The following is a 54548-nucleotide window of genomic DNA, read 5'->3' as shown; positions in this document are numbered from 1 at the left end:
TCGATTCCGCCCAACGCCGCAACGATGCGGTCGACCATTTCCTTGACCTCGGCTTCCTTCGTCACGTCTGCGCTGAAGGCCATCGCCTTCTGTCCCAGTGCTTCCACCTCCTTAGCCGTCTCGTCAGCCGACTGCAAGTCGGTCAGGGCGACGTCAGCCCCTTCCTTGGCCAGTGCCAGACAAATGGCTTTGCCCAGCCCACGACCGCCGCCGGTAACCAGCGCTACCTTGCCCGTTATTCCTGAATACATTGGTTTGGACATAGTGAGTTTCTCCTCTCTTTTCAAGGGATTTTCGAACTCAGTACCGTGGCTATCTTAATAATTATCGCGGCTGGCTGTCAATTCAAGGCAATCAGCAACGGGAAGCCAGTTCTAAATCTGTACCTTTAATCCGTCAACCGCTTAGAACATGGCGATGGAAAAGCCGCCGTCCACGGGAAGCGCCACACCGGTTACGAAGCCAGATGCCCGGCTGGCCAGGAAAACGGCCGTACCAGCAAGGTCATCCGGTTTACCCCAGCGATCCGCCGGCGTGCGTGTGGTAACTCGCTCTTCCAGTTCCGGTATGTCCTTTCTTGCCAGCCTGGTCAGGTCAGTATCGATGAAACCGGGAAGGATAGCGTTTACCTGGATGTTGTCCCGTGCCCAGGCGTTTGCCAGACAGCGTCCCAGCTGCACTATGCCCCCCTTGCTGGTCGCATAGAGCGTTACCTTTGCCGCGCCGAAGATGGAGGTCATGGAGCCGATGTTGATAATCTTGCCGCCGCCGGCGGCTTTCATCGCCGGGTAGACGGCCTGCGAACAGAGAAAAGCGCTGCGCAGATTGACATCCAGCACCTCTTCCCACTCATCCACCACATAGTCCTGCGGGAGCTTGCGGATATTGGTGCCGGCATTGTTGACCAGAATATCGATTCTCCCAAAGGCATCCAGTACCTTTTTCGCCATGTCTTTAACCTGTTTTTCTTCCTTGACGTCCACCTTCACACCAATCGCCTTCACGCCGAATTCATCCTGGAGCCCTTTCACCGCATCGGCCGTTTTGGCTTCATTGCGGGCGGCGATAGCCAGATTGGCGCCTGCTGAGGCCAGCCCGCGCGCTATCCCCAGACCGATGCCCCCGTTTCCGCCGGTGACAATGGCCACCCTGCCCTTTAAGTCGAAAAGGTCTTTCATCTCTCTCCCCTTTCATCACTATAATGTCTATGTATTCTATACTATTTCTGGGGCTCGATGATAACTTTGATAGAAGCGCCGGCTTCGGCAACAAGCTGGAAACCCCGAACTGCCTCCGCTAAAGCCAGCCGATGGGTAATCATCTGCCGTACCGGGATAGTACCGGCTCGAATTATATCCAGGGCTGTCTGGTAGTCATGAGGGCTGGCACCATAGCTGGTGGTCAGCGTGACATCGGTACGCCAGAAAACCTCATTCAATGAGATTGGAATGGAAACGCCGGGGTCTGTGGGTGCAAAGAGCAGAACCCTTCCCCCACGCTCCACCGACTGTAATGCCTGGGAAATGGCCGTCGTGGCTCCAGCGCAGACTATCACCAAATCGGCCAGACAGCCATCGTTGACCTCACGCAGTCGGGCAGGTGAGTATTTCTGAGCATGCAGGGCGACATCAGCCCCGAATCGCTTGGCTGCGTCCAGCCGGAACTGGTTAATGTCCGTTGCTATTACCCGCCTTGCACCCAGAGTCCGGGCTAACTGCAAGTGAAGCAACCCGGCAATGCCGCTGCCGATAATGAGCACGCTATCGCCCGGCTGCATGTTTGCCACCCTCTGCCCACGAAGTATACAGGCTAACGGCTCAATAAAGGTCGCCTCTTCATAAGACATCTGTTCGGGCAACGGAAAGACACCGCGGTCAACATTAATAGCCGGCAGGCGTACGTATTCCGCAAAGCCTCCAGGCTCAAAGTTCGTTTTCCGCAGGGTATCACACATGGTGTGGTGGCCCCTGAGGCAGTAATAACAGGTATTGCAGGGGACGTGGTGGGCGGCCGATACACGGTCCCCTTCCCTATAGTTCTCTACCCCTTTCCCCACCTCCACAACCTGCCCACCGATTTCATGGCCAAGCACCAGCGGCGCTTTATCCCGCCGATACCACTCCATGACATCGCTGCCGCAGATGCCGCTGGCTTCCACCCTTACGAGCAATTCACCGGGGCCTATCTGCGGGACGGGCATTTCCTCAACGCGCACATCACGGTTGTTATACCACATGGCCACGTGCATGTTCCTTCTACCTTTGTCGGTCATGACTTCTTCGCCTGGCTGTTCTTCTCGCTATCGTATATTTCCTGAGCTTCTTTTGGAGTCGCATTTTGATGAATAATGGCACGTATGGCCTTTATCATGGCTACCGGGAAATCGTTCTGCCATACATTCCGCCCCAGATTCACCCCGATGGAGCCATTCTGCATACCGTCGTGGACAAACTCAAATATCTCCAGCTCGGTATCAACCTGTGGCCCACCGGCCATGACTACCGGCACCGGACAGCCCCCGGTTACCTTGGCGAAGTCCTCGCACCAGTAGGTTTTCACCACGCGTGCGCCCAGCTCAGCCGCAATGCGGCAGGCGAGAGCGAGATAGCGAGCGTCCCGCTTTTCCAGCTCTTTTCCCACCGCGGTAACCGCCATCACCGGAATGCCGTATCGCTCCCCGTCATCAACGAGCTTGGCCAGGTTCAACAACGATTCCTTCTCATAATCGGAGCCAACGAATACGGAAATGCCCACGGCGGAAGCATTGAGGCGGATGGCTTCTTCCAGCGACGTCGTAATCCCTTCATTGGCCAGGTCTTTCCCCACCACACTGGTGCCCCCGGATACCCGCAGGATGACCGGTTTGCTGTTGTCCGGGTCCACTGATGCGCGCAGGACGCCTCTGGTGATAAAGAGCGCATCCACATACGGTAGCAGCGGTTCAATAGTCCTGCGCGGTTCCTCCAGCTTCCTGGTCGGACCCTGAAAGTATCCGTGGTCAACGGGCAAGAAAAGCGCATGACCATCCGGCTGAATTAACTGTGCCAAACGGTTTGCCATTCCCCACTCCATTTCACATCCTCCTTTCCATTTCGACGATTCAACGTCTATAATTTATTGAACAGATACTTATTTGTCAACTGATAAGCAGGTTTGACAAGCATGGGTAAAGAAATTACCATTACATTTGGCACATCGAAAAATAGCAAAGGAGTAGCAGTATGAGCACAATTGCATTGATGGGTGCGGGCGGTAAGATGGGTCTGCGCATCGTCAGGAACTTAAAAGATAATGCAGACCATAAAACACTGTACGTTGAGATAAGCGATGCCGGCAAAGCCAGCCTGGCGGAACTCGGCCTTTCGGCCACGCCGCAGGACGAGGCACTCCAGCAGGCCGACGTCGTTATCCTGGCCCTGCCGGATAAGCTCATCGGCAGGATATGCAGTGATATCGTCCCCAAACTCAGAAGCGGCACCATGGTCATGGGGCTGGACCCGGCGGCGGGATATGCCGGCGTACTGCCGGAGCGAGAAGACATATCCTATTTCATCAGCCATCCCTGCCACCCACCGATGTTTGGCGAGGAAACAGATATCGAGGCACAGCGCGACTGGTTTGGCGGCGTCAAAGCGCAACAGAACATCGTCTGTTCACTGCACCACGGCCCGGATGAAGGCTACGCCAAGGGAGAAGCCATCGCCCGAACCATCTTCGCCCCGGTTCTGAGAGCGCATCGAGTCACCACCGAGCAGATGGCAGTTCTGGAACCGGCGCTGGTGGAAACTTTAGCTTTGACCTGCTTCATGGTTATCCGGGAAGCTATGGAAGAGGTAATCAAAATGGGCCTTCCCCAGCAGGCGGTCCTGGACTTTCTGCTCGGTCATATCCGCACCACGGTGGCCATCGTCTGGGATTTTGCCGGCGCGCCGGTTTCCGACGGGGCCAAACTGGCGGCCACCAAAGCCAGGGGGCAGATTTTCCAGCCCGACTGGAAAAAGATACTGAAAATCGAAAACGTCAGGCAGAGCGTCAGGGAGATTACGGGAGAGATAGCTTAATAACAAGCGGTTAGGCAACCGCTGGTCGATATAAATTACCGATACCGTGAGCGATAGCTCTTGGGCAGTCTCTTGAAATAAGTGAATGCTCCCTTTAAAGTTCGCCTTACTTCTCTCGGTCCGAAAATCAGTTGCCTCAGCTTCATCAGCATATATCGGGGCCGCAGGTAGTACTCACGGTTAGCCCGCAAGCAGAACGCCTCTACCTTTTCTGCTGGAAGTCCGGGCATATTGAGCACGCTGCGGTACATACCGCCTTCATCTGCCCAGTCGGAAAAATTATCGGAAGTAAGGTAGCCATTTTCTTTTGCCCACCGGTAGGCTTCCGTTCCCGGATAGACGAGCAGCGGGAAAAACTGCATCGTATCGCAGTTCAACTCCTCGGCCAGTTCCAGGCTCTTCTCCATCGTCTCGGCTGTCTCTCCAGGATTGCCGATGATGAAGCAGCCGTGAACCAGCAGGCCGGCTTTCCTGGTATCGTGCACGAATTGCTTAATCTGCGCCACCGTTATCCCTTTCTGCATCCGGTTCAGGGATTCCTGGTCGGCGCTTTCAAAGCCGACGGTGACCAGTCGGCAGCCAGCTTTCTTCATCCACCGCATCGTCTCCAGCTTCAGGTTGACCCGCACGTTGCAGTACCACTTTATCTTTATCTCTCGTTCAATGATGAGACGGCATATCTCCTTCGCCCTTTCCTGGTCGACGGTGAATGTGTCGTCTTCAATGCCGATTTCCCGTACCTCGGGTAGGTTTTCCGCGATCCACTGAAACTCATCGACCACACTGGCGGCGCTGCGCGGTCGGTACTTACGGCTGTGAAAAGTCTGTGGATAGACGCAGAAAAAGCACTTGTAAGGGCAACCGCGGCCGGTGATGAGCATGACCATCGGGTAGTTGGCCGCCGCGAAATAATAGTCGCGAACATTCAGGTGTCGTTTGTAGATCTCGCTGACAAAGGGAAGCTCGTCCACGTTCTCAATGAGTGTTCGCGGCTTGTTTTGAATGAGCTGATTGCCTTCCCTGAAGACAAGACCGTCTACAGTTCTCAAGTCCTCCCCTCTCTCCAGACAGAGAGCAAGGTCGCGTATGGTATAGTCATACTCACCAACGGCGACGGCATTCACCTTTTCACTCAGCTTCAGCGTCTCCTCGGGCAGTGCTGAGGGGTGCGTGCCCACGAGGATAACGAACGAGGTGGGAAAGTTTTCCTTGAGCTGTTCCGCTACTTTTACATCGCTGTAAATACTCGGCGTACTGGTATCGACCACAATAAGCTGCGGCGGTTGCTTTTTTGCCTGCCCAATAACATCATTAACGTCGAGTCCCCGCGCCGGCGCGTCAATGAGTTGGACCTGAAAGCCATTTTGCTCAAGGACTCCGGTGGCATAGGCGAGCCAGAATGGGTAATATATGGTCCCGCCCAGGGTAACCGCAGGGCTCCGTGACGTTCTGGAGAATCTTCCCTTGAAAGGAGGATTCATCATCAGGACATTCATTTCGGCGGTTCCCCTGCCGGCTTCGGCATTTTTCGCGGTATAAATACCTCTTTCCAGAAACCGATGGTATAGCAGAGATGCTCAAGAATAAAGACGACCGGAATGGTAACCAGATATTTTAAATCTTTCTTTTTAATAGTAAAATACAGCCCATGCAGCCCTACTATGACCAGATAGAAGCCGATGATGGTCGTCAGAATCCAGCGGCTGGCGAGCAGTGTCAGCAAAAGCAGAGGGGCCAGCAGTGGAGGAATCACCGGCCAGTCCCACACCCCGCATTCTTTCCTCCAGCCTCCGTAGCGATACATATTCTTGGCGAACTCCTTCAAACCCCGGCTGTGGTCGTGAAGGACAGCGGCATCGCTGACGTAACGCAGCCTACCAGACTTCAGCAGCCTGGCGTTCAGCTCCGTCTCATCAGCGCCGGACAAATTCGGGTCAAAGCCGCCCGCCCTTAAAAGGTCGCTCTTGCGGTACATGCTGTTGCAGCCGCTGATGCTTTTTACAAAGCGGTCGGAAAAGGAAGCTCCGCCCTGCACGGAACGGCCGCTGCCCAGAAAAGTGGCGAAGGCAAGGTTAATGGAATTGGTCCATATTCCCTGTCCAATATTCTGTATTCCACCGCCAACGCCGACAACGCCTTCGTCAAAACCGCCAACGAGATTTTTCAGCCAGTCCCTGCCGGGAATGCTGTCGCCATCGGTGAAAGCGAGATATTCACCTTCGGCGTGCTCCACGCCAATCTGTCGGGCGGCCCCGGCAGCCCCGTAGTCCTGATAAAAAACCTTCACCGGATAATTTTGCGCTCGTTCTGCGGTGCCATCTGTGGAGCGCCCGTCAACCACAATCACCTCGTACGGCATGAGCGACTGGGCAAAAACCGCCTTCAGGCACTGCTTTATCTTTCCGGACACGTTCTTCACCGGGATGATAACGGATATCTTTGCTGACTTCTGAGCTGTCAATGGAATCGTCCTGTTTATTTAAACTTATGACACCGGCGTTTTATCTGGCCCATTTATTTTACCATTATAACCCAGACCGAATACGAAAATCATGAGTATGCATTGATATCCGTCCCTGACGACCATCAAAATCAACCATTATCATGCTCACGATTATATTGTTGTTGTAAAAACAAATCATTTCACGCCGATATCATACATTGGTCACAGGTAAAAAGTTATCGATGTCAGTATCGGAGCAGACAGAAGACCATTCTATTTGTATTAGCGCATCTAGTTATATAAAATGCCTTTTTGTCCAATATATAACCCGATTTCGCCTGAAGTATTCTCAAGATAATAACAATAGCCTTGACATTTATATATTTAAAATTTAAAATATAATGTCGATAAAGCGAGAAAACAATAATGGGGATGTGGTAGAAATGAAAAAGGCTGATATCAGAAAATGGGCTAAGCTGGCCGTAATTCTTGCCATCTTTGCCACTCTGCTACTGCTGCCAAAACCAAGTCAGCTTCAGGTGGCCTACGGTCAGGGTTACGGGTATGGCGAACCGCCACCGCCGACCACCGGAGGAGGTACTGGTGGGGTAACTACTTCAGGAGGAGTATTTACCAAGGAAACCACTTTCGAATCGGATGATGGGAATCTCACTCTCACGATTCCCAAAGGTACCGTCGGTCAGACCAGGGCCGGTGACCCGCTGGCCGAAGTACGCATAACTAGAGTTCACCCTCAGGCACCACCGCCAGATATGAGCTTCATCGGTTTAAACTATGACCTTGAACCGGATGGGGCCATCTTTGACCCATATATCGTGGTCACTTTCGTCTATAACCCCGACTGGATACCAAGCGGACTGGGCCCGGAAAGCCTCACATTGGGTTACTATGACCAGGATACACAGCAGTGGGTGATGCTTGATGCCGAAAATATAACAATTGACCCAGTGACCAATACCATCACGGCCGAGATAAGCCACTTCACCTACTACAGTGTCATGGCCCATACGGCACCGTCGGAATTTACCATCAGCGGCCTGACCATCTCACCGACTGCAATCGAAGTAGCTGAACAATCGACCATCAGTGCGGTTGTCGCCAATACAGGCGATATTTCCGGCAATACCAAGGTAACGCTCAAGATAAATGGCGTGGCTGTTTCCAGCAAGATCATCAAGCTGGCTGGCCATGAATCCGAGACTGTGTCCTTTATCACCATTCAGGGTAAGCCGGGCAGCTACAAGGTAGATATCAATGGACTCTCCGGAACATTTACCGTCAATCCGGTAGCAGTCAAGCCTGTAGTGATAACGTCAACAGTACCCTCGATAACGGCTCCGGCAGTGGAATACCCGGCGCCCACCGCTCCGGTACCACCAGCTGTACCCGCCCCGGTTCCCACACCGACGCCCTGGGTGGCAATTATCATCTCCCTGGTGGCAACCGTCACTGTTGCCGTTATTATCGTCTGGTACTATGGTTTCCGCACTCAATACTAATGTAACCTCGGTAGTTGGCTGAAGTAACTATTCCCGGGTAATTTTCCCGGGAATAGTTTTTTATATCAGAGCTGATAGCTTATAATGGAAAAAAGAAGTACACCATTAAAATGCAGACTTTAATAATGAAGATTAGCTCTGGTTTGTCCGCAAAGCTAGGAGGTTGAAGTAATGCATAAAGGGTTGCTGGTCTGGAATATCACATTAACCATAGTGCTGGTAGGTGGACTGCTGGCCGGTTATTTTTATATTAAGAATTACAATACCTGCACCGAGGAGGAACTTTCTACGTTACGCCAACATGTTGATGAACTGACTGTGGTAATGGCACAGCAGTCAGAAGTTATTAACGAGCATGCACAGATAATCAACGGACGCATGGAAAGCATGAATGAAGAGGTCGCGGCCGCCATCGAGAAAAACGATAAGCTGATTCGGGAAATGAATGGACTGATAAAAGAATATCAGCAGGTTATCAACACGAGCGCAACGTATTTTGATGAAATTCTGGACAACCTGAAAAAACTTTCGCGCACCATGCCTGAGGAACCAATTTCTTAACCAGTTTTTTTCAACCAAGCATACAGCCAGGGACTGCCATAGTAAATCTCCGGCTTGACATCCCACTCCACAATATCGAAACCGCTCAGCATTTTCCTGGCCTCATTTTCGGTATAAAGGGCATAAAAACGGGGTTTTCCAGGATAACTCACCGCCTGTTGACCAGTGTCAATCTCCTCCCCCTCGCCCAGCTTCAGGCTGCAGAAAAAGACACCTTGAGCCATTAAAACATGTCTTATACCATTGATGACCAGACCGATATCCCGCTTGGGGATATGGTACAAGCAATGCGCCGCCCATACGCCTCCAAAACTTTGCGGCTTGAAATTCAACCAGCGCATATCCATGTGACATAGCGGTACTTCAGGAAAGTTATGCCGGGTTAACGACAGCATACTTTGGGATAGGTCAACGCCATAAATATTCAACCTTTTTGCCCGGAAATAACCGAGGTCATGCCCAAAGCCGCAGCCCTCATCCAATACTCGGACCTGTGGAGACGGCAGTAAGGACACAAACCTGTCTATCGCCGTCTTATGGTAGGCCTCTGACCCTCCCAGGTAAGGGTTTTTGAGGCGACGCATGTAGTCCCCGGCAATCTCGTCATAAGTCTTTCGGGTAATATCAACCGCATCCCGCTTTCCAGATTTATCTGACACACCAAAACCTCAACAACAATTTCTCTCTGCTAGGCCTGCCACCTTACCATCTTCATCTTATTGACTTGTTACATCGTGTGTTACAAGATAAGCATTGCGTCGCCAAAGCTGTAGAATCGATTTCCTGCATTGATTGCTTCCCGATAGGCGTTATCGATAAGTTTTTTACCGGCAAAGGCGGTCACCAGCATCAAAAGTGTGGAACGGGGCAGGTGATAATTGGTGAGCAGCGCATCGACCATGCGGAACCGGTGGCCGGGCAGGATGTACAGGCTGACCCAGTCGGCAAACGGCTGAATTTGCTCCGGTTGATAAAGCTGTGCCACCTGCTCCAGAATCCGAACCGTAGTAGTGCCAACGCAGATAACCCTTCTTCCCTGCCGCTTCGCCTCGGATAGTTCGCCTGCCACTTCCTTACTGACTATACCGTACTCGCGGTGGATATGATGTTTCCCTGGGTCTTCTTCCCTTACCGGGCTGAAGGTATCCAGACCGATGTGCAGACAGATAAAGAGAAGTCGCACTCCTTTCTTCTCCAGCCTGTCGAGCAACTCCGGCGTAAAGTGCAGGCCGGCGGTGGGTGCGGCCACACTGCCCGCCACCCGGGCATACACCGTCTGATAGCGCTCGGGGTGGGAGAGTGGGGTATTGATATACGGCGGCAGTGGTACTTTACCCAGTTCGGACAGCACCGTTTCATCGGAGAACCTGATAACCTTTATACCTCCCTCATCCTGGTCAACCACCTCCGCCATTATAGTTGGAGAAGCGTTCTCCTCCTTTTCATCCCCTATCGATAGCCAGCTGCCGATGCGAAGTCGTTTACCTCTCCGGACCAGCGCTTCCCAGATGCCTTCCTCCAGCCGACGCAGCAGCAATATTTCCACGCGTCCACCGCTATCCACTTTACGACCGTAGAGCCGGGCCGGTATTACAAGGCTTTCATTGAAAACGAGAACGTCGCCGGCACGGAGGTAATCAACGATGTCATAAAAGCGGCGATGTTCTATCGAGTCGTCAGCGCGGTTCACCACCATCAGGCGGGAGTTATCTCTGGGTTCAACCGGCGTCTGCGCGATGAGTTCTTGAGGGAGCACGTAGTCGAAATCGCTCGTTTTCATACCGATGGGATTCTAACAAAGGATATTCCAGTAACATCGTACTGCAGTGGCTAGAAAAAAGCGAGAAGAGAATAGGCTCTCAATCGGCCATAGAATATGAGGTTTAATAAAATGGCTTAAACCACCGGCCTCGGCATCAGGCCTGACTTCTCCACGACCTCAGGGACTATATCCTCCCAGCCCACCGCCATGATGTGAATGCCGTGTACGCCGGGCATATCCTTCAGCCGCTCGATGATTTCCAGGGTTATCCTCACACCCTCTTCTTTGGGAGCTTCCGACTTCTCCATCCGGGTCACGATTTCATCGGGAACGTTTACCCCGGGAACGTAGTCGCGCATGTAGCGGGCCATACCGGCTGACCGGATGGGAATGACACCGGCCATGATGTGCACCTGTTTGTCCAGGCCCCGTTCCGTCAGCATTTCCATCCACCTGGCGAACTTGGGCACATCATAGACGGCCTGTGTCTGAATGAAATCGGCGCCGGCTTTCACCTTCTTCGCCAGCCGGCTCACCCGGTATTCAAACGGGTCGGCAAAAGGATTGGCCGCAGCCCCGATGAACACGGGCACTTCCCCGGATACATCCTCTCCGGAAATGAATTTATGCTCGTCGCGCATTATTTTCAGAGTCTGGATGAGCTGAATTGAGTCGATATCAAAGACACCCTTGGCCGTCGGATGGTTACCGAACTTCTGATGGTCGCCGGAAAGACAGAGGATGTTATTGATACCGAGGGCGACCGCGCCGAGCACATCGGCCTGCAGTGCCAGCCGGTTACGGTCGCGAACGACCATCTGCATCACCGGCTCAATGCCCTGCTGTTTCAGGAGCAGGCAGCCGGCGACGCTTGACATGCGCACAATGGCCGTCTGGTTATCGGTAACGTTCACCGCATCGCAGCAGTTGCGGAGCAGTTCACCTTTCTTTCGTATAACCTCGGCGCTGGTGCCTTTAGGCGGTCCAGCTTCTGCCGTCACGGCAAATTTACCGCTCGTCAATATTCGTTCCAGATTCGTTCCGGCTTTCATCTTCGCCTCCTATGAGGTAGTGGTACACTCCGCATCCACATCTATCTTCCGTGGCCCACCGGTAACACTCACGCTCCAGTCTTTAACGGGCTCGATTTCCTCCATTTCGTCAAGCCGTCCCATTTCGGAAAGGCGGTCATAGATGAGCTGCCAGGCGCAGGGGATGTCTTCCGATACCTCGCACTTGCCCCCCGCCGAGCCGCCGCAGGGCCCGTTCAGCAGGCTCTTGGAGCACCGGACCAGCGGGCAGATGGCTGCCGTCCGCCCCAGCACGCAACTACCACACTGCAGGCATACCTCGCTGAAGTGTCCCGGACTGTCCTCCATACCAATGAACAGGGTATTCAACGCGGGATATACCGGTTTTTTGTCTTTCAAATGCAGGGCTATGGTCTGCACGCCAACGGCACAGGTCATGGCCAGCACGCAATCGGCCTCCTTAATCCGCCCCGCCTCCTCTTCCAAGGCATATTTGGTCAGTTCATCACAGGCGGTGGGAATTATCATCCAGCCGGTGACTGCCTTGCCGCTGCCCTCGAGCTTCTCCTTCATCTCCAGAACTTCAGATTTGCCACCGGTGTGGCACATGGTGGCACAGGTGCCACAGCCGATAATATAAACCTTCTGGCACTTCTCAAGGTAACCCATTACCTCTTCGGCTGGTTTCTGACTGGTAATCGTCTTCATTGCCACACCTCCTTACTTGGCGACCCGGCTCTCGTACTCACTGCGAAAGTACTGCAGGCTGTCCATCACCGCATTGGGCGCCGCCTGCCCGAGACCGCACAGCGAAGAGAGCATCATGGCACTGGACAGGGCCTCCAGATTCCGCAGCTCTTTCAGCGAGCCTTCATTCTTGTGAAACTTATCCAGCACCTCGGCCATAACCTCGGTTCCCTGGCGGCAGGGAGTGCACTTACCACAGGACTCCTCGGTTAAAAACTCCATGGTCCGATAGACAATGTCAATCACATCGCGGCTCTGGTTATAGACGGTGACGGCGCCCGCGCCGAGCACAGCTTCAAAGGCCAGGGGCGTATCCATTTCCCCGCCGGGTAAAATCCTGCCCGTGGCACCGCCAATCTGGACCATCTTGACATCCTTCGCCCCGGCCAGCTCCTCGACCAGCTCACGCAGCGGGCTGCCCAGCACCATTTCATACACGCCTGGTTTCGCCACGTCGCCGCTGACGGAAAAGACTTTTGTTCCTTTACTCCGCTCCGTGCCCATCTGGCTGAACCAGTCGGCACCGTTCATGATAATCTGCGGGATATTCATCAGCGTTTCTACATTGTTGATGATGGTCGGCTTTCCCCAGAGGCCGGAGGTGGTGGGAAAAGGAGGCCGGTAGCGCGCCTCGCCCCTTTTCCCCTCGATGGAGTCCATCAGCGCCGACTCCTCGCCACAGATGTAGGCGCCTGCGCCCTCACGGATTTCCAGACTGAAGCCATCTATAAGTCCTTTTTGCCTTACCTGTTCGATGGCATTCTGTAAATGGTCGAGGAGATAGTGATATTCGGCGCGAAGGTAGATATAGCCCTGCTTCGCTCCGATGGCGTGACCGGCAATAAGAATCCCTTCAATGAGCGTGAAGGGGTCCTTCTCCAGGATGTAACGGTCCTTGAACGTGCCCACCTCGCCTTCATCGGCGTTGCAGATAACGTATTTAATATCGCCTGGCGCGGTGCGGGCGCCTTCCCACTTGATTCCGCAGGGAAAGCCGGCCCCTCCCCGACCCCTCAGCCCGGAAGCCTTAAGCTCACCGGTTATCTGCTCCGGAGTCATTTCATCGCGCGCTTTAGCCAGCGCCTTGAAACCACCGCTTTCCAGATAGCTGTCAATTCGCTCCGGGTCGATTACATCGCAGTTTTTAAGCACCACTCGCTGCTGCGGCACGAATTAGCCTCCTCAGTTACCGGTACGATTTTAAAATTTGCTTTATCTTCTCCGGGGTCAGGTCAAGGTGAGGGTCTTGATTTATCAGCATGGCCGGGGCACGGTCGCAGAGGCCGATGCAGTTGGTCAACTCGAACGTGAACCTGCCGTCGGTTGTCGTCTCACCAAGGCCAATGCCCAGTTCTTTTTCCACTGCCTCCATTATCACTTCCGCACTTTTCAGGTAGCAGGGCAGGCTCTTGCAAACACGGATAACGTTCCTGCCCAGCGGCCTTGTGGAAAGAAACGAATAGAAGCTGGCAACCCCATAGACTTCATGGACTGGTATGGCCAGCGATTCGGCCAGCGCGGCGATAACCTCTTCCGGCACATGGCCGTACCGGCGCTGCGCCTCTTGCAGACATACTACAAGATCAGCCCGGTCCTTTGGCAGTGTTATAACTCCTTTATCAGCCATATCACCATTTCCGATGACTCAGCCTTTGATAATAAGCGCCTTATTCGCCCTCTCTTCTCCAGGCTGCCTTACTTTTCTCAGCGCCCCCGATGGGCACAGCTCAATACAGGCATCGCAGTCCCCGCAGGTTTCTCCGCCCAGCGGCTGGTCGCAGCCGTAAATTACCTTGCTTTCGAAACCACGGTATGCCGTGCTGAAAAGCGGCTCGCCACCTTTGCTTTTGCAGGCGATAACGCACCGCCAGCACTGCACGCACTTGGACATATCACGGACCATCCTGGGGTGCTCATCCTCAACCGGATAATAGTGCTTCCGGGCCCTGAAGCGGGGAAGGCCAACTTCCAGGTCGGCGGCAATGCGTCGCAGCTCGCAGATATTGGCCTTGTCACAGATGAGGCAGGCATCAGGGTGGCTGGCCAGCATCAGTTCGACCAAGACTTTTCGCGTGGCGATTACTTTTGGCGAGTGGGTCTGTATCGCCATACCCTCCACAATCGGAGTATGGCAGGAACCGACCAGCGTCCGGGAGCCTTCCACCTCAACGACGCAAAGCCGGCAGGCACCGATGGGCTGCAGGTCCGGGATGTAACAGAGGGTCGGAATATCGATGTCGTTTTCCCTGGCCGCCTCCAGGATGGTCATACCGGGACGGCCACTTACCGCTTTGCCATTTATAGTCAGGTTTATATTGTTACCCACGTTTATATGATTAAAATGAACTTATACGGTGACATTATTTAAATAGTCAGGGGTGCACGCACAATCGCAGCCCCTGTTTTTATCCGACACAATTATGTTACCACATAGGTAAACAGTCGACAAGTTCAGCCTACCACAACTAATGTTCTTGCGATGGCATCATCGTTTGCCGTTCAATTTGCCACTGTGATAAACTTTGAGAGATTCCACATGAAGATTCTGGTAACCAATGACGACGGTATAACGGCTGACGGCCTGTGGATACTGGTACGGGAACTGACCAGCATCGCCAAGGTCGTGGTCGTTGCTCCGGATAGAGAACAGAGTGCCACCGGTACCGCGGTAACGCTCTGGGAGCCGCTGCGGATAAAAGAGGTACATCCGGTGGTCACGGGCGTGGAAACGTATGCTGTGGAAGGTACGCCATCAGACAGCGTCCTGCTGGCGCTGGGCAGCCTGGTGAAAGGCAAGATCGACCTCGTCGTTTCCGGCATAAACGGGGGGATGAATCTGGGGGATGACATTTATATTTCGGGAACGGTAAGCGCCGCCCTGCAGGGTTATCTGCATGGCTATCCCGCCCTGGCTGTTTCCGCCGAACGAGATAGTGAATCCGGTTTCCAGACCGCAGCCAACCTAGCCACTATAGTTGCGGGACGGCTCAATGCCAGCCCACTACCAGCTAACCTGTTTCTCAACATCAATGTGCCCAACGTGCCGCTGTCCAAAATCGGACGCATTCAGGTCACCACGCTGGCCAACAAGAGCCATATCAACACCGTCACCGAGGGAAATGACGGCAAGCGGAATTACTACTGGCTGGTGCGGCAGAGACATGACAGCAGCCAGAACCGGAAAACGGACGTCTGGGCCGTTGACCACGGCAATATATCAATAACCCCCCTCTTTTTCAGTTTGCCCACAAGGAAGCTGTCTGCGCTTATGAATGATCTCTGCTCCGGTCTGCTTGAGGAATTAACCGGGTCTGCCGTGTGAGGTTACCATGTCGCATTACATTGGCGTCGATATTATTGAAATAGGTCGCATTAAAGAGGCAGTGAATCACTGGGGAGAAAAGTTCCTCAGGCGCGTCTACACCGAGTCAGAACTGTCTGCTTACCGCAATAAACCATCGTCGCTGGCGGCGCGCTTTGCCGGCAAAGAAGCGGTCATGAAGCTTCTGGGCACGGGCAGAAACGGCGTTGGCTGGCGCGAGATTGAGACGTTATCACATCCCGGTGGTAAGCCGCTGGTAAATCTGTACGGAAGAGCACTGACCAGGGCCAGTGAGATGGGCATTAAAGAGATTGCCGTCAGCCTTTCCCACTCCAAGGAATATGCCGTCGCCTACGTAAGTGCCATCTCGGAAACAAATCAATCTACAAAGTCGGACAATCAGCCGGGGAAAACGGGTTCGTGAGCGATACAGAGGGAACGCCGGTCGTTAAAAAATCCAGAATTTTTTATGGCTACTGGATAATTGCGGTCTCGGTACTGTGTCTGGGCACCTTTTCCGGAAGCGGTGTTGGTTCTTTCAGTCTCTTTGTCAATTCCCTGCAGTCCGAGTTCGGCTGGGGTAGAGGCGAGATTATGCTCGCCTTCACCATTTTTTTCCTGCTCACGGGTGTGGCGGCGCCACTGGTCGGCAGCATCGTTGACCGCTATGGAGTCAGGGGAGTAATATCCGCTGGAGCGCTGGTCACCGGTCTTGGCTTCGTTTCTCTTTACATGCTGCAGAGCCTCTGGCACCTCTATGTAGCTTACTTCTTCATCGGCGCCGGCATGTCAGCATTCGGCCACGTGCCGTCGAGCGCCATGGTTACCAACTGGTTTGTCAAGAAGCGCGGCAGGGCTATCGGTATCATGTCTACCGGCATTGGCATGGGCATTTTCGTGGTGGCACCGCTGGTCGGCAGCTTCCTCATCCCGTTCTTTGGCTGGCGGGTGGCCTACCTTGCACTGGGGATAATGGCCTGGGGTCTAATCCCGCTGGCCATCTTCGTTATCAGAACCAAGCCCGCCGAAATGGGCCTTTATCCAGACGGCGTCACCAGCCCTGAAGAAGTAGCCAAAACAGGAACATCCAACCAGACCACAAAAGGGTTGGACCTCAGAGCAGCACTGGGCACCATGGCATTCTGGCTGGTGTCAGTCACCTTTTTCATCAGCGCGTTCAGCTCGCTGGGGTTTAACCAGAGCCTGGTACCATACTTACAGGATGCCGGCTTCTCGGTGGCACTGGCAGCCAGCGCCCTGACCATTATGGGCCTGGGCAGCGCCATCGGTAAATTTTTCTTCGGCTGGCTCTGCGATAAGATTAAAGCGAAACAGGCATGTGCCCTCAGCATTGTCCTGCTGTCGGCTGCCGCCATTATACTGATGTTTATCCGCTCCACATCCCCTCTGGCCATTATCTGGCTTGACGCCCTCATTTTTGGGTTGGGGGCGGGAGGCTGGCTGCCCACCATGTCCATGCTGGTCAGCCGTAATTTTGGCCTTGCTTCCTATGGAACCATCATCGGCATGGTATCACTGTTACAGGCTATCGGCGGCGCCGCAGGCCCTCTATTCAGCGGATATATGTTCGACACCACGAATACGTATTACTGGACATTTATCGTATTCTTATGTCTGTATGCCGTAGCCATCCCCGCCGTTCTGGCGGTGCGCCGGCCCAAATCATTCGTTTGAATAATCCCGTACGTGGTTTTGGACAATAGGTGTTTGAATATGGTCTAATATCTGTTTGAAAACGTCATCGAATTACAGCCCGATTCACGCATAGTCTTTTCTCGGTGGGCTGAATACGCTAATCATCACCGTCCGGTGTTCGTGAGTTACACCTCCGTGAATAACGCCAGGAGGGGCAAGAAATACATCACCCTGCTTCAATAACTGGCTTTCATTACCCATTTTCATATCAAACTCGCCTTCGATTATTATGGCCATTTCCTCAGATGGATGGCTATGTAACGGTGATTCTGAGTGAGGCTGTAAGGTAACGTCACAGAGCATGACGTTCTTTCCCGAAATAGCACGAACCAGGAACCCCGGTGCTGGCTCAATTACCTTAAAGCTCTCATGACCAAAATGATAGAACATCGCTTACCTCCATTTAGATTATTAACGTTCAGTTGAATTGAATTATAGCCTTATTTCAGTTATTATCAAAATCTGAGACATTTCCAGATAGGGTTTGCCTTTGCGTAACCGCTGGATAGTGTTAATTTAGCTTTGATAAACGATGATAATATAATGTAATACTGACAACTATGCCCTGGTCTGCAGCCACTCCAGACGGTTTTTTACAAGACGGGCAGCGGTGGCACGAGACCCGGCCTTCTTTAGCTCGTTGGCCAGGGTCACATCACCGATAACATCGCGAACCCAGTTGCTGAAATCATTATTGACGCTGCTGACATGGCGTTGATAGACCTCTTCCGCCATTTCCGGCAGGTAAGTAGCCAGTTCCCGCAGATTTTTAAGCTCCCTGCCGTTACAGCACCAGAAAACCTTAACATCCGGAACTTCGCTCAGTCGCTTTCTAATTATGTCCTTTTTTATCGCCACCATTAGTTTTTCCTCTTTCCGCCAATTATTATTTATGTTGACACAAACAGCACTATTTCACCTGATGCATAAATGAATGGGAGGAAGTTACTCCCCCCATTCTGAACCTGTACCAGCCTTATTATTATTTCTTGCCACCGAAAGGCGGTTTGTTGGGGCCACCCCCCGGCTTGCCCGGTTTCTTGACCATGATTATATCACCTCCTCTCTCTTCTGGCTGCTGGCAGTACTTATATTCAATATCCCGATGCCTTGAAATGGCGTTCTTTAATCCATCGGGCTACATGTTTGGGCTCGTTAGAATCAAGCATCCTCATACCTTTGCTGGTCAATTCCATTCCATCCACGTAAACTGCTGTCAGGGTATACTTCTTCTGTCCTTTTTCTGGATACTTGGGATTGAGTTCGACCAAAGCGGCGCCCCGCCCCAGGGGTCCACCTGACGCCGGGCTTGCGTTAAGGTAGAAAAAGACCTGGCTCCCCGGCTCGCTCAACGCCCCTATCTGCTGTTGAATCTCCTTCTCAGTGCAAATGGTGATCTTGGGCATAGTCCGTTTTTCTTCAAGTTCCACTTTCTTCGTTTCGTTATCGACCCAGCCCTCGAAAAGGATCAATTTTGGGTTCTGGTCAAGTGTGGTATAGTCTTTCACCTTTATATTGCTGGTACTGGCCTCATGTTCAGCAAAGATTCTGACGTCAGACACCTTTTCTCCACCTGACCTTGGACGCATCACCGCCCACAGTTGCCGCACCCAGTTCGGTTCTTTACCCATGTGCTTGACAAGGTGATTTTGTAATATGCCGGGGATTGGTTTGGGCCCGGGCAATTTTTCAACCTTTTTTCCCTTTGTTTCGATTTCCGACGGCGTCGCTTTCGCGACAGCAACCGGCGCCATGCTCGCGACAGCAGTACCAGTTCCCGCAGGGCTTACCTCAACAGGAGCCGCCATGATTTTCTTTTTTCGCCAGAACATTTACCAAGCCTCTTTGTTATTATTTTTCCGGTGCTTACCTTGATTTTGGTATAATTACCCATGTAATATTAGTTATGATTTATAATTTATGTTTTCTTTTTCATGTATTATAGAACATTATTTATATCTTGTCAATAGACACAAGAGTTCCTATTTAAATTTTTTGTAGCTTCCTCAATCACGTGGTTAGTAAATTGATTTACCTTTTTCGGCGAAAACTTATATTTGAAGGCGCAGCAAAGAGAGAAGGAGTTGCATTGTCCCACCCACTTGTGTTATAAAGATGGACAGTCTATTTATCATGATTTGACAATGATGATTTACAATTCATTTTTATTTATTAAATGGCAATGTCTAAGTGGACTTTCTTAACCAACCACGCCGTCATCCTCAGCTACCTTTCGCTCCACCCCCGGATTACCGCCCTGGAACTTTCCCGAGCTGTTGGCATTACGGAAAGAGCCACCCGCAAAATAATCGCCGATTTGTCACAGGATGGCTACATCAGCAAGGAGCGGGAGGGGAGACGTAATCGCTATCATATCAACCCTGACCTGTCGCTGCGTCACCCTGGACTGGAGGAGACGGCAGTTGGTTATCTCCTCGAGATACTGGGGTGGAGAAAGCGGGGACGCCCACGTAAAGATAAATGATGCCCTTTCGCTGGAGATATATCGCCCTTCCTGTATTCTTCCTGCTCCTTGCTATCGGCCTTACCATTTATTTTTACCCCAAGCTTCCCGGGGAGGTTGCTTACCATTTCAGGGACAGCCTGCCCGACCGATGGACAGGCCGCGGCGCTGCTACTGCCTGGCTTCTGGTGCCACAGTTCCTGCTGACCGGACTCGGTGTTGCCATCGTTATGGGCGTAATCCGGCTTGGCAGTCGCTTCCAGTCGACCGCCGGTAAACGTTCCGAAGCATTGCTATTGCTCATGGGCAATATGGTCGCCCTGCCGCAGATCGTCCTCGTTTTTGCAATGCTGGCCATTTTCAGCTACAATTCGTACGGGCTATACCTCATGCCTTTATGGTTATTCGCTATAATTGCCATGGGCCTTGGAGGCATCGTTCTGGGTGCACTTTTCTTCCTCGCCATACAGCAGGCCCTGGCAAGGAAGTTATAATTACCATACGGCATACGTTAAGGAGCGCTCTTAATGGCAGAAAAAACGCCGGGCACTGTTACCATGGAGAAGATTGTCTCGCTCAGCCAGCGGCGAGGCTTCATTTTTCCGAGCAGTGAGATATATGGCGGACTATCAAGCTGCTGGGATTACGGGCCGCTGGGTGTGGAGTTGAAACAGAACGTAAAGCAGGCCTGGTGGCGTGCCGTCGTCCAGGGGCGCGATGACATGGTGGGACTGGACGCCAGCATCCTGATGCACCCTCAGACGTGGGCGGCCAGTGGACACCTCGAGCAGTTCACCGACCCGCTGGTGGAGTGCAAGCAGTGTCATCTGAGATGGCGCAGCGATGAGGTGACCGACAACACCTGCCCCTCCTGCGGTGGTGAGCTTACCGAACCCCGCCTGTTCAACCTGATGTTCAAGACCTTTATGGGACCGGTGGAGGAGGACGCCAACGTGGTCTACCTGCGACCTGAGACCGCGCAGGGAATCTTTGTCAATTTCGAGAACGTGCTCAACACGACACGGAAACGGCTGCCTTTCGGCATCGCCCAGCTCGGGAAAGCCTTCCGCAACGAGATAACCACCGGCAACTTCATCTTCCGCAGCCGCGAGTTCGAGCAGATGGAAATCGAATTTTTTATAAAGCCGGAGACGGCGGATGAATGGTTCGATTACTGGCTTGAGGAGAGACGCAAGTGGTATCTGAACCTCGGCGTCAGGGAAGAAAACCTTCGCCTGCGTCCCCATGGCGATGAAGAACTGGCGCACTACGCACGGAAGTGCTATGACATCGACTACAATTTCCCCATGGGCTGGGCGGAACTTGAAGGCATTGCCAATCGCGGCGATTACGACCTGGTGCAGCATGCCAAACACAGCGGCAAAGAAATGACCTACTTTGACGAGGAATCCAACGAGCACATCGTTCCCTATATCATTGAACCGTCGGCGGGGGTTGACCGTTCCGTGCTGGCCTTCCTCTGCGATGCCTATGATGAAGAAATCGCTCAGGGCGAGCTCCGGGTGGTACTACACCTTAACCCCTCCCTGGCGCCTTACAAAGTAGCTGTGCTGCCGTTGAGCAAGAAAGAAAACCTGGCGAAGGCCGCCAGAGAGGTATATGATAGCCTGCGGCCATGCTGGATGGTCCATTACGATGATACCCAGAGCATCGGTCGAAGGTATCGCCGCCAAGACGAGGTTGGTACCCCGTACTGCGTCACCATCGATTTTCAGTCGCTGGAGGACAACCAGGTTACCATCCGTGAGCGCGATAGTATGAACCAGATAAGGGTCCCCATCGCCACCCTCAAAGATACGCTCGCCGCCAAGCTGGCCGGCGAAGACCTCTTTGTGCTTCCTCCCGGCGGCCAGATATGGAAAGAAGAAACTAAAGGAGGATAAATTGAAAATCCTCCACTTCGCCGATTTACACCTCGGCGTTGAGACCTACGGACACACCGACCCGACCACGGGACTTTCAACGCGTCTCCTTGATTTCCTCGCTTCCCTTGACAAAGTAGTCGATTTCGCCATAGAGAACGAAGTGGACCTGGTCATCTTCTGCGGGGATGCCTACAAGACCCGCGAGCCGACCCAGACGCAGCAACGAGAATTTGCCAGGCGCATCAACCGCCTCTCTTCAAATGACATCCCCATCTTTCTCCTCGTGGGCAACCACGACCTGCCCAACGCCATCGGCCGGGCCACCAGCACCGAAATCTTTGACACCTTATCGGTGAAAAACGTCTATGTCTCCAACCGCCCCGAAATTTTCAAAATCCCCACCCGCAGTGGTACCGTCCAGGTGGCCTCGCTTCCGTGGCTGAGACGCAGTGTCCTGCTCAGTCGAGAGGAAACGAAGAACCTCGACTTCGAGCAGATGAGGGAAAGGCTGCAACAGGCGCTGACCGGCGCTATCGAGCTTCACGTCTCCAGGCTTGACCCCTCCCTGCCCGCCGTCCTCGCCGCCCATGTATGGGTCGCCGGCGCCCAGCCCGGCACGGAGAAGCAGATGACCATCGGGCAGGAGCACGTGTTGCTGCTGAGCAACGTGGCCAACCCGGCTTTTGACTACATTGCCCTGGGCCACATCCACAAGCACCAGGTCTTGTCCGAGAACCCGCCCGTCGCCTATGCCGGCAGCCTGTCGCGACTCGACTTCACCGACGAGGCAGATGAAAAAGGCTTCTATCTGGTGGAGATTGAGCCCGAAAAATCCGGCGGACAACGGCAGGCATCTTTTAATTTCCATCCGTTGGAAGGCCGCCGCTTCCTCACCATTGAGGTGGCGCTGGAGGAGCAGGACGTTGACCCCACCACCACCGTGCTCCAGGCTATCGCGAAACAGGGGAAAAAGATTAAAGAAGCCATTGTGCGACTCGACATCACCGTGCCGGCACAGCTCGAGGGGCAGCTCCGCGACGCTGACATCAGGGAGGCACTGGAGGAGGCCCATTTTTCCACCGTAGCGCGGGAGATACAGCGTGAGGCGAGACACCGGCTTGGTCAGTTCACCGCCGAGGAAATCACCCCTCTCGAAGCCCTGAAAAAATACCTGGAGACAAAAAAGACTCCCCCCGAGCGCGCGAAGGTCTTACTAGAGTACGGGGAGAGGTTGATAAGGGGAGAGTAAACAAGAATGAATGTAGTACTCAGCTATATATGGAAAATTGTAGGGAACATTGAATTCGTCCAGCAGCTTGTTACGGGACTTATATTTTTTATACCAGCAGTCATTCTTATACCCTTGATTTTGAAATGGTTACAAACTAGACGAGAGAAACGCTTGGTAAAAGCACTATTGAGAAAATGGGGTGGTAGCTGTGTAGATGCTATTGAACGATTAAACCCTGTAGGTAACGGGATAATAGAAATAGAAGGATTAGGTCGTAGTTTATTAGTTTGGAAAAAAATCCGTGAAGGTAGAAAAGAACCTGAAGGGATAGCAATAATTGTAGGTAAAGCATTTGAAAAGGTGCTTTGCAGTGAAGAGGAATGGACAGCTAAGGTAACGCCACCAGACGTGAAATATCCATTTCAGAGCGGTGACCCAGACGTTCCTCGGTCGTGGATAAAACAAATGTTAAACCTCATGTATTCAAAACTGGAGATTTTTGATTTAGACCTATTGCCGATAAGTGAACTTGAATTAGCGATGAGTACTCTAGAAACATTTAGCCAGTTAGGGCATATAACAAGAGACGGTTTCGCCGTCTACTCGCTTCGTCTTGCGCAAGCAATGGAAAAATTCGGTAAGTATCTTTGGAAAATTGAAAAGTGGCCAAAATAAAAGGCCAGAAATTCTAGAGGGGGCGAAAGCCCCCTCTTTTCATATCTCCCTATTCACACCACTTGGTAAATTCTTCCGGTTTCTGTTTTAGGCTGCGGTAGGCGTTCAGTTTGGCCTCCTCGTCCAGGTAGCCCAGCGGGATGCATATTATCAGCTTTTTACTATCCGGTATGCCCAGGAATTTTTTAATCTCCGGCGCGTAGTTGGTCACCGAGGCCTGCAGGACGCTCTCCACGCCCAGCGAGTGCGCCGCCAGTATCAGGTTCTGGGCGAACAGCCCCATATCAAAGATGGACCATTCTCCCAGCGACCCATCTATAAAGAGAAAGGCGGCACAGGGCGCGCCGTAGAACTCGAAGTTCATCAGGCGCAACTTCTCTCTCCCCTCCTCATCCCCTCTTTCGATGCCCAGCGTGGCCAGCCGTCGTGCACCGTGCTCACCGGAGCGTGCTTCGTATTCTGGCAGCCAGCTCTTGGGCATGGGCAGGTCGGGATTGGTCGGCGCCTTTGCCTTCGCCAGCTCAAAGATAATTTTGCTCAGTTCATCCTTCTTTTTCCCGCTCACCACAACCACCTCCCAGGGCTGGGTATTGGTGTAGGAGGGGGTGTTGCTCACCGCCTCCAGAATCTTGTTTATCACGTCCTTAGGGACGGGGGTGGGCTTGAAACCGCGGGTGCTCTGCCTTGTTTTTATTCCTTCCAAGAGTTCCATTGATAATACCTCCAATAAAATAATTTAAAATTAAAAGGTCAATGATGCCCAGCCTTCTTTCAGAAGGTCCGAAATTACCGACCCAACATAGACCACCTTGATGCCAACGGCTTCCAGTTTCTCGGTAATGCCCATGCGGTCGGCACACCACTTGCATGCCAGCACTTCTACGCCGGCCTCCATCAGCTCCTTTATCCTTCCCTGCACCTCCACGTCATTGGCCGCCACCTTCTCCGAAGGGCCGAAGAAGATGACCTTCACCTCGTCCATCCAGCCCTTTTTGGCCACATTCAACGGGTAGACCAGCCCCACCTCCAGCGCCACCTCCCTATCCGCGCTGCTCACCAGTGCGAAGACTTTGGATGCCATAATCCTTCTCCTTTCTTAAATACACTCAATAAAGGACACTTTACCCAAGCTGTTTAACACTTGTCAAGCTGGAAAACAGATATAGATATTGACAATATTACCAGGGCAGATTATTATCCAATCATTACGCACTAATTGATTTGGTAACGGAGGATGTAGCGATGTCTAACGGAGGCTGTAATCTCAGGAAATACATGGTTGTGACGACTGTCGGCGCCATTAGCGGCGGGATTCTGGTAGCACTGGCTTCACGGGCTATACCCAAAATGATGGCAGGGATGATGCGCAACATGATGGCCATGATGGGCGGGGAAGGCTGCAGTCCGGCGGATATGTGACAGAAAATTATGGGGGCTTCGGAGAAGCCCGAGAGCAAGACAGCCGCAAAATGAAATGATATAATTATTGGCTAGAAATATACAACGAATGAAAGAGGACGAGGAGGCTACGCATATGGGCAATACTCAGGAAAACTTGCAGGCCGCTTTTGCCGGTGAAAGCCAGGCCAACCGACGTTATCTGTTCTTTGCCGAGAAGGCGGAGAAGGACGGGCATCCGCAGGTCGCGCGGTTATTCCGGGCCATCGCCGAAGCGGAGACGGTACACGCCCGCAACCACCTGAGCACCATGGGCAACATTAAATCCACCGAGGAAAATCTAGGGGAAGCCATCGGCGGCGAGCACTATGAATTCACCAAGATGTACCCGGAATTCATCGAGCAGGCCAAATCCGAAGGTGTGAAAAGGGCAGAAGTAACCTTCGACTTTGCCAACAAGGTGGAGAAAATCCACCACGCGTTGTACGAAAAGGCATTGCAGGCGGTCAAAGGCGGCCAGCAACTGGAAGGCAGGCCCTTTTTCGTCTGCCAGGTCTGCGGCTACACAGTTGAAGGCGCGGCCCCGGACAAGTGCCCGATATGCGGGGCACCACAGAGCCGGTTCAAACAGGTGGATTGAGCATTTTGAATTTAAAATAATGAATAAAAAGAAGGGAGGGGAAAGGCCCTTCCCTTCTTTATTTTTCCAGACAAGCCCGTGGCTTAGTCGCCCTTTTTCTGCACCCACTTCTCCGCCAGGTCACCCGCCCAGAGCACCTTGGGCTTGGCTCCCTGGTAGGCCCGTATCATGAGGAATATCCACAGGATAAATCCAAGCAGCCCGAGCAGGCCTGCAATCACATTGCCAATAACGGGTATCCAGCCAATGACAATTGCCACTACGGTGATGGTTCCAAAAATGTAAATCGACTGCATAGCATGGTAGCGGACGAACTTGCTTTCCTGCTCGATGAGGATAAAGACCAGCCCGCTTATCCAGCCCAGTACGTAGCATAGTAATCCGGCAACGTTTTCATCCAGACCGGTAGATGATTTCTCCATTGCTGTCCTCCTTCACGTTTGTCTTGTGCATAAGAGTATAACAAGATGATGGTGCTGTCAATAGGGAATATTCTGGGTCGTCAATAAAAGTAATATACGCTAATCGTCGGCACGCTCGTTACCTTCGAAGATAAACAATTCCTCAATCGTGGTCTGTAGCGCCCGGGCTACGTTGTGCGCCAGTCGCAGCGACGGATTGTACCGGCCCTGCTCCAGAAATATTATGGTCTCGCGCCGGACACCGACCATTTCGGCCAGTCTCTCCTGGGTCAAATTAAGTCTTGTCCGGTATTCTTTAATCCTGGTTTTCATACTTATTCAAAGAGCCCTGCGGAACAGGCCCTTGAGGTATATCACCAGACTGCCGATAATTCCCACCGCAAGACCCAGCGGGCATACGATAGTGGCAATGATAAAGAAGACCGGTTCCTCGAATTCGGTGTCAAAGAGGTGCATAGCCAGCGCGGAAATGGCATTGTGCAGGAAAATACTGATGATTAACGCCCCGAGCGATATTCCCGCGAGCAATAAAAAAGTTTTCAATAATTTCAAACTCTTATTATCCAGCCCTGGTTCTACCCGGTCATAGTAAAGATAGGAGAGCAAATACACGGCTCCGGCAGCGATAAACAAGCCTCCCAGAACCTGCACCGTAGTCGGTTCTTCCACCAGCCTGACACTGAAGGGCAACATCAGGAATGCGGTGGCAATAACGAAAAAGATAAAACCATTGCGCACTGATTTGCCGGTATTTTCCCTTACCCGTTCGTCAATCGGCGGCATTTTCCGTCGCCTGAGTAATGACCACAGTTCGCGGTGACCCATGAGCAAAAGCCCAACCAGAAACGCCACCACGACATAGTACGCTTCCAGTGAGATGAGAATAATGGCCACGACAAGTGCCGTTATAGCAACTGCCCAGAATACTTTCTTTGTTCTCATCCAACCGCTCCATAGTTAAATATTTCTAACGTTATATATTTCTAACATTTTTCCCACCTTTTGTCAATACCTACGGCCTCATTTTTCGGTCTTTTTAATAATTTTTTGCAACGCAGGGTTAACAGTGGTATTATGTCTCTTCGGAACTGAATTATCCGTCTGCTTATCATTTAACAGGAGGTATCAGACAATGACCAAAAGTCACGCCTGGGTTTTCCTTGCACCAGAGAAAATGGAAACGGAGGAGTTCGAGATACCTGCGGTGGCCGAGGACTGTGCCCTGCTGAAGGTCGAGGCCTGCGGTATCTGCGGCACCGACAAGCATATTTACCTCGGGCATGCGCCGAAAGCCCCTTTTCCCTTTATAGCCGGGCATGAAATTATCGGAACCGTCGAGAAATTAGGCGGTAAGGCCGATGAAAGCATGAACATATATAATGGGCCTTTGAAGATTGGAGATAGAGTGGCATTAGCTCCCAGCGGTAAGGTGTGTGGCCGCTGTTATTATTGCCGAAATATGCCACATCGCCCCGCATTTTGTCCCAACCGAAATGTAGTGTACGGATTTACCCCGGTCAGAAAGGAGCCAAGTTTGTGGGGAGGCTATGCCGAATATATTTATGTCCTTCCTGGCTCCAACGTATTTAAAATACCAGAGGGCATGTCTTTGAAGCGGGCAATCCTCATTGAACCGCTTAGTACTGCAATCAGAGCGGTAGAACGTGCTTACAGCCCCGGAGAACCATTCATGGGTCATGGATATGGCGTTGGGCGTAGTGCTATGGTGCTGGGTGCTGGTCCAATAGGCCTGATGGTAGTTGCGTCTCTGCGCTACAGTGGGGCTGGTCTGATTATCGTGCAGGACCTGTTATCTGAAAGGCTGGATAAGGCGAGTATGCTCGGTGCCGATATGCTCATTGATGGCAGGTTACCGGTCGAAGAGCGCTTGGAAAAGGTGAAAGAAGCTACCGAAGGAGTTGGGCCTGACGTTGTAATTGAGGCGGCTGGTAGTCCCCACGCATTTAAAGAGGCGCTCGATTTTGCCCGTCGCGGAGGCAAACTCATTGAGGTCGGTAACTTCACCAACAACGGACCAACCGAAATCATACCGTTCTATATTTGCCATAAGGACCTGGATATTCACGGGTCTTGGGGTTATCCAGCATTGATATTCAAAGATGCTATCTCCATGCTGGAAAGAACCTCACTGCCGGTTGAGGAAGCGGTAACGCACACCTTTCCACTGGAAGAGTTACCTAAAGCACTTGAGGTTGTCGGCGCCAGGGATGCCGGCAAAGTAGTCATTGCGCCCTGAGCCGTGTTCCAAAAATATTACAAATTTGCAGACAGGGCCAAACCACAGCTATATGCCAAAAGTCAAGGGCGTACCGCTAGTTCACATTCGAATATAATATGGTATAATCTGTGGGAAAGAGGGCTCATATGCCAAATTGTCCTAATTGTGGTCGGGAGACACTTAGAACAGAAGACTGGGCTTGCCAGTGGTGCGGTCACCCGCTGCTCTCCGGCGCTTTCAAGACGGTACCCAAGACATACCGGCAGATACAGGAAGAGAGAGGATATAAACCGAGGCCAGTCCTGGAAGATGAGCCGGAGCCCGCACCGGTTGCTGAAGTTGAAGCAGAACCAGCACCACCTGTGCCGGAACCGGAGCCAGAAATAGAGCCTGAGACACCAGCGCCCCCTGAACCGTTAGCTGAGGTTGAAGCCGAAGCTAAAGCAGAGAGCGAGATTGAACCATCGCCCGAACTGGAGGGTGAACCCGTTGCGGAAGAGAAATCAATAGCCGAAGCGGAACCGGTAGCTGTGGCCGAAGTTGAAGCTGAAACTGAACCAGCACCTGCACCCGATTCCGAGGCGGAACCAGCACCGGAGCCAGTTACCGAAATCGAGCCTGAAGTAGAGCCAGCACCTGCAACGGAACCGGTAGCTGCCACAGCCTTGGAACCCGATGCATCTACCGGTACCATAATCACAACCGTTGAAGAACTGAACGCAGCCTTCAATTCGGATAAGACAGGCACGAATAACAAATTATTGAACAAGATACTGCAAGTAACCGGAACCGTGGATAAAATATTCGCCAAAGACCACCTGGATATTTTTTACATTCTTCTGGGTGGTGCCGGAGGACGGGTAACCCGGCAGGTGCGCTGTACTTTCAGCCGCGAGCACGGTACATATTTATCGCGCCTGACCGATGGCCAAACAGCCACCGTACAGGGCACATACGTTGGCTATGAAAGGAATATTATTCTGAAAGATTGCAGTCTGGTATAGTAATATGGTTGGATTTCTTAATTCCTAGCTAAAAGGAGGAGAATTATCAATGTTGACTTGGGTTGGAATTGCCGTCATTGTTATTCTGATTATCCTGTTCTTCGTTATGAGAGGCAGGCGCTAGAGTTGGCATAGCTCGGCCCCTATTTAATCATCAATAGGCAGCTACAGGTATTCCATCCATAACGATTAAAACGCGATATTGAGAATAGCGTCTTCAGTATTGACCGACTGAAGTCTTAATTTGAACTGAATTTCGCCAAATGTCAAATGAGCGCCTAACCAGGCCTATGGATTCACGGTGGACAGGTAAACAGGTTAGGTTTATAATCTCAACTAGATATGAATTCCAAAGCAGAGCTCCGCGTCCTTTTCCACCGTCAGGAGATTGAGGCCACTGTCAGGCGCCTCGCTTCCGAAATAAGCCAAGATTACCGCCACAAGAACCCCCTTCTGCTGGGCATCCTCAGAGGTTCGTTTGTATTTTTAGCCGACCTTATCCGGCATCTCGATTTTCCACTTGAGGTGGATTTCATCGGTCTATCCAGCTACGGCAGCGGCACGCAGACCTCAGGCAAAATCAAAGTGGTGAAAAAGCTGGAGACTCCGGTACGGGACAGGCATGTGCTGGTCGTGGAGGACATTGTGGATTCCGGGCTCACCACCACTTTCCTCCTTGATTACCTGCAGAAACAAAAGCCAGCCTCGGTGAAAATCTGCGCTCTTTCCGACAAGCCATCACGGCGGAAGGTTCCCGTGAACATTGACTACCTCGGTTTTACCGTGCCCAACAAGTTCCTCGTCGGTTATGGACTGGACGCGAACCAGCAATTCCGCAACCTGCCCGATATCTGCTACCTGGAGGACAAATCATAATGGTATCCAGGCAAGCCAGGTTAATCGCGGTGGCCAGAGGAGACCAGCCAGCCGACCTCATCCTCGCCAATGCCAGGGTGGTAAACACATTTACCGGGGAAATAACATCAGGAAACGTCGCCATCTGCGGCGACCGCATTGCCGGTGTGGGGGACTACAGTGAGGCAAAGCAGACTGTAGACGTCTCCGGCAAGTACCTTGCCCCGGGCTTTATCGATGGGCACGTTCACCTGGAAAGCTCGATGCTTGATATTGGCCAGTATGCGCAGGCAGTTATACCACGGGGCACTTCGGCCATCGTCACCGACCTCCATGAAATCGCCAATGTCTGCGGCCTGGAAGGGATGCGCTATGTACTTGACTGCGCTCACAGGCTGCCTCTTGACCTGTTCCTGATGGCGCCGTCCTGCGTTCCGGCGACCCATCTTGAGACATCGGGCGCCAGCATCAGCCCCGAGGAAATTCGCCAGATACTGCGCTGGCGGGAGACCATCGGGCTGGGTGAGGTAATGAACTTCCCCGGGGTCATTCACGGTGATAGCAATATGCTGCGCAAGATTGCCCTGAGCCAGGGCAAGATTATTGATGGGCATGCACCCGGGGTCAGGGGAAAAGACCTCAGCGCCTATATCGCCGCCGGTATAGGCTCCGACCATGAATCAGTAACCCTTGAAGAGGCCAGGGAAAAGCTGGAAAAGGGCATGTTCGTTATGATACGGGAGGGCTCTTCGGAAAAGAACCTGGAGACCCTGCTGCCGCTGGTCACCGACAAGACCTATAAAAGATGCCTCTTCGTCGTTGATGACCGCAGCGCTTACGACTTGCTCCACGATGGAGATATCGATGCCGTGGTGCGCAAGGCAATTCGTCTCGGCCTTGACCCGGTGCGGGCCATCCAGCTGGCCACCATCAATACCGCGGCGTATTTTCGCCTTGATGGTCTGGGAGCAATAGCTCCCGGCTACTTCGCCAATGTGTTGGTGCTGGATGACCTGAATAACCTGCGAGTGAACATGGTCTTCTACCGCGGCTGCCTGGTCGCCAGAGAGGGAAAGCCACTATTCTCACTGCCGATGGCAGATAAACACGCGGTAACCGGAAGGGTAAACATCAAACCGGTTACCCCGGAGAAATTGAGGTTACCTGCTCCAGCAGACGAGTTGCCCGTTATTGAGGTCGTACCGGGACAGATTGTTACCCGCAAACGCTATATGAAGGTGAAAATAGTCGATGGTCAGGTTATTCCTGATACGGAAAGGGACATCCTGAAACTGGTGGTTGTGGAGAGGCACCAGGCAACCGGCAACATAGGAAAAGGAATGGTGACCGGCTTCGGGCTGAAGAAAGGAGCGCTTGCTTCCTCCGTGGCCCATGATTCGCATAACATCGTTGCCGTCGGGACGAGCGATGAAGATATACTGGCGGCGATTCGGGAGGTCGAGCGCCTGCAGGGCGGCTTGGTTGCAGTGGCGGATGGAAAGGTGCTGGCCAGCCTGGGGCTGCCCATCGCCGGACTGCTCTCCGCTGAATCTCTGGAAACCGTGGTCACCCAACAGGGAAAGCTGGAGCAGATAGCCAGGGAGCTTGGCGCCAGACTCCCTTCCCCCTTTGCCACTCTTTCCTTCCTTGCCCTGCCCGTGATTCCCGAACTCAAGCTCACCGACCTGGGACTGGTGGATGTTACTGAATTCAAGTTAATCAGTTGAATTCAAGACTGAGATAATGAGCATGCGTTTTACCAGACAGGAACCGATTTTTGAGAACCGCTACGATGCCGGCCGGCAACTGGCGACCAGACTTACCGAGTACAAGAACCGGTCTGCGGTGGTGCTGGCGATCCCCAATGGCGGGGTGCTGGTCGGGCTGGGGGTGGCGCTGGCGCTCAATGCCGATTTTAATGTCATCATCTCGCGCAAAATCCCCCTTCCGCTCAGCCCCGAGGGCGGTTTTGGCGCCGTGACCGACGATGGCACCACCATACTCAACGAGGAAATCGCAAAACGATTTAATCTAAGCCAGCAACAGATCAACTATCAGGTGAGCCGGGTAAGAACTAACATTCGCCAGCGTAGTCTGCTTTATCATGGTAAAAAGCCTCCCTCACTGGTCAAGGGCAAAACGGTCCTCATCGTTGATGACGGGCTCGCTTCCGGTTATACCATGATGGCCGCCGTGGAATCGGTGCGGTACCGCCAGCCCAACGAGATAATCGTCGCCGTGCCGGTGGCCTCAGCCGCAGCACTGCCCAAGGTGGAGAAGGTGGCCAACAGGGTGGTGGCCTGTGTGTCTGGATTTGACCCGGAATTCTACGTCTCCGATTTCTACCGCTACTGGCATGACCCCGGCGATGAGGAAGTGCTTCAGTGTTTCAAGGAGTGGGGGCTTCGTCACCGACCGAATCTTGAGACAATGGGGGAAAATAGGTAAAGGGCTCTGGCGGACGTTTATGAAGGAGTTGGTAAAGTAAGTCAGATATAGAGCAAGACAATCAAAAGGCGAAACCTCTTTTTTGATTGAGTGGAGCAGATGAGCAATGGAGGTCAATTTGGACCTTCCTCAATTAAAGTAGCCTTTGCTGCCATTTCAACGGTTTATTTTCAACTCGACAAGTAAGGCAGTAATGTCTTCTTTCCAAAATCTTCGGTCAAGCCGAGGACCAATGCGGTAGCTTTTTATTATTCCCAGATTGCTCCACCTTCTCACCGTGTTGACATGGATATGGAGGAGACGGGCTGCCTCTGTCACTGTCAGTGTGGAGTTAGATTGGTTCTTACGTTCCATATTCCTCAACTATCCTATTTCTAGTTATCCTATCTTTCCCTATCCTATCTTTAACTATATCTATTTTACACGCCTATTGTTACAAACTGGTTAAATACACACCCATAAATGTTACAAAAAGGTTGCAGAGTTGTTACAAAGTCGTTTCAATGGATAGGTAAAGTGAGGTTTGGATACCTTGACATTCGCCATATGGCGAACTATACTGTTAACCCTAGGGTGAAGGATTTCAAGGACTAAACCATAGAGGCAAGAAATGAGTTGATATCCTAACCCGGCAGCCAGAGATAACCAGGGAGGCAATGAACCGCCGCCCGTAATTGGGCACTTGGGTGGTGGGGAGCCAATAGTGAAACCGACCCTATGAGGTCGGTTTTATGTTTTTATAAGGGAGGTGGCAGTGTTTGAAAGGAAAAAAACTTAACTGATTAACTGGGGTGAGATAAAAACTAAAGAGAAAGGAGTAAGGAAAAAGTGAAGAAGTTAATAGCAATAGTGGTGGCAGTGGTACTGCTGCTGGCAATGACAGCGCCAGTAATGGCAGGGCAACCCGAAAAATGTACCACAATAAAGGATGGAGGCCTCGTTGACTCACTAGGAAACCCATTAGTATTGGGCTATGACCAGTGGGGATACAACTATCAAGCTCATATGTTCAATGGCTGGTATGAAAACTCTGGCAGACCGACCACTCCGGTAACCGAGAGCGATACCTGGCTCCAGATGAAGTGGAATGATGCCTGGCTGAGCAATAAGGACTGTGACGGTGATGGTAAACTGGACAGACACTATGGCTTCCCTAGCTACATCGGTTCTGGTGCCTGGCTGACAAATCACCAGTGGGACGAGAATGAAGATGGTAGCCAGTGGAACTATTTCGTCAAGATAGTTGCCGTACCAGCGGATGCCCATAGGATTGGCCTAGCAAACACTGGAACATGGTACACCGCCGATGACACCGAGATTGGGCCGGATATCTGGGGAGAATTCGCTGTTATCCAGGAAGTATACAATGACCCATATGAAGGATCTCAGGGCATTGCATACCTGTCACCATCTGGTCCCGGTCTCGGTAAGTGGAAGCCATAGCCAGCACAGTGATTTACTTATGAGAGGGGGGCAGGGCTTTCGCCCTGCCCCTTCTATTTATCTCTACAGTCCCCCCAGTCCGCCATCCACGCCCAGTACCTGCCCGGTGATATATCTCGCCTCTTCTGAAGCAAGAAACGCTACCGCCTCGGCCACATCGCGCGGCGTGCCCAGAAAACCGAGCGGTATTCGCTTCAGCATCTCCCCTTTCCGTTCCTCGCTCAATTGCTCGGTCATCTTGGTGGCGATGAAACCGGGGGCAATGGCGTTGACGGTAATGCCGCGCGAGCCAACCTCACGGGCGAGCGTTTTGGTGAAGCCGATTACCCCGGCTTTGGATGCGGCATAATTCGCCTGACCGGGATTGCCCACAATACCCACGATGCTGGATATGCTGACGATGCGACCCCACCTCTGCTTGACCATTTGCCGCAGTACGGCGCGCGTGCACAGGAAAACGCTCTTCAGGTTCACGTTGAGCACCGCTTCCCAGTCTTCGTCCGACATCCGCATTAAAAGCTGGTCGCGGGCGATGCCCGCGTTATTCACCAGAATATCAATCCGTCCGAATTTGTCAGTCGCTTTTTCCACCAGACCGGCAACGTCGGATGTGGAAGTGACATCGGCTGCGACTGCCAGGCTCTGTCCGCCCATTTTTCTTATTTCTTCAGCCACCGGTTCCGCGTCGGCAACATCGCTCACCACAACGGTCACGCCAGCCTCGGCCAGCCTGAGCGCAATTTCTCTCCCGATGCCACGGGCACCACCGGTCACAATGGCTACTTTACCCGATAAATCCATGTTTACCACCTTGGATTATGCCGTAATACTGCTTACCGCCTGCGCATCCCCGATATTTATGGTCTGGACTTCGCGGTTTATGCGCTTTATCAGGCCGGCGAGCACCTTTCCCGGTCCTATTTCAAGAAATGTGGTCACTCCTTCATCAATCATATATTCCACGGAGCGCTGCCACTGGACACAGTTGACCAGCTGCTGGATAAGCTCTTCTTTAACTTCCTGCGCCGTTGTCAGTGGCCGTGCAGTGGTATTGGCAATGATGGGGATAGTCGGGTCGGCAAAGGTAAGCTGGGAAATAATCTCCGTCATGTCCTCAACGACGGGCTGCATCAATGGAGTGTGAAAGGCAGCGCTTACCGGCAGCGGTATCACACGGGCCGCTCCCCTATCTTTGGCCAGTTCCATGGCCTGAGAAACACCATCGCTATCGCCGCCTATAACCAGCTGACCCGGCGAATTCACGTTCGCAATGCAGGTTCCCGTCTGCTGGCATATCTTAAGCAGCGACGATTCTTCAAGGCCGATAACCGCCGCCATGCTTCCGGGACGCACAGCGTCGGCTTCATGCATCCGACGACCCCGCTCCCTTGCCAGATAGACCGCGGTCTCGAAATCAAACACTCCGGATACAGCCAGGGCAGTATACTCGCCGAGGCTGTGGCCGGCCACAAACCGGGCCTGCGGCAAACCGGAATTCACCTCACGGGCAGCTTCCAGGCAGGCGAAACTGACAATCAGGATGGCCGGCTGGGCATTAATGGTCTGTCGCAGTTCTTCCTCCGGCCCTTCAAAGCAGAGTTTGGAGAGAGGAAATCCCAGCACTTCATCAGCCTGACGGAAGATAGCCTTTGATGAAGCGAATTTCTGATACAGGTCATGCCCCATCCCCGCCCACTGCGAGCCCTGACCGGGAAAGACGTAAGCTGCTTTGGTTGCTTCGACCATGAATTTACACCGTGAGCTAAGTTGGTGAAAAGTGCCTTATGTTGACCCTGGTGTAGGGCCTGATGTCTTAATGACCTCTCTGCCGGCATAGTTGCCACAGTTGGGACAAACGTGGTGCGGCAGCTTCGGGTTATGGCACTGGGGGCAGTAATCCAACTGGGGGGGCTTCAATGCCATATGACTTCGCCTTTTATCGCGGCGTGCTTTAGATGTCTTTCTTTTCGGTAACGCTCCCATAATCTACCAATCCTCTAGCTTTATTTACTGAACTAACGCAGATTCATCAATTTCGACCATCGCGGGTCAACCGTCCGCACCGGGCAGCCACAGGGTCCCCGGTTTAAATTACGCCCGCATTCCGGGCACAGACCGGCGCAGCCTTCACGACATAGCGGCTTCATCGGTATCAACAGCAGTGCGTACTGGCGAACTGCCTCCCTCAAGTCAATTATGTGGTGCTCATCGATGGTGAACGAACCGGGCTCCCCGGAGGTCTCAAGCGGCAGCCCGCTGTTGACATCAATAGTCTGAATATATTCCTCCTCAAAACTGATATCCAGTGGATAACGAAACGCACTCAGGCAGCGGCTGCAGGTAAACTCAAGCTCGGTGTGCAGTCCTGCCCTGACCAGAATACCGCGCTGCGTTCTGAGTAAGCTGATTTCACCGCTGACTGCGCTGTCATGTTTATCGTCTGCAATATCAATCGTTTCGTCTATTTTATTTTTACGGGATGACCCGATTGGTTCCTTGAGCAACTGGGAAACATTTATCTCCATAGCAGCCACCTCCTCGCCAGCCAGTTCATTCCATTATAAGGCAATCGGCGTATTCGTCGCAAGCTCGGTGAAGCGTTATACTACGAGTTCATCGCTTTGATTATAGTGATGAGACCGTCGTTGAGATAATCTCTTCTGGTCTCGGCAAGCTGGTTTCTGGCCAGTAGCACATCCAGGCCGCCCTGCGCCAGGTAATCTCTGAAACAACGATGATGCTCTCTGCCGGCGAAAAATTCAAGAACTCTGACCAAATAAGATAACATCTTTTTAGGCAGTGGAACCTGAAAATCAAGGAAAATCAAAGCGCCGCCTTTCCTGACCACCCTCTTCATTTCGGCAATTATTTTATCCCGGGCGGCTCTCTCTTTTTCGTGCAGGGCGAAGGATATAGAAGCATAGTCAAAGCAGTTATCCTTGAATGGCAGATAGCAGGCATCGGCCCGCTGAAATGAGACATTGCTTGTTTTTCTTTTATCTTTCCGGGCCAATTTGAGCATATTCGGATCCAAGTCAATGCCGGTAGCCGTGATGCCAGCCCTAGCGTAATGAAAGGCCTGGTCTCCGGTCCCGCAGCAGACATCCAGGACCCTGTCCCCGGCCTTCATTCTGGAAAAATATACGGTGTAGAGTCTGACACCTCGCAAAAAGGGGTCTATTAAAGTGGCATAGTTTAAAAAAAGCACTGGATTACCGCTTCTTCAACTTCTCGGTGAGCAGCGGTACCACCTGGAACAGGTCACCGACGATGCCATAGGTGGCCACCTCAAAGATGGGGGCATTGGGGTCGTTATTGATGGCCACGATACATTCCGAGGTCTGCATTCCCACCACGTGCTGCAACGCACCGGAAATGCCGACGGCGATATACAGCCTGGGGCACACCGTTTTCCCGGTCTGGCCTATCTGGTGCGAATATGGGATCCACCCCTCGTCCACCACCGCGCGGGTAGAGCCCACCGCCGCGCCCATAGCCGAGGCCAGCTCTTTAATCATCTCGAAATTTTCCGCCTTTTCCAAACCCCGCCCCCCAGCCACGACGACATCCGCCTCCTCAATTCTCACCGTTTCCGTTATTTCTTCAACAAACTCGACAAGCTTTGTCCTTGAGGTGATGCGCTCCCGATTAAAGTCTACTTTTATTATTTCTCCTTTACGACTACCATCCGGCTCACGCCTGGAAAAGACGTGAGGCCGTACCGTCGCCATCTGCGGCCTTGCCTCGGGGCAGGTGATAACGGCCATGATATTGCCGCCAAAGGTCGGTTTCGTCTGCAGCAAAATTCCCTTCTCAGCATCGATATCAAGGTCAATGCAGTCTGCGGAAAGCCCCGTCGGCAACGCTGCCGCCACCCGGGGAGTTAGGGCGCGTCCCAGCGCGGTGGCGCCGGCCAGGACAATCTCCGGTCGGTGCTGCTGAATCATTTCGACGAGCTGCTGCGTCAGGAGGTCCTCCTGATTATTTAACAGCGCCGGATTATCGACAAGATAGACCCTGTCAGCGCCGTGAGCAATAAGCTGGTCAACCTCGCCGATGTCGTGACCGAAGCAGACGGCGCTCAATTCCGTATGCAATGTATCTGCCAGCTCCCTGCCTTTGGCCAGAAGTTCGTAGACGACACCCTTGATTTCGCCGTTTCGCTGCTCGGCAAATACCCAGACTCCCTGATGGTTTCCTTCTCCCATACCTTTCTGCCTTTATACGAATCCGTTATCCTTTAATCGCCCAATCAGGCAATCAACCTGATTTTCCAAATCCCCTTGAAATATTTCGCCCTGGCACACCCGTTGGGGAGTAAATATCTTTACCACCTGCGTATAAGAACCGGACAGGCCGACCTTATCCGGGTCTATGTCTATCTCCTCAACTCCCCAGACCGGGATGACAACGCTTTTAGACCGGGCAATGCCGCGGAGAGAGGGCAGGCGTGGCGTGTTGATTTCCTTGACCACGGTGAGCACGGCGGGCAGAGGACTTTCAATTACCTCATATCCATCCTCAATCATGCGCCGAACACACATCCCGCCATCAACTACCTCTTCTATGCTGCTGACATAAGCGACAAACGGAAAGTCCAGAATCTCGGCTAACTGTGGACCGACGTGCCCGGTATCACCATCCAGCGTCTGCCGACCGCAGATGACGAGGTCAATCTGCCCCAGCTTGCGAATCGCCGCCGATAGCGTGTAGGAGGTCGCCCAGGTGTCGGCGCCGGCAAACGCGGGGTCGCTCAACAGAATCCCCTCATCTACGCCAAGCGAGATGGCTTCTCTCAGGGCGGTTTCCGCCTGCGATGGGCCCATGCTGATGGCGGTCACCTTGCCGCCAAATCGCTCCCTCAGCCGGACCCCTTCCTCAATGGCATAGTTATCAAAAGGATTTATGATATTTTCGATTCCCTGGCGGATAAGGGTGTTGGTCTCGGGATCGATTTTGACCTGCGTGGTACCCGGCACCTGCTTCAGGCAGACGACGATGTTCATTCCGTCCTTGCCTTTCGCTTTCTCAGTTCAACGGCAATGGCATTGCGCAGGATTTGATTGGCGCCTTCATATATCTGGGTGATTTTGGCGTCCCGCATCATCTTCTCCACCGGGAAATCCTTCATATAGCCCGTACCGCCGCATATCTGCAACGCGTCGGTGGTGACCTTCATCGCCACATCCGAGGCGAAAACCTTGGCCATGGCTGATTCCTCGGTAATTTTTCGGGCGCCGCTATCGACCGTCCTCGCCGTTGCGTAGACCAGCGCCCGGGCCGCCTCAACCTGAATGTCCATCTCCGCCAGCATGTCCTGCACCACCGCCAGAGAGATAATCGGATGTCCAAACTGGATGCGCTGCTGGGCATAGTCCACCGCCACCTCCAGTGCCCCCTGTGCGATACCGACCCCCTGCGCGCCAATCCCGGGTCGTGAGCGGTCAAAGAGCCTCATCGCCTGGATAAATCCCATGCCCGGCTTGCCGATAAGGTTCCCCTCCGGAACGAGGCAGTTGCGGAAGATGAGCTCCCGGGTTGCGGATGCCCGGATACCCATTTTTTTCTCTTTCTTGCCGAAGGTGAAGCCCGGTGTTCCCTTCTCGACGAGGATGGCGCTGGCGCCGCGTGCACCTCTGGTCTTCTCGGTCAGGACTATCACCGTGTAGAGCTCGGCCTCACCGCCGTTGGTGATGAACTGCTTGGTGCCGTTGAGCATATAGCCACCTTCAACCTTGTCCGCGGTCATCTTGATGGCACTGGCATCGCTGCCCGCCGTGGCCTCGCTGATGGCGAAGGCGGTCAGTTTTTTACCGGCGGCGATATCCGGCAGGTATTTGCGTTTCTGCTCCTCGGTTCCGTATTCCATCAGCGTATAACAGCCAAGGGCATTCACGGCATAGGTTGCGGCTACTCCAGCGCACACCCGACTCAACTCTTCCACCACCAGGCATAGTTCCAGGCAACCGCCGCCCAGCCCTTCATACTCTTCCGGGACGAAAACACGGAACATATCGGCATCCGCCAGGTCCTTTACAATTGCCCAGGGGAACTCTTCCTTTTCATCCAGCTCAGCCCGTACCGGCAGGATTCTCTCCTCGGCAATTTTTCGGGCCAGGCTTTTGATTGTTTTCTGCTCTTCAGTCAAAAAATATTCCAATGAAATGCTCCTTTCCTATCCAGGCTGTACATCTGCTAACGGGGAAATGCAATGAACAGTCCGCTTCCTCCAGTAGAAATCAAGTAAAATTATAGATAAAGCCCCTTGCTGCCGTCAAGGTAAGACTATAATATACACCTTGACAGAGCCCATCGCAGTGGTTATACTACCGATTGCAGAGTACTGGTGATTGCAGTCAGTCTGGCAGAAAGGGGGTGTGCACGATGGCGGCTAAGGCATTTGTATTGATTGAGACCGAGGTAGGCAAAACCAGAGACGTGGTTACTGCCCTGCAAAAATTGAGCGGTGTTGTGTCGGTGGATACCGTGACGGGTCCCTATGACATCATTGCCATTCTGCAGGGTGAGAGCCTAAATGATATTGGCGACCTGGTTACCGGGAAGATTCACCCTGTTCCCGGCATATCACGTACGGTGACCTGCCTGGCAATTTAAGTTACGCTTGCAACGCCCTCAATACTTCATTAACTATCTGCTCATCGGTTGAAGCGCCAGCCGTTATCCCGACACGTCGTTTTCCTTCCAGCCAGGAAGTCTGGATTTCAGCGGCGGTTTCGACCAGATGCGTTTCCGCCACCTGAGAGCACAATTCGGCCAGACGATTGGTATTGGCGCTGTGATGCCCGCCGACAACCAGCATCAGGTCCACCTGACCGGCCAGTTCGATGGCGGCGGCCTGGCGTTCCCTGATATCGTGGCAGATGGTATCGATAATCCGCATTTCCGCATCCCGGATAAAAGCAGCATCAATCAGTTTCCTGACGAATTCAGTGAAGCGGGTCGGTACTTGCGTGGTCTGGGACAGAATTCCAATGCGGCGCGGTATCTGGTCCAGCTTGGCAATGAACTTTTCGTCAAGTGCGGCGATACCGTTTCCCTTGGCCCAGCCGAGAATACCCCTGACCTCCGGGTGTTCTGCATCGCCGTAAATAACCACCAGAAAGCCGGCTTCCGCCAGTCTCCGGGCCGCTACCTGTGCTCGAAGTACGAACGGGCAGGTGGTGCTGATGATTTCAATATTCCTGGCCCCGATTTCCTCCTCAATCTGCGGGCTTATCCCGTGAGAGCTGGTTACTACCACATCGCCGCGGATATCTTCTACATTTTTGGCCACCTTCACGCCGATTTCCGCCAGCTTTTGCAACACCTGCCGGTTATGCACCACCGCCCCCAGCGTTTCCACACCACCACGCTCATGGGCCACCTTCTCCAGTATATCAAGGGCTCGTTTCACACCGAAACAGAAACCTGCCTTATCCGCCTTTTCAATTGTCATCTTGCTCGCTTTACTCTCCACCATATTGCCCCCGATATTCTTCGGGTAACAGCTCAGAAATACGTGCCATTATGGAATGCGTGAACTCCATGAGCTGTTTCTTGGTTACTTTGCCATTCACCGACGGAAGATTAAACGGGCGCCCGATATTCACCGTGATTCTGGGACGGCGCAACCACCAGGTAAGGCCGGTTATCTTTTCGGTGCCGTAAATTCCCACCGGCAATATAGGAACACCATTTCGTACTGCGATGAGTGCCGAGCCGGAAAAGGCATCCACCATCTGCGCTTCCATGCTCCGTCGCCCCTCTGGAAATACAATCATCGCCTTTCCTCTGCCGAACCATTGCTCAGCGAAGCGCAGTGCGTCCCGGTTCATGCCGCCGAGTCGTACCGGAAAGGCGCCGTAGTTGCGGACGATATACCTCTGAATCCGGTGCAGGAATAACTCTTCTTTGGCCAGAAACATCGCCTGCCGGTTGATACTGCAACCCATTATCGGCGGGTCAGCCAGATTTAGATGGTTGGCCGCAACCAGTAACGGCCCCTCATCCGGAATGTTATCCCTGCCGAGCACCCGCCACCGGGTAAAGAGGAACAGAACCACCCGGGTAAAATAACGGCCTCCGTAATATATCCAGTGCATTTTGTACCTTAATAAAAAGACCAGTACCTTTCAATTATAGCGATGAGGCAAGCTAAAGACAATTCAGCTTGTTGCGAAATGCTCCACCCTAGACAGCCCTATCTTGACACTATCTATTCTCGTAGTATAATTCATATCACAAGGAGGTAGGGCTATATCTGATACTCGTGTAATGATATTTATTGATGGTGCTAATCTTTACAAACGCACTAGAGAATTAATTCCTAAGGGTAAACAAGTTGATATTGAAAAGCTAGCTCATAAACTGCTAGGAGACCGAAGACTAGTACGTATTTATTACTATAATACTCGCTCTCCCAGTGCAGACCCTGAAGAACAAAAAGCTCAACAAAGGTTCTTGGAGAAATTAGGTTGGATTAATAATTTGCAGAAAAGAATGGGCAGGCTTATTCCAAAAGAGTATAAAGTTAAATGCCCCAATCCTGATTGTAAGAAGGAATTTGTTTTTAAAACTCATATTCAAAAAGGTGTTGATACACGAATCGCCGTGGAGATGGTAACCCTAGCTGTATCTGATGCGTATGATACCGCTATACTTGTATCTGGTGATGAGGATTTAGTCGAAGGGGTTGATTACATCAGGGAGCATACTCACAAAAGGGTTGAAAATTCCTGCGCTTTAGATAAAGGATGGTCTACAAAGTTAAGAGAAGCATCAGATGTTAGAATCCCCTTAACTGCGGAGTATCTTGCTGACTGCCTGGTTTAAGGAGAAGAGCCCTGCTATTTAAGCAGGGCTCTTCAACAATTTAATTTCCCTTCTACTGACGGAACAATAGAAGGCTTTCATTTAATCCCCGTTGTTGGTACAACGAGAATTCACTATAAGTATATCATATATGTCAAGTTTGTCAATAATCTCTTGTCAAATATTTGAATCAACCCGTCAAACACCCTCGTCAAATCAGGTTGCCGCCCCTGCCCCTGATTATTACTAAGCAATCTAGGAAACACAATTCCTCGGTGTATCAGGGAAAGCCAAAGCCATAGTCTGCATTACAATCACGGGCATCAAGCTAAATTGACACGGGAAACCGTTCGTTTAAGCTAGAGAATCAGGTTCAGCAGCCCTCCCACCGAAAGGGCCACGACGAGCATTATAGCAGCTGCCTTGAGCATACCGGTGGTGCCCAGTTCCCTGAGGAGCACCACAAAGGTAGCAATGCAGGGGAAGAACATCGCCAGAACGACGCTGCCGACGACCAGCTGTTCCGAGGTCAACGCCAGCGGCCCCAGCATACCCAAGGCCACGTCTTTGCGCAGGAAGCCTATCGCCAGCGCCACCACCGCTTCCTTGGGCAATCCCAGCAGGCCGGTTACCACCGGTGCCATGAAATTGGCGATGACATCGAATACACCCAGTGCATGCAGTATGTTCATCACCAGTACGGCGCCCAGGATAATCGGGATGGCTTCATGCAGGAATCCATAGACTCTAAACCATAGCTTCTGAAGCACAGTGCGCCACGGCGGTATACGATAGGGTGGTATCTCAATCAACAGCTCGGGGCTGAATCCCTTCACCATGCGGTTGAGTATAAAGCCGAGAACAACCCAGACTATGAAAAGAGTCCCGTAGACGATGGCGACGTATTGAATCCCGCGCTGTCCAACCAGCCCGATGACCATTGCCTGCAGCGCAGCGCAGGGCACGGCAATGGAGATAAGCGTGGCTGCGATGAACCTCTCTCTTTTGCTTTCCAGTATCCTCGTTGCCAGAATCGCCGGCACGTTACACCCCAGTCCCAGCAACATGGGAATAATGGCGTAGCCGTGAAGGCCCAGGCGGTGCATGATGGTATCCATGAGAACGGCCAGACGTGGCAGGTAACCGACGTCCTCAAGCAGGCCGAGGACGAAATAGAAAGCGACGATATATGGCAGCACCATGGCAAAGGGCACGTAGAGGCCCGTGGTCAGCAGACCAAATGACTCGATGTAATTGACTTCACCGGCCACAATATTGCCGAGCAGCACGTCATGGATAATACCGGAGCCGCCCATAAGGTCGCTGAAAAAAAGTACCACCGGCGTCCAGAGATGCTCAAATATAGGGTCTAAGACATAGGTGATCAGGTTTTCACCGATGAAACGGATACCGAGAAATGTGCCCACGAGAACTACCGCAGCAATTATAATACCGGTTATCGGACGGGCACTGGCATCCCCCAGACGTTCCAGCCAGGTATGGTGTCGGTGGGTGACCTGCTGTACCTGTTCCACAATGCTGCCGATGGCTGCCCACCTCTCATCATGGCTGCCTGGCAGCAACTTGGGCGCCCTGGCCACGGGAATGCTTTCCACCAGTTCCTTGATTCCCTGCCCGGTCACCGCCACCGTGGGGATAACGGGTACGCCAAGCAACTCTTCAAGCCGCTTCAGGTTAATGTGAATGCCACGGTGACCGGTATCGTCCCACATGTTCAGGGCGACGACCATGGGGACCCCTTTTTCCAGTAGCTGGAGCGTCAGATTGAGGTTTCTCTCCAGGTTGGTGGCATCAATTACATTGATGACCACATCGCCGGTGGCGAGCATCTGCAGGGCGATTTCCTCTGCCTCACTGGTTGGCTCCAGGCTGTAGGTTCCTGGCACGTCAATCACCGCCGTCGTCTCTTCCCCGACCTTCATCAGCCCCTGCGTGTAACCAACCGTGGTTCCCGGATAGTTGGAGGCGATAACCCGCACGCCCGTCAGTCGTGAGAAAACGACGCTCTTGCCGACGTTGGGATTGCCCATGAGGAGTATTTTTCTCAGGACACTATTTTTACCCCGGCGATTTTTAACGTTGGTACTGGCACCGTGACACGCCATTCCCCTCCTCTCCCCTCACTGGTCAAGCTCAACAAGAATTTTATTTGCCATGCCAAATCCGATGGCCAACCGGGTACCTCCCAGCTGCACGGTTACCGGTCCTCGCATCAGCATCGAACTTACCTTGGTAATTTTCTTACCCGGCCTGATACCCAGCGCGCTGAGACGGCTCACCAATCCCACCCCTCCGTCTACCTTCACCACCTTGCCACTCTGGCCGGGATACATCTGCCTTAAATTCACCTGCTTCGTTACGGTCATACTTCACCTTTTTATGGAGCAATTTTACCGTTGAGACCGGCGACATTGCTTGCAGTAGCCGGCAACACGTATTTCCGTCTCATCAATGTCGAAGTCCTTCAATGCTGTCACTTCCCTCTTCAGATAGCGGGACAACGGATAGTCGAACTCAATCACCCGACCACAGCCAAGGCACACCATATGATGGTGCTCCTTAGTCGGTTTAACCTCATAGCGGTGATGGTTCTCGCCAAAATGCAGTTCGTCCACTATACCCAGCTCTTTCAGCATCTGCAGAGTGCGATAAACCGTGGAGAGGCTTAGGCGTGGTTCCATCTCACGGGCACGGAGGAATATCTCATCGGCATCAAGATGTCCATGCCCCTGGCGGATGATATCCATTATCAGAGCGCGCTGGTGAGTGAATCTCTTACCGGCGCCATTCAGTTTCCTGCGGCTTGTGTTCATTTTAATACTGCCCTGATATTTTAATGCTAATGCAAATCATTTGCAATAGTAATTATACATTGTTTGCTTTCTTTTGGCAATAATAATATTAAGATGGAAAATCGTTATTTCAGGTTTTATGCCAGGCGGATAAAAAATGGCGGCGTTCCGTGGAGACAGCTTCAGGTTCAGGCAATGTCACTCTCCACGGACTTCAAATTCCCAACTTGCTTTTGATTTCGGGCATGGCTTTTCGTGCCGCCAGTTCACCCTGCTTGATGCACTCCCGGGCATGATGGAATTCAGCGGCACCGATATGCACCACGTCCGGTTCAATCACAACGTCAGCTTTCTCCAGGCTTGACCTCACCAGCGAATAGGTGCCAATGTGTACGGATTGAATCAGGACGTGGATGATATTTGGCTCCTTGGCGTCCTTGATACGCTCCTCAACTGAGTCATGTGAACGGTCAACCACGTCCGGGATGACGTTGACGGCAATAACGAAGTCGGCGCCCATTCTTCTGACCAGGTTCACCGGCACCGGGTCTGTCAGCCCACCATCCACCAGGTATCTACCTGCCCTCTTCACCACGGTAAATATGCCCGGCAGGGAAATGCTGGCCCTGACCGCTTCTACCACGGAACCGCGGTCGAACACAACCGCTTCTCCGGTATCGATATCGGTGGCTGTGCAGGCGAAGGGTATCAGCAGGTCGCTGAATTTAACATCGCTGCCGAGAAACGAGACCAGCAAGTCGTTGAATTTATCTCCCTTGATGAAACCGGTCCTAGGCAGTGCCGGGTCGATTAACCTGGTTAGTCTGCGCGCTGACATTGCGATGACTTTCTCCTTTATCTGCGCCGCGTTTTTACTCCGGGCATACAGTGAACCAACAATGGCACCGGCACTCGTGCCCGCGATAAAATCAATGGGAATCCCTTCTTTCTCCAGAACGGTCAGGACGCCGATGTGTGCCATTCCCCGCGCCGCACCACCCCCAAGTGCCAACCCTATCCTCTGCTTTGGCAATTCAACCTCTCCTTAAGAACCAGGGACTGATATTGAAAAATCTGCCCTGATAAAAGAATAAAACCATAAAGCCCAGTATAAGCATCACCACATCTATATAGAGTGCGCCGGTAACAGACAGGCTTAACTGTGCCAATCTCTCCGCTTCACCAAAACAGCCGCAGGGTTTGTCCCCGAGCCCCTGAACAAGCAGTATGCTGTTATTGGCAATCATGCTCACGGTAAGTGCCAGCGCCAGGGAAGCAACCAGCCTGGCGGCAATGCCGGTGATGAGGAGCACGCCGATTATTATCTCGAGATAAGGCAACCAGTGGAAGATGAATTCATCCAGTGCCGTCGGCAGAAATTCCGGGAAAACAAAAATGATAGACGATTCCATCGGGTTGAGCAGTTTCCCCAGACCGGCGGCCATAAAAATGAGGCCCATGATGATACCGGCGCCGGTGGCTAACCAGTTAAGACGTGTCATGCTGCAGTTCAGTTCAATAGTCTCTATTCTCTGCGGCGGATCAGTCCCTTATCCCCACAGCTCTTCGATGTCTTTTTCCGTCTGTTCCCCGCCTTCGGCCTTCCCGGTGGTGAGCAATTCCCGATATGACTGCGGTGAGCCGTACTCCCGCGTTCTGATGACCACCGGCATAGGTACGGCATGGCCGAAGATAAGCGCCTGCTGCTTCGATTCCAGCCGGGAAAGCACCGATTTCAGCGCACTTTTGCCGGAGACGCCGGCGAGGACGCTGTCAATGTCTCTCTCGTTGTCGAGCAGGCAGGTGACCTTGGTGCCCATCTGCGACATCACCTCGGTGTCAATGCCGCTGGGACGCTGGTCGATGACCAGCAGGGTCACATTGTATTTCCTCATCTCGCGGGCGATGGTGCCGAAAATGGTCCGGCTGGCAACCTCCGGGTTCAGAAATCGGTGTGCCTCCTCAATGGTGATAACCAGCGGCGTCGGCTTGACGGTATCCTCGCCCATCGCCTTCTCCATCCGGTCCCGGTACCGGGCGTGTATGCGCCGCGTCAGTAGATTTGCCACCAGGATGTAGGCGGTTATGTCCGTGTAGCGGCCAAACTCCAGCACCACATTTATGCCCCGGTCAAGGTACTCCAGAATGCGCGCCACGGCATTATCCGGGGCTTGGGGCTCGATGAAGGGGAGGCGACTTATCGTGGCCAGTCCCCTTCTCAAATTCCCGAAGGTGCTCTCGTGGATATCGAGCTCTTTTAATAGCTGGCTAGTCTCATCTGAATCGGTCATATCTGCGGCCTGTTGCAGCCAGTTTTTACCCAGTCTGCGCCGCAGCTGGTAAATTGCTTCCACCGCCGGCTCGGTCAGATTCAGGGTCTGGCGCAATAGCGCCATGTCCTCCGGCTCAATCTCATCGTAGCCTATCCTGACCACGAAGTCGGTGCTTACTTTTCGCCTTCGTGAGCTTTCTTCATCGAGAGTGAACACCGCCACCTTCGAGGGGAAGAGCTGTTTTAACGCCTTGACCGATTTGCCCCCCTCGCTCGTCCCCGCCCAGCCGTACTCGTTGTGCATGTCGAATATCAGGTTCACCGCGGCGCTCTTCTGCAGTATGCCGATGAGGAGGATGCGGGTTAAAAATGTCTTGCCCGTACCGCTCTTGCCGAAGATGCCGTTGGAGCGTTTGACCAGCTCCGGCAGGTCGAGGCATATCTTGGTCTCCATATCCAGCGGCGTGCCGACGTAAAACCTTTTTTCATCCTCACCACCGAAGACGAGTTCCACATCCCGCTGCGAGGCGAGGTTGACCGCCGAGAAATGAGTCGGCACTGTCTTTACCGGCTGCGGCCCCTCGATGAGGCTGGAGACATCGCCGCTTATGGTGAGCATGGGCAGCACATGCAGGGTGCCGTAGGTGCTGGTGCCGGAGAGCACCTCGGAAATAAACGGGTCTGATATATCCGGCGGTGTCAGGGTAAATCGCGGGTCGATGACGCCCAGGCCGATATCGGTAATCATGCCGAAATATCGCTGCTTCTGTCCCTCGATGGTGACGTAGCGACCCACCGCCATGTCCTCCACCGATACCGCGCCATCCAGCTTGACCTCAACGCCGCTTTCCAGTGAACCGGAGACCACGATGCCCAGTCTATCCGTCATTTCAGCCTCCCCAGAATGGCCTTGAGCTGATTATATTGCCCGCCGAGCATGACCGCCAGTTCCTTGCCCGCCGCCACCAGGAAACTGTGAGAATCCTCCTGTGCCTGACTCATCAAGCGCAGCGCGGCAGGAATAATCTCTTCTTTGGCCACGGGCAGGTTGGTATTCACCAGCAAGGTGAGAAATCCCAGCGACCTTCCGAACTCTCGTATTTCATCGGGCGGGCACTGGTAGACAAAGCCGTGGATGCGTGCCGGATTCGGGGGCAGATACTGATTGATACTGTCTCCTGTTTTATGCCCCACCACCAGCGTGCTGAACTCGCTGCGGAGCAGCTTTGAGAGCTGGGGGCTGGACTGGTAAATGGCCTCTTCACTTTCCTCATCACGTCCGCGGGCGATGGGTCGACGCCCCGGCTCCAGGCTGCCGGTGGTGGCGTGGCAGACGATGCCGTATATGTCCAGCTCGCCGTTTTTCGTCTTCACCAGACTGCCCAGAGGCGGCAGCTCATAAAGCTCGTAGCACTGCGCCACGAAGTCCGCGGTGCTGGCTTCGATAATTTCCCCGACTCTGTCTGCTAAACTAGAGTTTATTAGTCTCACCTCCTGTGGTACTCTATTCCCCCTTTGGAAAAGGGGGATAAAGGGGGATTTGAAATCCCTCTCAATCTCCCTTCAGGAAAGGGAGAGGTCAAATCTCTCTTATTCTACTGTCTCTTACTTCCCTTTTTCCTTTTTCTCTTTCTTCTGCTTGGATTTCTTTACGTTTTTTCTGCCTTTAGTGCCCATTTCACCTTCCTCAATTTTTATTAATTTATACCCACCTCGTCCGCTTACTAAAACTCTTGGCGGAAGTGAGGGTGGGGATTTTTTCCTCCACATATAAAGACTCAACAAACTGCCAGAACTCGGCGCGGTCGGCGCCGGTGACCACCGCCTGCTCGTGGGCCTCACTCAAAGCCACCGGGTAGCCATGCCCCCTGCGGCACTGGTCAAGGACTAAGCTATGCACAATGTCTATTAATTCAGCGTTCTCCGCCACCCAGCGCGGCACCTCCACCCTGGCCACCTCTTCCTCAAGTCGAAGGTAGCAGAAATAAATCCGGTGTTCCCCATAACGTTCCTTGGTTATTTTCGACGGGCTAATGAAAAGCGCCGACCTCTCTCCAGGCTCAAGCGCGTCCATGAACAGCTCACGGTCGGTAACGCCGGCCACGCCCTCGCAGTCCCTGTTTTCAGGCGGCGGGCAAAAGCGGTCGCAGTCCGACACTTCATGCGGGCAGATGGCCACCCTCAGCACGTTGACCACATCCGTACTTCGCGGAAAGCTTATGTAGCTGGCGAGGGCAACGCGCCGGTCCCGGTTGAGCTTCTTAATTTCCTCCAGGCAGGTCAGAAAACCCTGGCCCAACATTATCTCAGCAACGAAGTCGGGATACGCCTCCAGCCCCCATAAAATGAGTGTGCCATCGAGCAGCGCCAGCGTGGTGCTGCCCGGTAATTGTTCCCCTGCCAGCAGGGACAGATGGCGACATTCCTCAACAGCGCGCTTGATGCCAAGCAGCGTGCCCTCAACCATCTGCTCACGGCCGGTCGCGGCCGACGGCTTTATCACCAGGTCTTCATCTTCAGCGTAAAGATGAGGCGTGCTATCCAATACAGCGTCCGGTTCATCACCATAGCTGAGGGTGACGGCGCCGATGTTTATCAGGTAGCACCGCGTGGCACGGTGCCGGTCAACGTCAATATGGGAGCCGTCGGTGGCAATCACGTTGAAATCGGCGGGAATAGGTGGGGCCGGGTATCGTTTTGCCAGCCCGTCGGTCAGTTCCGCCACCAGCCACGTGGTCCGGCTGGCCGCTATTTTCTTCCTCAGTTTATCCAGGTCAATAGCTTCGTCGCCGAAAATTTGCCGCGCGTAGTGAAGCCGCTGCTGCCTTTCGGCACGACCTTCCTTCAACCGCGCCACCATAGCGCTTGCCTGTGTAGCTATCTTGGTTAAATCCAGTGACACCCTTTCGCCCTCTACGGCCAAGTATAATCCATCACTGGAACGAACTCAAGGCAGTAAGACACAGTAAAAGCCAGTATGATATGATAAAAAAGTGGCCATGTTTCCCATACTGCTAAGCGTTATCGTTATTTCCTTCTCGGGGGTTATGATGCCCGGACCCATGACTGCCGTCACGCTGGCGAAAAGCTACAAGTCGCCGTGGGCGGGAGTCTGGATTTCCCTCGGCCACGCCGTGATTGAAGTACCCTTAATCCTGCTCATCTACTTCGGTTTCGCCCAGTTTTTTCAGATAAACATTGTCCGACTGCTGCTGAGCGTGGCCGGCAGCGGCATGATTATCTGGCTGGGGGTGAGCATGTTCCGTGCCCGCACCGAGGTGGTCAGGAAAGGAAAAGACCTGCCCTACAATGCCTTCCTTGCTGGAATTTTTGCCAGCGGCTTCAACCCCTTTTTCCTACTGTGGTGGGCGACCATCGGCAGCATGCTGATTATGCGCATCCTCGAGTTCGGCACGACAGGTCTGATTGTCTTCACCATCGTGCACTGGCTGTGCGACCTGGTCTGGCTATCGCTGTTATCCAATGTTATTTACCGGACGCATACCTTCTGGGGACAACGCCTGCAGGAGTGGCTTTTTATTGCCTGCAGCCTGCTGCTTATTGGCTTCGGCCTCTGGTTTCTGATATCAGGCATTCAACTGGTGATTTAGAGGTGAATGATGAAGGTAGGTTACGTGTACGACCCCGTATACCTGAAGCATGATACCGGCTACCATCCGGAAAACGCACAACGCCTTGAAGCCATTATGGCTCACCTTACGGAAACCAAGCTGTTAGAGCAGTTAACATCCATCAAGTCCCGCCCGGCCACCACGGAGGAGTTGACCTATGTCCATCAGGCATCATACGTCTCACGAATTCAGGATGCGGCGTCGAGGGGAGGCGGCTGGCTTGACGGCGACACCGTTATGTCGCCGGATTCCTACGATGCAGCGCTGTATGCCGCTGGCGGCGCTATGGAAGCGACCGATGCCGTTATCAGCGGCAGGGTAAACAGCGCCTTTGCCCTGGTCAGACCTCCCGGCCACCATGCCACCGCAATGGCCGCCATGGGTTTCTGCCTCTTTAATAACATCGCCATCGCCGCCCAGCACGCCCTGAAGAAGCACAAAATCGGTAAGGTCGCCATCATAGATTTCGATGTGCACCACGGCAATGGCACGCAGGAAGCCTTCTATAATAACCCGCAGGTTCTCTATTTATCAACTCACCAGTACCCTCACTATCCGGGCACCGGGACCGTTGGCGAGACCGGGAGCGGCGCCACCGAGGGCACTACGGTCAATATCCCCCTGCCCAGCAGCTCCGGCGATGAGGAATACCGTCAGGTATTTGAGCAAATTATCGTGCCGGTGGTCAGGCGTTTCCACCCTGAGCTAATTCTGGTATCCGCCGGCTATGACCTGCACTGGAAAGACCGCCTGGCCATGATGGAGGTCAGCACCGCCGGCTTCGCTGAAATGGTACAGATTATCAAGGGGCTGGCCGACGAACTTTGCAACGGGAAAATAGTCATCACCCTCGAAGGGGGCTATAATCTGAAAGCGCTGGCGACATCGGTAAAGGCAACCTTCGATGTCCTGCTCGGCAAGTCAGATAGCGAAGACCCGCTGGGGCAACCGGAGCGCCGCCGGGCTGTGCCGGATATAAGTGACCTGGTCACGCGAATAAAGGAAATACACAAAATTACCTGAAGCATTCTGTGGAGTAGTAAGATGATGAAGGATTTTATATTTTATGCCATTGCCGCTAATGTGATTGCCCTGATAGCCGCCCTTGCCGGGGCAAGCCTGGCCGTGATTCTGTTTTCGTCCTTGCTGATTCCGCCAATTCTTCTGATTCTCATCAGAATTATCCGCTAAACAGACTGCCCACTTATTAACTCAACACCGCCATCCTCGCAATTGCCATAACCAAACTCCACACGGCAGCATATCCAACCTGCCCTAGAGCTTATTATGGCGCAAATCCGGCGGAATGGGGCACTGTTCACATTTCTCACTACACGGTTCAACGTGAATCATGACGCTGGTGTGGTGCAGCTTGCGCTTAATATCCTGTTCCAGGTGGTCGCACATCCGGTGTGCTGTTTCGATGCTGATATCTCCGGGCATTACCAGATGCAAATCAATGTAACGCTGCCTTCCCGCCTTCCGCGTACGCAGGGCATGAAAATCAACCAGCTCCCCGATATGCTCCATTATTGCTGATTTAATGATATTTTCTTCGGTTTCCGGTAATTTGACATCAATCAGCCCACCAAATGACTTCCTCAATACTTCATAAGCCGATTTGAAAATAACCAGAGAAACCAGCAGCGCAATTATCGGGTCGATGATGGCGAGGTCAGTGAAACGGATGACCACCAGCCCCACCAGTACGCCTGCCGCGGAATAAACATCGGCCGCAATATTGCGAGCATTGGCCTCAAGTGCCAACGAATCGGTGGTCCTGGCTACTTTAAGCAGGTACCTCGACAGGAAAAGGCTGACCACAATGGAAACCAGCATTGCTCCTATACCGGCTTCCGTTAACTCCAGGGTTGCCCCGACGATAATCCGGCGTATCGCTGCATATATAATCAGGCCGCCGGCGGCAAAAATCAGTACCGCCTGCACAACGGCAGCTATATTTTCCACCTTGCCGTGGCCAAAAGGGTGCTCTTCGTCAGCGGGTTTGGTAGCGACAACAACGGCAAAAAAGGTAATGGCTATGGCAAACAAATCGAAAAAACTGTCCGCCGCCTGGGCAAGAACGCTGATGCTCCCGGTGAGGACCCCCACCACCACCTTGAACACTATCAGGAAGAGGACTACGCCCAGAGAAAGCTTAGCCGCTCCACTTCGGGTAGCGAACATCATCCTTAACCTATTTCACAGCCTTTGCCCACGCGAAAGGCAGCCAGCTGATGAACCGCCGCCACTCCCTCTTGTCCCAGACCACCAGCAGCGTGGGCGCGATGCAGACGGAGCTGAAGGTTCCGGCAATGATGCCGATAATCAGGACGGCAACCAGGTTCTGAATGGTGGCGCCGACGAAGAACAGCAGCGCCAGCACAACCACCAGCGTGGTGAGGCTGGTGTTTACGGAGCGACCGAGCGTTTCCACTAGGCTGTTGTTGACCACCGTCTCAAAATTGACGCTTATATCGAGGCGCAGGTTTTCCCGTATCCGGTCAAAGATGACCACGGTATTGTTCACGCTGTAGCCGATAACTGCCAGGATACCGGTGATGAACATCATGTTGACCTGCCAGTTCAGTATGCCCCCGAGAATGGAGAAGACACCCAGTGCCACCAGTGCATCGTGAACCAGGGCGATGATGGCACAGGTACCGTAATGTATGGGCCTGGGCATACGGCGGAACGCCCAGGTAACGTAGAGTAATATGCCCAAAGCCGCCACCGCCACGGCGATAACCGCCGTCCGTACCGTCTCCGTGGCAATCATCGGTGAAACCGAAGAAAACTCAGGCTCGGTGAGCTTGCCAAACCTTGCCTCAAGCCCGGCTTCCAGCGCTTTCTTGCCTTCTGTGCTTAATTCCTCGGTACGTATCAGGTAGTCACCGGCACCGGTGCGCTGGATAATCACGTTATCGTAACCCAGGTCAACCAGCGCCTCCTTCAATTCGCCCTGCGCAACATCCTGCTCAAAGTCAACGGTGAGCAGCGAGCCGCTGCCGAACTCAATACCCATTTTCAGGCCGAAGGTCAGCAGGGAGATAATCCCGATGAGGATAATCCCTCCCGATATCAGAAAGAACCGAAACCTTTTGCCGATAATGTCAAACATTTCTTTTACCCACCGATACGCTGAAAAGGTG

Annotated in this window: 66 protein-coding genes and 1 riboswitch (1 of these 67 running past the window's edge); of the genes, 24 read left to right on the top strand and 42 right to left on the bottom strand. The window is 52.9% G+C overall.

Features of this window, described 5'->3' with window-relative positions:
• From KKD83_01125 to lsrF, 4 genes are all read right to left on the bottom strand, one after another.
• On the bottom strand, window positions 1-263 hold the start of the coding sequence (locus KKD83_01125; GenBank protein ID MBU2534755.1) for an SDR family oxidoreductase. Its footprint begins 586 nt before the window's first position; only the first 263 of its 849 coding nucleotides appear in the window; it begins with the start codon at window positions 261-263; its stop codon lies beyond the left edge, outside the window.
• Window positions 264-404: 141 nt separating this feature from the next.
• On the bottom strand, window positions 405-1178 hold the full coding sequence (locus KKD83_01120) for a glucose 1-dehydrogenase (protein MBU2534754.1): 774 nt from the start codon (window positions 1176-1178) through the stop codon (window positions 405-407).
• 41 nt (window positions 1179-1219) lie between these two features.
• Window positions 1220-2248 carry a zinc-dependent dehydrogenase gene (locus KKD83_01115; protein MBU2534753.1) on the bottom strand — a complete coding sequence of 343 codons (1029 nt, stop codon included), beginning with the start codon at window positions 2246-2248 and terminating at the stop codon, window positions 1220-1222.
• A 20-nt stretch (window positions 2249-2268) separates the two neighbouring features.
• Window positions 2269-3072 (bottom strand): 3-hydroxy-5-phosphonooxypentane-2,4-dione thiolase, encoded by an 804-nt coding sequence (lsrF, locus tag KKD83_01110; protein MBU2534752.1) that lies wholly within the window; start codon window positions 3070-3072, stop codon window positions 2269-2271.
• Window positions 3073-3221: 149 nt separating this feature from the next.
• On the opposite strand from lsrF, the gene KKD83_01105 reads away from it, so the two are divergent.
• Window positions 3222-4061, top strand: coding sequence for a semialdehyde dehydrogenase (locus tag KKD83_01105; protein ID MBU2534751.1), 840 nt, complete (start codon window positions 3222-3224; stop codon window positions 4059-4061).
• A gap of 35 nt (window positions 4062-4096) precedes the next feature.
• On the opposite strand, the gene KKD83_01100 is transcribed toward KKD83_01105, so the two are convergent.
• Window positions 4097-5557 carry a B12-binding domain-containing radical SAM protein gene (locus KKD83_01100; GenBank protein MBU2534750.1) on the bottom strand — a complete coding sequence of 487 codons (1461 nt, stop codon included), beginning with the start codon at window positions 5555-5557 and terminating at the stop codon, window positions 4097-4099.
• Window positions 5554-6522, bottom strand: a complete 969-nt coding sequence (locus KKD83_01095; protein MBU2534749.1) for a glycosyltransferase — start codon at window positions 6520-6522, stop codon at window positions 5554-5556. The genes KKD83_01100 and KKD83_01095 overlap by 4 nt, the downstream gene beginning before the upstream one ends.
• Window positions 6523-6947: 425 nt before the next feature.
• Between KKD83_01095 and KKD83_01090 the strand changes: the two genes are divergently transcribed.
• The gene (locus KKD83_01090) at window positions 6948-8024 is read left to right on the top strand and encodes a hypothetical protein (protein MBU2534748.1); all 1077 of its coding nucleotides are present in this window, start codon (window positions 6948-6950) and stop codon (window positions 8022-8024) included.
• 171 nt (window positions 8025-8195) lie between these two features.
• Complete coding sequence (locus KKD83_01085; protein ID MBU2534747.1) at window positions 8196-8585, top strand: hypothetical protein; 390 nt, start codon at window positions 8196-8198, stop codon at window positions 8583-8585.
• Here the strand turns inward: KKD83_01085 and KKD83_01080 are convergent.
• From KKD83_01080 to KKD83_01050, 7 genes are all read right to left on the bottom strand, one after another.
• Window positions 8582-9244, bottom strand: a complete 663-nt coding sequence (locus KKD83_01080; GenBank protein MBU2534746.1) for a class I SAM-dependent methyltransferase — start codon at window positions 9242-9244, stop codon at window positions 8582-8584. The two genes, KKD83_01085 and KKD83_01080, sit on opposite strands and share 4 nt — an antisense overlap.
• Before the next feature lie 80 nt (window positions 9245-9324).
• Window positions 9325-10365, bottom strand: coding sequence for a tRNA preQ1(34) S-adenosylmethionine ribosyltransferase-isomerase QueA (queA, locus tag KKD83_01075; GenBank protein MBU2534745.1), 1041 nt, complete (start codon window positions 10363-10365; stop codon window positions 9325-9327).
• Window positions 10366-10481: 116 nt separating this feature from the next.
• Window positions 10482-11399 (bottom strand): methylenetetrahydrofolate reductase, encoded by a 918-nt coding sequence (locus KKD83_01070; protein ID MBU2534744.1) that lies wholly within the window; start codon window positions 11397-11399, stop codon window positions 10482-10484.
• 9 nt (window positions 11400-11408) lie between these two features.
• Entirely contained in the window at window positions 11409-12086 is a 678-nt protein-coding gene (locus KKD83_01065) for a methylenetetrahydrofolate reductase C-terminal domain-containing protein (GenBank protein ID MBU2534743.1), read from the bottom strand.
• A gap of 12 nt (window positions 12087-12098) precedes the next feature.
• Window positions 12099-13295 carry an SLBB domain-containing protein gene (locus KKD83_01060; GenBank protein ID MBU2534742.1) on the bottom strand — a complete coding sequence of 399 codons (1197 nt, stop codon included), beginning with the start codon at window positions 13293-13295 and terminating at the stop codon, window positions 12099-12101.
• Window positions 13296-13311: 16 nt separating this feature from the next.
• A complete protein-coding gene (gene nuoE, locus KKD83_01055; GenBank protein ID MBU2534741.1) occupies window positions 13312-13752 on the bottom strand; it encodes an NADH-quinone oxidoreductase subunit NuoE in 441 nt (146 codons plus the stop codon).
• Between the two features lie 18 nt (window positions 13753-13770).
• A complete protein-coding gene (locus KKD83_01050) occupies window positions 13771-14451 on the bottom strand; it encodes a (2Fe-2S)-binding protein (GenBank protein MBU2534740.1) in 681 nt (226 codons plus the stop codon).
• A gap of 210 nt (window positions 14452-14661) precedes the next feature.
• Between KKD83_01050 and surE the strand changes: the two genes are divergently transcribed.
• From surE to KKD83_01035, 3 genes are read left to right on the top strand one after another with little or no spacing between them, the layout of a single operon-like run.
• Window positions 14662-15447: a 5'/3'-nucleotidase SurE gene (gene surE, locus KKD83_01045; GenBank protein ID MBU2534739.1), complete on the top strand. Its 786-nt coding sequence runs from the start codon at window positions 14662-14664 to the stop codon at window positions 15445-15447.
• Between the two features lie 7 nt (window positions 15448-15454).
• Complete coding sequence (acpS, locus tag KKD83_01040) at window positions 15455-15871, top strand: holo-ACP synthase (protein ID MBU2534738.1); 417 nt, start codon at window positions 15455-15457, stop codon at window positions 15869-15871.
• Window positions 15868-17142 carry an MFS transporter gene (locus tag KKD83_01035; protein MBU2534737.1) on the top strand — a complete coding sequence of 425 codons (1275 nt, stop codon included), beginning with the start codon at window positions 15868-15870 and terminating at the stop codon, window positions 17140-17142. Before acpS ends, KKD83_01035 begins: the two co-directional genes overlap by 4 nt.
• Before the next feature lie 84 nt (window positions 17143-17226).
• Here KKD83_01035 and KKD83_01030 read toward each other — a convergent pair whose 3' ends face one another.
• From KKD83_01030 to KKD83_01020, 3 genes are all read right to left on the bottom strand, one after another.
• Window positions 17227-17553 (bottom strand): cupin domain-containing protein, encoded by a 327-nt coding sequence (locus KKD83_01030; protein MBU2534736.1) that lies wholly within the window; start codon window positions 17551-17553, stop codon window positions 17227-17229.
• A 168-nt stretch (window positions 17554-17721) separates the two neighbouring features.
• Window positions 17722-18024, bottom strand: coding sequence for a hypothetical protein (locus KKD83_01025; protein ID MBU2534735.1), 303 nt, complete (start codon window positions 18022-18024; stop codon window positions 17722-17724).
• A 233-nt stretch (window positions 18025-18257) separates the two neighbouring features.
• Window positions 18258-18995: a hypothetical protein gene (locus tag KKD83_01020; GenBank protein MBU2534734.1), complete on the bottom strand. Its 738-nt coding sequence runs from the start codon at window positions 18993-18995 to the stop codon at window positions 18258-18260.
• 350 nt (window positions 18996-19345) lie between these two features.
• On the opposite strand from KKD83_01020, the gene KKD83_01015 reads away from it, so the two are divergent.
• From KKD83_01015 to KKD83_00995, 5 genes are all read left to right on the top strand, one after another.
• The gene (locus KKD83_01015) at window positions 19346-19648 is read left to right on the top strand and encodes a winged helix-turn-helix domain-containing protein (GenBank protein MBU2534733.1); all 303 of its coding nucleotides are present in this window, start codon (window positions 19346-19348) and stop codon (window positions 19646-19648) included.
• Window positions 19645-20121 (top strand): DUF1648 domain-containing protein, encoded by a 477-nt coding sequence (locus tag KKD83_01010; GenBank protein MBU2534732.1) that lies wholly within the window; start codon window positions 19645-19647, stop codon window positions 20119-20121. Before KKD83_01015 ends, KKD83_01010 begins: the two co-directional genes overlap by 4 nt.
• Window positions 20122-20184: 63 nt before the next feature.
• The gene (locus KKD83_01005; GenBank protein ID MBU2534731.1) at window positions 20185-21531 is read left to right on the top strand and encodes a glycine--tRNA ligase; all 1347 of its coding nucleotides are present in this window, start codon (window positions 20185-20187) and stop codon (window positions 21529-21531) included.
• A gap of 1 nt (window position 21532) precedes the next feature.
• Window positions 21533-22762: an exonuclease SbcCD subunit D gene (locus KKD83_01000; GenBank protein MBU2534730.1), complete on the top strand. Its 1230-nt coding sequence runs from the start codon at window positions 21533-21535 to the stop codon at window positions 22760-22762.
• A 6-nt stretch (window positions 22763-22768) separates the two neighbouring features.
• Window positions 22769-23419: a hypothetical protein gene (locus tag KKD83_00995; GenBank protein MBU2534729.1), complete on the top strand. Its 651-nt coding sequence runs from the start codon at window positions 22769-22771 to the stop codon at window positions 23417-23419.
• Between the two features lie 49 nt (window positions 23420-23468).
• Here KKD83_00995 and KKD83_00990 read toward each other — a convergent pair whose 3' ends face one another.
• Window positions 23469-24131 (bottom strand): nitroreductase, encoded by a 663-nt coding sequence (locus KKD83_00990; GenBank protein MBU2534728.1) that lies wholly within the window; start codon window positions 24129-24131, stop codon window positions 23469-23471.
• 30 nt (window positions 24132-24161) lie between these two features.
• A complete protein-coding gene (locus KKD83_00985; protein MBU2534727.1) occupies window positions 24162-24500 on the bottom strand; it encodes a DsrE family protein in 339 nt (112 codons plus the stop codon).
• A 161-nt stretch (window positions 24501-24661) separates the two neighbouring features.
• Here KKD83_00985 and KKD83_00980 point away from each other — a divergent pair, with 161 nt between their 5' ends.
• Window positions 24662-24838, top strand: coding sequence for a hypothetical protein (locus KKD83_00980; GenBank protein MBU2534726.1), 177 nt, complete (start codon window positions 24662-24664; stop codon window positions 24836-24838).
• A 115-nt stretch (window positions 24839-24953) separates the two neighbouring features.
• Entirely contained in the window at window positions 24954-25457 is a 504-nt protein-coding gene (locus KKD83_00975) for a rubrerythrin family protein (protein ID MBU2534725.1), read from the top strand.
• 83 nt (window positions 25458-25540) lie between these two features.
• On the opposite strand, the gene KKD83_00970 is transcribed toward KKD83_00975, so the two are convergent.
• The 3 genes from KKD83_00970 to KKD83_00960 form a co-directional block, all read right to left on the bottom strand.
• Entirely contained in the window at window positions 25541-25879 is a 339-nt protein-coding gene (locus KKD83_00970; protein ID MBU2534724.1) for a DUF4870 domain-containing protein, read from the bottom strand.
• 99 nt (window positions 25880-25978) lie between these two features.
• Entirely contained in the window at window positions 25979-26191 is a 213-nt protein-coding gene (locus KKD83_00965) for a helix-turn-helix transcriptional regulator (protein ID MBU2534723.1), read from the bottom strand.
• 6 nt (window positions 26192-26197) lie between these two features.
• Window positions 26198-26821 carry a hypothetical protein gene (locus tag KKD83_00960; protein MBU2534722.1) on the bottom strand — a complete coding sequence of 208 codons (624 nt, stop codon included), beginning with the start codon at window positions 26819-26821 and terminating at the stop codon, window positions 26198-26200.
• A gap of 190 nt (window positions 26822-27011) precedes the next feature.
• Between KKD83_00960 and KKD83_00955 the strand changes: the two genes are divergently transcribed.
• The 5 genes from KKD83_00955 to KKD83_00935 all read left to right on the top strand — a co-directional run bounded on the left by KKD83_00955 (window position 27012) and on the right by KKD83_00935 (window position 32425).
• Complete coding sequence (locus KKD83_00955) at window positions 27012-28136, top strand: zinc-binding dehydrogenase (protein ID MBU2534721.1); 1125 nt, start codon at window positions 27012-27014, stop codon at window positions 28134-28136.
• 128 nt (window positions 28137-28264) lie between these two features.
• Entirely contained in the window at window positions 28265-29122 is an 858-nt protein-coding gene (locus tag KKD83_00950; GenBank protein ID MBU2534720.1) for an OB-fold putative lipoprotein, read from the top strand.
• Between the two features lie 342 nt (window positions 29123-29464).
• A complete protein-coding gene (gene hpt / locus KKD83_00945; protein MBU2534719.1) occupies window positions 29465-29998 on the top strand; it encodes a hypoxanthine phosphoribosyltransferase in 534 nt (177 codons plus the stop codon).
• Window positions 29998-31704 (top strand): adenine deaminase, encoded by a 1707-nt coding sequence (ade, locus tag KKD83_00940; GenBank protein MBU2534718.1) that lies wholly within the window; start codon window positions 29998-30000, stop codon window positions 31702-31704. The genes hpt and ade overlap by 1 nt, the downstream gene beginning before the upstream one ends.
• A gap of 16 nt (window positions 31705-31720) precedes the next feature.
• A complete protein-coding gene (locus KKD83_00935; protein MBU2534717.1) occupies window positions 31721-32425 on the top strand; it encodes a phosphoribosyl transferase in 705 nt (234 codons plus the stop codon).
• 156 nt (window positions 32426-32581) lie between these two features.
• Here the strand turns inward: KKD83_00935 and KKD83_00930 are convergent, their stop codons facing one another.
• On the bottom strand, window positions 32582-32779 hold the full coding sequence (locus tag KKD83_00930; protein MBU2534716.1) for a helix-turn-helix domain-containing protein: 198 nt from the start codon (window positions 32777-32779) through the stop codon (window positions 32582-32584).
• Between the two features lie 286 nt (window positions 32780-33065).
• Window positions 33066-33149, top strand: a riboswitch (cyclic di-GMP riboswitch).
• A gap of 104 nt (window positions 33150-33253) precedes the next feature.
• Between KKD83_00930 and KKD83_00925 the strand changes: the two genes are divergently transcribed.
• A complete protein-coding gene (locus KKD83_00925) occupies window positions 33254-33868 on the top strand; it encodes a hypothetical protein (GenBank protein MBU2534715.1) in 615 nt (204 codons plus the stop codon).
• Window positions 33869-33931: 63 nt separating this feature from the next.
• Here KKD83_00925 and fabG read toward each other — a convergent pair whose 3' ends face one another.
• From fabG to KKD83_00885, 8 genes are all read right to left on the bottom strand, one after another.
• Window positions 33932-34669 carry a 3-oxoacyl-[acyl-carrier-protein] reductase gene (fabG, locus tag KKD83_00920; protein MBU2534714.1) on the bottom strand — a complete coding sequence of 246 codons (738 nt, stop codon included), beginning with the start codon at window positions 34667-34669 and terminating at the stop codon, window positions 33932-33934.
• 15 nt (window positions 34670-34684) lie between these two features.
• Window positions 34685-35614 carry an ACP S-malonyltransferase gene (gene fabD, locus KKD83_00915; protein ID MBU2534713.1) on the bottom strand — a complete coding sequence of 310 codons (930 nt, stop codon included), beginning with the start codon at window positions 35612-35614 and terminating at the stop codon, window positions 34685-34687.
• 36 nt (window positions 35615-35650) lie between these two features.
• A complete protein-coding gene (rpmF, locus tag KKD83_00910) occupies window positions 35651-35851 on the bottom strand; it encodes a 50S ribosomal protein L32 (protein MBU2534712.1) in 201 nt (66 codons plus the stop codon).
• 32 nt (window positions 35852-35883) lie between these two features.
• Window positions 35884-36393 (bottom strand): DUF177 domain-containing protein, encoded by a 510-nt coding sequence (locus KKD83_00905; protein ID MBU2534711.1) that lies wholly within the window; start codon window positions 36391-36393, stop codon window positions 35884-35886.
• 80 nt (window positions 36394-36473) lie between these two features.
• Entirely contained in the window at window positions 36474-37037 is a 564-nt protein-coding gene (locus KKD83_00900; GenBank protein ID MBU2534710.1) for a methyltransferase domain-containing protein, read from the bottom strand.
• A 43-nt stretch (window positions 37038-37080) separates the two neighbouring features.
• A complete protein-coding gene (locus KKD83_00895) occupies window positions 37081-38076 on the bottom strand; it encodes an electron transfer flavoprotein subunit alpha/FixB family protein (GenBank protein ID MBU2534709.1) in 996 nt (331 codons plus the stop codon).
• Window positions 38077-38088: 12 nt separating this feature from the next.
• Window positions 38089-38874: an electron transfer flavoprotein subunit beta/FixA family protein gene (locus tag KKD83_00890; protein MBU2534708.1), complete on the bottom strand. Its 786-nt coding sequence runs from the start codon at window positions 38872-38874 to the stop codon at window positions 38089-38091.
• Complete coding sequence (locus KKD83_00885; GenBank protein ID MBU2534707.1) at window positions 38871-40028, bottom strand: acyl-CoA dehydrogenase family protein; 1158 nt, start codon at window positions 40026-40028, stop codon at window positions 38871-38873. Before KKD83_00885 ends, KKD83_00890 begins: the two co-directional genes overlap by 4 nt.
• Window positions 40029-40252: 224 nt before the next feature.
• Here KKD83_00885 and KKD83_00880 point away from each other — a divergent pair, with 224 nt between their 5' ends.
• Complete coding sequence (locus KKD83_00880) at window positions 40253-40483, top strand: Lrp/AsnC ligand binding domain-containing protein (GenBank protein ID MBU2534706.1); 231 nt, start codon at window positions 40253-40255, stop codon at window positions 40481-40483.
• A 1-nt stretch (window position 40484) separates the two neighbouring features.
• Here KKD83_00880 and ispH read toward each other — a convergent pair whose 3' ends face one another.
• Window positions 40485-41324 (bottom strand): 4-hydroxy-3-methylbut-2-enyl diphosphate reductase, encoded by an 840-nt coding sequence (gene ispH / locus KKD83_00875; GenBank protein ID MBU2534705.1) that lies wholly within the window; start codon window positions 41322-41324, stop codon window positions 40485-40487.
• Window positions 41325-41334: 10 nt separating this feature from the next.
• Entirely contained in the window at window positions 41335-41970 is a 636-nt protein-coding gene (locus KKD83_00870) for a 1-acyl-sn-glycerol-3-phosphate acyltransferase (protein MBU2534704.1), read from the bottom strand.
• Between the two features lie 172 nt (window positions 41971-42142).
• Between KKD83_00870 and KKD83_00865 the strand changes: the two genes are divergently transcribed.
• The gene (locus KKD83_00865) at window positions 42143-42700 is read left to right on the top strand and encodes an NYN domain-containing protein (GenBank protein ID MBU2534703.1); all 558 of its coding nucleotides are present in this window, start codon (window positions 42143-42145) and stop codon (window positions 42698-42700) included.
• 338 nt (window positions 42701-43038) lie between these two features.
• On the opposite strand, the gene KKD83_00860 is transcribed toward KKD83_00865, so the two are convergent.
• The 8 genes from KKD83_00860 to KKD83_00825 form a co-directional block, all read right to left on the bottom strand.
• Window positions 43039-44748, bottom strand: coding sequence for a ferrous iron transporter B (locus KKD83_00860; GenBank protein ID MBU2534702.1), 1710 nt, complete (start codon window positions 44746-44748; stop codon window positions 43039-43041).
• A 72-nt stretch (window positions 44749-44820) separates the two neighbouring features.
• Window positions 44821-45066 (bottom strand): ferrous iron transport protein A, encoded by a 246-nt coding sequence (locus KKD83_00855; protein ID MBU2534701.1) that lies wholly within the window; start codon window positions 45064-45066, stop codon window positions 44821-44823.
• A gap of 24 nt (window positions 45067-45090) precedes the next feature.
• Complete coding sequence (locus tag KKD83_00850) at window positions 45091-45513, bottom strand: transcriptional repressor (GenBank protein ID MBU2534700.1); 423 nt, start codon at window positions 45511-45513, stop codon at window positions 45091-45093.
• A gap of 193 nt (window positions 45514-45706) precedes the next feature.
• Window positions 45707-46525: a patatin-like phospholipase family protein gene (locus KKD83_00845; protein MBU2534699.1), complete on the bottom strand. Its 819-nt coding sequence runs from the start codon at window positions 46523-46525 to the stop codon at window positions 45707-45709.
• A 1-nt stretch (window position 46526) separates the two neighbouring features.
• On the bottom strand, window positions 46527-46994 hold the full coding sequence (locus KKD83_00840) for a DoxX family membrane protein (GenBank protein MBU2534698.1): 468 nt from the start codon (window positions 46992-46994) through the stop codon (window positions 46527-46529).
• Window positions 46995-47042: 48 nt separating this feature from the next.
• On the bottom strand, window positions 47043-48653 hold the full coding sequence (locus KKD83_00835; GenBank protein ID MBU2534697.1) for an ATP-binding protein: 1611 nt from the start codon (window positions 48651-48653) through the stop codon (window positions 47043-47045).
• Window positions 48650-49255: a hypothetical protein gene (locus KKD83_00830; GenBank protein MBU2534696.1), complete on the bottom strand. Its 606-nt coding sequence runs from the start codon at window positions 49253-49255 to the stop codon at window positions 48650-48652. Before KKD83_00830 ends, KKD83_00835 begins: the two co-directional genes overlap by 4 nt.
• Before the next feature lie 211 nt (window positions 49256-49466).
• Window positions 49467-50666 (bottom strand): DNA double-strand break repair nuclease NurA, encoded by a 1200-nt coding sequence (locus KKD83_00825; GenBank protein ID MBU2534695.1) that lies wholly within the window; start codon window positions 50664-50666, stop codon window positions 49467-49469.
• A gap of 97 nt (window positions 50667-50763) precedes the next feature.
• On the opposite strand from KKD83_00825, the gene KKD83_00820 reads away from it, so the two are divergent.
• Genes KKD83_00820 through KKD83_00810 form a run of 3 tightly spaced genes read left to right on the top strand, consistent with a single transcriptional unit; the run spans window position 50764 to window position 52587 of the window.
• Complete coding sequence (locus KKD83_00820; GenBank protein ID MBU2534694.1) at window positions 50764-51375, top strand: LysE family translocator; 612 nt, start codon at window positions 50764-50766, stop codon at window positions 51373-51375.
• Window positions 51376-51381: 6 nt separating this feature from the next.
• Entirely contained in the window at window positions 51382-52419 is a 1038-nt protein-coding gene (locus tag KKD83_00815; protein ID MBU2534693.1) for a histone deacetylase, read from the top strand.
• Window positions 52420-52440: 21 nt separating this feature from the next.
• Window positions 52441-52587: a hypothetical protein gene (locus tag KKD83_00810; GenBank protein ID MBU2534692.1), complete on the top strand. Its 147-nt coding sequence runs from the start codon at window positions 52441-52443 to the stop codon at window positions 52585-52587.
• Between the two features lie 84 nt (window positions 52588-52671).
• Here the strand turns inward: KKD83_00810 and KKD83_00805 are convergent, their stop codons facing one another.
• Window positions 52672-53583, bottom strand: coding sequence for a cation diffusion facilitator family transporter (locus KKD83_00805; GenBank protein ID MBU2534691.1), 912 nt, complete (start codon window positions 53581-53583; stop codon window positions 52672-52674).
• A gap of 10 nt (window positions 53584-53593) precedes the next feature.
• Entirely contained in the window at window positions 53594-54517 is a 924-nt protein-coding gene (gene secF, locus KKD83_00800; protein ID MBU2534690.1) for a protein translocase subunit SecF, read from the bottom strand.
• Window positions 54518-54548 lie beyond the last annotated feature (31 nt).

The organism is Chloroflexota bacterium, assembly GCA_018829775.1.
Classification (GTDB): Bacteria; Chloroflexota; Dehalococcoidia; order Dehalococcoidales; family RBG-16-60-22; genus E44-bin89.
This window is presented reverse-complemented; position numbering and strand designations above follow the sequence as displayed.

What these genes read in the sequence shown, in the direction of transcription:
- KKD83_01090 (MBU2534748.1), top strand. Translation starts at nt 6,948, where the DNA reads ATGAAAAAGGCTGATATCAGAAAATGGGCTAAGCTGGCCGTAATTCTT.
- KKD83_00970 (MBU2534724.1), bottom strand. Translation starts at nt 25,879, where the DNA reads ATGGAGAAATCATCTACCGGTCTGGATGAAAACGTTGCCGGATTACTA.
- KKD83_01085 (MBU2534747.1), top strand. Translation starts at nt 8,196, where the DNA reads ATGCATAAAGGGTTGCTGGTCTGGAATATCACATTAACCATAGTGCTG.
- KKD83_00985 (MBU2534727.1), bottom strand. Translation starts at nt 24,500, where the DNA reads ATGGCATCCAAAGTCTTCGCACTGGTGAGCAGCGCGGATAGGGAGGTG.
- secF (MBU2534690.1), bottom strand. Translation starts at nt 54,517, where the DNA reads ATGTTTGACATTATCGGCAAAAGGTTTCGGTTCTTTCTGATATCGGGA.
- KKD83_01025 (MBU2534735.1), bottom strand. Translation starts at nt 18,024, where the DNA reads ATGGTGGCGATAAAAAAGGACATAATTAGAAAGCGACTGAGCGAAGTT.
- acpS (MBU2534738.1), top strand. Translation starts at nt 15,455, where the DNA reads ATGTCGCATTACATTGGCGTCGATATTATTGAAATAGGTCGCATTAAA.
- KKD83_00810 (MBU2534692.1), top strand. Translation starts at nt 52,441, where the DNA reads ATGATGAAGGATTTTATATTTTATGCCATTGCCGCTAATGTGATTGCC.
- KKD83_01005 (MBU2534731.1), top strand. Translation starts at nt 20,185, where the DNA reads ATGGAGAAGATTGTCTCGCTCAGCCAGCGGCGAGGCTTCATTTTTCCG.
- KKD83_00965 (MBU2534723.1), bottom strand. Translation starts at nt 26,191, where the DNA reads ATGAAAACCAGGATTAAAGAATACCGGACAAGACTTAATTTGACCCAG.
- KKD83_00930 (MBU2534716.1), bottom strand. Translation starts at nt 32,779, where the DNA reads ATGGAACGTAAGAACCAATCTAACTCCACACTGACAGTGACAGAGGCA.
- KKD83_01020 (MBU2534734.1), bottom strand. Translation starts at nt 18,995, where the DNA reads ATGTTCTGGCGAAAAAAGAAAATCATGGCGGCTCCTGTTGAGGTAAGC.
- KKD83_01010 (MBU2534732.1), top strand. Translation starts at nt 19,645, where the DNA reads ATGATGCCCTTTCGCTGGAGATATATCGCCCTTCCTGTATTCTTCCTG.
- hpt (MBU2534719.1), top strand. Translation starts at nt 29,465, where the DNA reads ATGAATTCCAAAGCAGAGCTCCGCGTCCTTTTCCACCGTCAGGAGATT.
- KKD83_01115 (MBU2534753.1), bottom strand. Translation starts at nt 2,248, where the DNA reads ATGCACGTGGCCATGTGGTATAACAACCGTGATGTGCGCGTTGAGGAA.
- KKD83_01100 (MBU2534750.1), bottom strand. Translation starts at nt 5,557, where the DNA reads ATGAATGTCCTGATGATGAATCCTCCTTTCAAGGGAAGATTCTCCAGA.
- KKD83_00905 (MBU2534711.1), bottom strand. Translation starts at nt 36,393, where the DNA reads ATGGAGATAAATGTTTCCCAGTTGCTCAAGGAACCAATCGGGTCATCC.
- KKD83_01015 (MBU2534733.1), top strand. Translation starts at nt 19,346, where the DNA reads ATGTCTAAGTGGACTTTCTTAACCAACCACGCCGTCATCCTCAGCTAC.
- KKD83_00870 (MBU2534704.1), bottom strand. Translation starts at nt 41,970, where the DNA reads ATGCACTGGATATATTACGGAGGCCGTTATTTTACCCGGGTGGTTCTG.
- KKD83_00840 (MBU2534698.1), bottom strand. Translation starts at nt 46,994, where the DNA reads ATGACACGTCTTAACTGGTTAGCCACCGGCGCCGGTATCATCATGGGC.
- KKD83_00820 (MBU2534694.1), top strand. Translation starts at nt 50,764, where the DNA reads ATGTTTCCCATACTGCTAAGCGTTATCGTTATTTCCTTCTCGGGGGTT.
- KKD83_01120 (MBU2534754.1), bottom strand. Translation starts at nt 1,178, where the DNA reads ATGAAAGACCTTTTCGACTTAAAGGGCAGGGTGGCCATTGTCACCGGC.
- KKD83_00995 (MBU2534729.1), top strand. Translation starts at nt 22,769, where the DNA reads ATGAATGTAGTACTCAGCTATATATGGAAAATTGTAGGGAACATTGAA.
- KKD83_01065 (MBU2534743.1), bottom strand. Translation starts at nt 12,086, where the DNA reads ATGAAGACGATTACCAGTCAGAAACCAGCCGAAGAGGTAATGGGTTAC.
- KKD83_00990 (MBU2534728.1), bottom strand. Translation starts at nt 24,131, where the DNA reads ATGGAACTCTTGGAAGGAATAAAAACAAGGCAGAGCACCCGCGGTTTC.
- KKD83_00980 (MBU2534726.1), top strand. Translation starts at nt 24,662, where the DNA reads ATGTCTAACGGAGGCTGTAATCTCAGGAAATACATGGTTGTGACGACT.
- KKD83_00865 (MBU2534703.1), top strand. Translation starts at nt 42,143, where the DNA reads ATGATATTTATTGATGGTGCTAATCTTTACAAACGCACTAGAGAATTA.
- KKD83_01030 (MBU2534736.1), bottom strand. Translation starts at nt 17,553, where the DNA reads ATGTTCTATCATTTTGGTCATGAGAGCTTTAAGGTAATTGAGCCAGCA.
- fabG (MBU2534714.1), bottom strand. Translation starts at nt 34,669, where the DNA reads ATGGATTTATCGGGTAAAGTAGCCATTGTGACCGGTGGTGCCCGTGGC.
- KKD83_01105 (MBU2534751.1), top strand. Translation starts at nt 3,222, where the DNA reads ATGAGCACAATTGCATTGATGGGTGCGGGCGGTAAGATGGGTCTGCGC.
- fabD (MBU2534713.1), bottom strand. Translation starts at nt 35,614, where the DNA reads ATGGTCGAAGCAACCAAAGCAGCTTACGTCTTTCCCGGTCAGGGCTCG.
- KKD83_00835 (MBU2534697.1), bottom strand. Translation starts at nt 48,653, where the DNA reads ATGACGGATAGACTGGGCATCGTGGTCTCCGGTTCACTGGAAAGCGGC.
- surE (MBU2534739.1), top strand. Translation starts at nt 14,662, where the DNA reads ATGAAGATTCTGGTAACCAATGACGACGGTATAACGGCTGACGGCCTG.
- KKD83_00960 (MBU2534722.1), bottom strand. Translation starts at nt 26,821, where the DNA reads ATGAGAACAAAGAAAGTATTCTGGGCAGTTGCTATAACGGCACTTGTC.
- nuoE (MBU2534741.1), bottom strand. Translation starts at nt 13,752, where the DNA reads ATGGCTGATAAAGGAGTTATAACACTGCCAAAGGACCGGGCTGATCTT.
- KKD83_00890 (MBU2534708.1), bottom strand. Translation starts at nt 38,874, where the DNA reads ATGAACATCGTCGTCTGCCTGAAGCAGGTGCCGGGTACCACGCAGGTC.
- KKD83_00850 (MBU2534700.1), bottom strand. Translation starts at nt 45,513, where the DNA reads ATGAACACAAGCCGCAGGAAACTGAATGGCGCCGGTAAGAGATTCACT.
- ade (MBU2534718.1), top strand. Translation starts at nt 29,998, where the DNA reads ATGGTATCCAGGCAAGCCAGGTTAATCGCGGTGGCCAGAGGAGACCAG.
- KKD83_00855 (MBU2534701.1), bottom strand. Translation starts at nt 45,066, where the DNA reads ATGACCGTAACGAAGCAGGTGAATTTAAGGCAGATGTATCCCGGCCAG.
- KKD83_00895 (MBU2534709.1), bottom strand. Translation starts at nt 38,076, where the DNA reads ATGGGAGAAGGAAACCATCAGGGAGTCTGGGTATTTGCCGAGCAGCGA.
- rpmF (MBU2534712.1), bottom strand. Translation starts at nt 35,851, where the DNA reads ATGGGAGCGTTACCGAAAAGAAAGACATCTAAAGCACGCCGCGATAAA.
- KKD83_00955 (MBU2534721.1), top strand. Translation starts at nt 27,012, where the DNA reads ATGACCAAAAGTCACGCCTGGGTTTTCCTTGCACCAGAGAAAATGGAA.
- KKD83_00950 (MBU2534720.1), top strand. Translation starts at nt 28,265, where the DNA reads ATGCCAAATTGTCCTAATTGTGGTCGGGAGACACTTAGAACAGAAGAC.
- ispH (MBU2534705.1), bottom strand. Translation starts at nt 41,324, where the DNA reads ATGACAATTGAAAAGGCGGATAAGGCAGGTTTCTGTTTCGGTGTGAAA.
- KKD83_00880 (MBU2534706.1), top strand. Translation starts at nt 40,253, where the DNA reads ATGGCGGCTAAGGCATTTGTATTGATTGAGACCGAGGTAGGCAAAACC.
- queA (MBU2534745.1), bottom strand. Translation starts at nt 10,365, where the DNA reads ATGAAAACGAGCGATTTCGACTACGTGCTCCCTCAAGAACTCATCGCG.
- KKD83_01070 (MBU2534744.1), bottom strand. Translation starts at nt 11,399, where the DNA reads ATGAAAGCCGGAACGAATCTGGAACGAATATTGACGAGCGGTAAATTT.
- KKD83_00805 (MBU2534691.1), bottom strand. Translation starts at nt 53,583, where the DNA reads ATGTTCGCTACCCGAAGTGGAGCGGCTAAGCTTTCTCTGGGCGTAGTC.
- lsrF (MBU2534752.1), bottom strand. Translation starts at nt 3,072, where the DNA reads ATGGAGTGGGGAATGGCAAACCGTTTGGCACAGTTAATTCAGCCGGAT.
- KKD83_00935 (MBU2534717.1), top strand. Translation starts at nt 31,721, where the DNA reads ATGAGCATGCGTTTTACCAGACAGGAACCGATTTTTGAGAACCGCTAC.
- KKD83_00975 (MBU2534725.1), top strand. Translation starts at nt 24,954, where the DNA reads ATGGGCAATACTCAGGAAAACTTGCAGGCCGCTTTTGCCGGTGAAAGC.
- KKD83_00815 (MBU2534693.1), top strand. Translation starts at nt 51,382, where the DNA reads ATGATGAAGGTAGGTTACGTGTACGACCCCGTATACCTGAAGCATGAT.